General features: G+C 71.6%; 48 protein-coding genes (2 of these 48 only partly in view). 30 read left to right on the top strand and 18 right to left on the bottom strand.

Features of this window, described 5'->3' with window-relative positions; translation table 11 throughout:
- Positions 1–530 carry the 3' portion of an enoyl-CoA hydratase/isomerase family protein gene (locus ACQPWW_RS14335; protein WP_433132880.1) on the top strand. The gene continues 286 nt to the left of window position 1, outside the view, so only the last 530 of its 816 coding nucleotides appear in the window; its start codon lies off the left edge, out of view; the stop codon is at positions 528–530.
- Positions 531–549: 19 nt separating this feature from the next.
- Here ACQPWW_RS14335 and ACQPWW_RS14330 read toward each other — a convergent pair whose 3' ends face one another.
- Positions 550–855, bottom strand: a complete 306-nt coding sequence (locus ACQPWW_RS14330; RefSeq protein WP_433132878.1) for a hypothetical protein — start codon at positions 853–855, stop codon at positions 550–552.
- A 172-nt stretch (positions 856–1,027) separates the two neighbouring features.
- Between ACQPWW_RS14330 and ACQPWW_RS14325 the strand changes: the two genes are divergently transcribed.
- On the top strand, positions 1,028–2,812 hold the full coding sequence (locus ACQPWW_RS14325; protein ID WP_433132876.1) for a hypothetical protein: 1,785 nt from the start codon (positions 1,028–1,030) through the stop codon (positions 2,810–2,812).
- A 30-nt stretch (positions 2,813–2,842) separates the two neighbouring features.
- Positions 2,843–3,952, top strand: a complete 1,110-nt coding sequence (locus ACQPWW_RS14320; protein ID WP_433132874.1) for a glycosyltransferase family 2 protein — start codon at positions 2,843–2,845, stop codon at positions 3,950–3,952.
- A gap of 293 nt (positions 3,953–4,245) precedes the next feature.
- On the opposite strand, the gene ACQPWW_RS14315 is transcribed toward ACQPWW_RS14320, so the two are convergent.
- Positions 4,246–5,493, bottom strand: a complete 1,248-nt coding sequence (locus ACQPWW_RS14315; RefSeq protein ID WP_433132872.1) for a hypothetical protein — start codon at positions 5,491–5,493, stop codon at positions 4,246–4,248.
- 129 nt (positions 5,494–5,622) lie between these two features.
- Between ACQPWW_RS14315 and ACQPWW_RS14310 the strand changes: the two genes are divergently transcribed.
- From ACQPWW_RS14310 to ACQPWW_RS14300, 3 genes are read left to right on the top strand one after another with little or no spacing between them, the layout of a single operon-like run.
- Positions 5,623–6,762 (top strand): hypothetical protein, encoded by a 1,140-nt coding sequence (locus tag ACQPWW_RS14310; protein WP_433132870.1) that lies wholly within the window; start codon positions 5,623–5,625, stop codon positions 6,760–6,762.
- Positions 6,763–6,775: 13 nt separating this feature from the next.
- Positions 6,776–7,885 (top strand): sensor histidine kinase, encoded by a 1,110-nt coding sequence (locus ACQPWW_RS14305; protein ID WP_433132868.1) that lies wholly within the window; start codon positions 6,776–6,778, stop codon positions 7,883–7,885.
- 51 nt (positions 7,886–7,936) lie between these two features.
- Positions 7,937–8,581 carry a response regulator gene (locus ACQPWW_RS14300; RefSeq protein ID WP_433132866.1) on the top strand — a complete coding sequence of 215 codons (645 nt, stop codon included), beginning with the start codon at positions 7,937–7,939 and terminating at the stop codon, positions 8,579–8,581.
- Between the two features lie 26 nt (positions 8,582–8,607).
- On the opposite strand, the gene ACQPWW_RS14295 is transcribed toward ACQPWW_RS14300, so the two are convergent.
- Both ACQPWW_RS14295 and ACQPWW_RS14290 read right to left on the bottom strand, forming a co-directional pair.
- On the bottom strand, positions 8,608–8,991 hold the full coding sequence (locus ACQPWW_RS14295) for a hypothetical protein (RefSeq protein WP_433134349.1): 384 nt from the start codon (positions 8,989–8,991) through the stop codon (positions 8,608–8,610).
- Between the two features lie 160 nt (positions 8,992–9,151).
- On the bottom strand, positions 9,152–9,643 hold the full coding sequence (locus ACQPWW_RS14290) for an HAD domain-containing protein (RefSeq protein ID WP_433132864.1): 492 nt from the start codon (positions 9,641–9,643) through the stop codon (positions 9,152–9,154).
- A gap of 274 nt (positions 9,644–9,917) precedes the next feature.
- Between ACQPWW_RS14290 and ACQPWW_RS14285 the strand changes: the two genes are divergently transcribed.
- Complete coding sequence (locus ACQPWW_RS14285; protein ID WP_433132862.1) at positions 9,918–10,982, top strand: SMP-30/gluconolactonase/LRE family protein; 1,065 nt, start codon at positions 9,918–9,920, stop codon at positions 10,980–10,982.
- Between the two features lie 112 nt (positions 10,983–11,094).
- Here ACQPWW_RS14285 and ACQPWW_RS14280 read toward each other — a convergent pair whose 3' ends face one another.
- The 4 genes from ACQPWW_RS14280 to ACQPWW_RS14265 form a co-directional block, all read right to left on the bottom strand.
- On the bottom strand, positions 11,095–16,770 hold the full coding sequence (locus tag ACQPWW_RS14280) for a hypothetical protein (protein WP_433132860.1): 5,676 nt from the start codon (positions 16,768–16,770) through the stop codon (positions 11,095–11,097).
- Positions 16,771–16,830: 60 nt separating this feature from the next.
- The gene (locus ACQPWW_RS14275; protein ID WP_433132858.1) at positions 16,831–17,793 is read right to left on the bottom strand and encodes an S-4TM family putative pore-forming effector; all 963 of its coding nucleotides are present in this window, start codon (positions 17,791–17,793) and stop codon (positions 16,831–16,833) included.
- Between the two features lie 584 nt (positions 17,794–18,377).
- Positions 18,378–18,947 carry an NADAR family protein gene (locus tag ACQPWW_RS14270; protein WP_433132856.1) on the bottom strand — a complete coding sequence of 190 codons (570 nt, stop codon included), beginning with the start codon at positions 18,945–18,947 and terminating at the stop codon, positions 18,378–18,380.
- A gap of 133 nt (positions 18,948–19,080) precedes the next feature.
- Positions 19,081–20,031, bottom strand: a complete 951-nt coding sequence (locus ACQPWW_RS14265; RefSeq protein ID WP_433132854.1) for a hypothetical protein — start codon at positions 20,029–20,031, stop codon at positions 19,081–19,083.
- Positions 20,032–20,349: 318 nt separating this feature from the next.
- On the opposite strand from ACQPWW_RS14265, the gene ACQPWW_RS14260 reads away from it, so the two are divergent.
- Positions 20,350–22,530: a HelD family protein gene (locus tag ACQPWW_RS14260; protein ID WP_433132852.1), complete on the top strand. Its 2,181-nt coding sequence runs from the start codon at positions 20,350–20,352 to the stop codon at positions 22,528–22,530.
- Between the two features lie 42 nt (positions 22,531–22,572).
- Here ACQPWW_RS14260 and ACQPWW_RS14255 read toward each other — a convergent pair whose 3' ends face one another.
- Together ACQPWW_RS14255 and ACQPWW_RS14250 are read right to left on the bottom strand one after the other, a co-directional pair.
- Positions 22,573–23,178: a response regulator gene (locus ACQPWW_RS14255; RefSeq protein ID WP_433134347.1), complete on the bottom strand. Its 606-nt coding sequence runs from the start codon at positions 23,176–23,178 to the stop codon at positions 22,573–22,575.
- Positions 23,179–23,234: 56 nt separating this feature from the next.
- A complete protein-coding gene (locus ACQPWW_RS14250; protein WP_433132850.1) occupies positions 23,235–24,083 on the bottom strand; it encodes a sensor histidine kinase in 849 nt (282 codons plus the stop codon).
- A 112-nt stretch (positions 24,084–24,195) separates the two neighbouring features.
- On the opposite strand from ACQPWW_RS14250, the gene ACQPWW_RS14245 reads away from it, so the two are divergent.
- The 7 genes from ACQPWW_RS14245 (at position 24,196) to ACQPWW_RS14215 (ending at position 32,227) form a co-directional block, all read left to right on the top strand.
- On the top strand, positions 24,196–24,909 hold the full coding sequence (locus ACQPWW_RS14245) for an ABC transporter ATP-binding protein (RefSeq protein ID WP_433132848.1): 714 nt from the start codon (positions 24,196–24,198) through the stop codon (positions 24,907–24,909).
- A complete protein-coding gene (locus ACQPWW_RS14240) occupies positions 24,903–25,655 on the top strand; it encodes a hypothetical protein (protein WP_433132846.1) in 753 nt (250 codons plus the stop codon). The genes ACQPWW_RS14245 and ACQPWW_RS14240 overlap by 7 nt, the downstream gene beginning before the upstream one ends.
- Positions 25,652–26,284, top strand: coding sequence for a hypothetical protein (locus ACQPWW_RS14235; protein WP_433132844.1), 633 nt, complete (start codon positions 25,652–25,654; stop codon positions 26,282–26,284). The genes ACQPWW_RS14240 and ACQPWW_RS14235 overlap by 4 nt, the downstream gene beginning before the upstream one ends.
- Before the next feature lie 63 nt (positions 26,285–26,347).
- Positions 26,348–27,499, top strand: a complete 1,152-nt coding sequence (locus ACQPWW_RS14230) for an AAA family ATPase (RefSeq protein WP_433132842.1) — start codon at positions 26,348–26,350, stop codon at positions 27,497–27,499.
- The gene (locus ACQPWW_RS14225) at positions 27,496–27,906 is read left to right on the top strand and encodes a hypothetical protein (protein ID WP_433132840.1); all 411 of its coding nucleotides are present in this window, start codon (positions 27,496–27,498) and stop codon (positions 27,904–27,906) included. The genes ACQPWW_RS14230 and ACQPWW_RS14225 overlap by 4 nt, the downstream gene beginning before the upstream one ends.
- The gene (locus tag ACQPWW_RS14220) at positions 27,903–29,555 is read left to right on the top strand and encodes a hypothetical protein (RefSeq protein ID WP_433132839.1); all 1,653 of its coding nucleotides are present in this window, start codon (positions 27,903–27,905) and stop codon (positions 29,553–29,555) included. Before ACQPWW_RS14225 ends, ACQPWW_RS14220 begins: the two co-directional genes overlap by 4 nt.
- A complete protein-coding gene (locus ACQPWW_RS14215; protein ID WP_433132837.1) occupies positions 29,552–32,227 on the top strand; it encodes a bpX6 domain-containing protein in 2,676 nt (891 codons plus the stop codon). Before ACQPWW_RS14220 ends, ACQPWW_RS14215 begins: the two co-directional genes overlap by 4 nt.
- Here the strand turns inward: ACQPWW_RS14215 and ACQPWW_RS14210 are convergent.
- Positions 32,224–32,820 carry a helix-turn-helix domain-containing protein gene (locus ACQPWW_RS14210; RefSeq protein ID WP_433132835.1) on the bottom strand — a complete coding sequence of 199 codons (597 nt, stop codon included), beginning with the start codon at positions 32,818–32,820 and terminating at the stop codon, positions 32,224–32,226. The two genes, ACQPWW_RS14215 and ACQPWW_RS14210, sit on opposite strands and share 4 nt — an antisense overlap.
- A gap of 151 nt (positions 32,821–32,971) precedes the next feature.
- On the opposite strand from ACQPWW_RS14210, the gene ACQPWW_RS14205 reads away from it, so the two are divergent.
- Both ACQPWW_RS14205 and ACQPWW_RS14200 read left to right on the top strand, forming a co-directional pair.
- Complete coding sequence (locus ACQPWW_RS14205) at positions 32,972–33,616, top strand: SAM-dependent methyltransferase (RefSeq protein WP_433132833.1); 645 nt, start codon at positions 32,972–32,974, stop codon at positions 33,614–33,616.
- A gap of 148 nt (positions 33,617–33,764) precedes the next feature.
- Positions 33,765–34,922, top strand: a complete 1,158-nt coding sequence (locus tag ACQPWW_RS14200) for a toprim domain-containing protein (protein ID WP_433132831.1) — start codon at positions 33,765–33,767, stop codon at positions 34,920–34,922.
- Between the two features lie 42 nt (positions 34,923–34,964).
- Here the strand turns inward: ACQPWW_RS14200 and ACQPWW_RS14195 are convergent, their stop codons facing one another.
- Positions 34,965–35,372 carry a hypothetical protein gene (locus ACQPWW_RS14195; protein ID WP_433132829.1) on the bottom strand — a complete coding sequence of 136 codons (408 nt, stop codon included), beginning with the start codon at positions 35,370–35,372 and terminating at the stop codon, positions 34,965–34,967.
- A gap of 340 nt (positions 35,373–35,712) precedes the next feature.
- On the opposite strand from ACQPWW_RS14195, the gene ACQPWW_RS14190 reads away from it, so the two are divergent.
- Genes ACQPWW_RS14190 through ACQPWW_RS14175 form a run of 4 tightly spaced genes read left to right on the top strand, consistent with a single transcriptional unit; the run spans position 35,713 to position 38,906 of the window.
- The gene (locus tag ACQPWW_RS14190) at positions 35,713–36,228 is read left to right on the top strand and encodes a hypothetical protein (protein WP_433132827.1); all 516 of its coding nucleotides are present in this window, start codon (positions 35,713–35,715) and stop codon (positions 36,226–36,228) included.
- A gap of 50 nt (positions 36,229–36,278) precedes the next feature.
- Entirely contained in the window at positions 36,279–36,803 is a 525-nt protein-coding gene (locus ACQPWW_RS14185; RefSeq protein WP_433132825.1) for a hypothetical protein, read from the top strand.
- Between the two features lie 7 nt (positions 36,804–36,810).
- The gene (locus ACQPWW_RS14180; protein ID WP_433132823.1) at positions 36,811–38,049 is read left to right on the top strand and encodes an MAB_1171c family putative transporter; all 1,239 of its coding nucleotides are present in this window, start codon (positions 36,811–36,813) and stop codon (positions 38,047–38,049) included.
- The gene (locus tag ACQPWW_RS14175) at positions 38,046–38,906 is read left to right on the top strand and encodes an oxygenase MpaB family protein (RefSeq protein WP_433132821.1); all 861 of its coding nucleotides are present in this window, start codon (positions 38,046–38,048) and stop codon (positions 38,904–38,906) included. Before ACQPWW_RS14180 ends, ACQPWW_RS14175 begins: the two co-directional genes overlap by 4 nt.
- An 11-nt stretch (positions 38,907–38,917) precedes the next feature.
- On the opposite strand, the gene ACQPWW_RS14170 is transcribed toward ACQPWW_RS14175, so the two are convergent.
- Positions 38,918–41,551, bottom strand: a complete 2,634-nt coding sequence (locus ACQPWW_RS14170; protein ID WP_433132819.1) for a tetratricopeptide repeat protein — start codon at positions 41,549–41,551, stop codon at positions 38,918–38,920.
- A 429-nt stretch (positions 41,552–41,980) separates the two neighbouring features.
- On the opposite strand from ACQPWW_RS14170, the gene ACQPWW_RS14165 reads away from it, so the two are divergent.
- Genes ACQPWW_RS14165 through ACQPWW_RS14145 form a run of 5 tightly spaced genes read left to right on the top strand, consistent with a single transcriptional unit; the run spans position 41,981 to position 48,622 of the window.
- Positions 41,981–43,141 carry a HesA/MoeB/ThiF family protein gene (locus ACQPWW_RS14165; protein WP_433132817.1) on the top strand — a complete coding sequence of 387 codons (1,161 nt, stop codon included), beginning with the start codon at positions 41,981–41,983 and terminating at the stop codon, positions 43,139–43,141.
- Positions 43,138–44,364: a hypothetical protein gene (locus ACQPWW_RS14160; protein WP_433132815.1), complete on the top strand. Its 1,227-nt coding sequence runs from the start codon at positions 43,138–43,140 to the stop codon at positions 44,362–44,364. Before ACQPWW_RS14165 ends, ACQPWW_RS14160 begins: the two co-directional genes overlap by 4 nt.
- 49 nt (positions 44,365–44,413) lie before the next feature.
- Complete coding sequence (locus tag ACQPWW_RS14155; protein WP_433132813.1) at positions 44,414–47,797, top strand: S8 family serine peptidase; 3,384 nt, start codon at positions 44,414–44,416, stop codon at positions 47,795–47,797.
- A complete protein-coding gene (locus ACQPWW_RS14150; RefSeq protein WP_433132811.1) occupies positions 47,794–48,288 on the top strand; it encodes a M55 family metallopeptidase in 495 nt (164 codons plus the stop codon). The genes ACQPWW_RS14155 and ACQPWW_RS14150 overlap by 4 nt, the downstream gene beginning before the upstream one ends.
- Positions 48,218–48,622: a M55 family metallopeptidase gene (locus ACQPWW_RS14145; RefSeq protein WP_433132809.1), complete on the top strand. Its 405-nt coding sequence runs from the start codon at positions 48,218–48,220 to the stop codon at positions 48,620–48,622. The genes ACQPWW_RS14150 and ACQPWW_RS14145 overlap by 71 nt, the downstream gene beginning before the upstream one ends.
- Before the next feature lie 106 nt (positions 48,623–48,728).
- On the opposite strand, the gene ACQPWW_RS14140 is transcribed toward ACQPWW_RS14145, so the two are convergent.
- From ACQPWW_RS14140 to ACQPWW_RS14130, 3 genes are all read right to left on the bottom strand, one after another.
- Entirely contained in the window at positions 48,729–49,502 is a 774-nt protein-coding gene (locus ACQPWW_RS14140; protein ID WP_433132807.1) for a hypothetical protein, read from the bottom strand.
- A gap of 373 nt (positions 49,503–49,875) precedes the next feature.
- The gene (locus ACQPWW_RS14135) at positions 49,876–50,832 is read right to left on the bottom strand and encodes a cyclase family protein (RefSeq protein WP_433132805.1); all 957 of its coding nucleotides are present in this window, start codon (positions 50,830–50,832) and stop codon (positions 49,876–49,878) included.
- Positions 50,833–51,006: 174 nt separating this feature from the next.
- Positions 51,007–51,759 (bottom strand): MBL fold metallo-hydrolase, encoded by a 753-nt coding sequence (locus tag ACQPWW_RS14130; RefSeq protein ID WP_433132803.1) that lies wholly within the window; start codon positions 51,757–51,759, stop codon positions 51,007–51,009.
- 144 nt (positions 51,760–51,903) lie between these two features.
- On the opposite strand from ACQPWW_RS14130, the gene ACQPWW_RS14125 reads away from it, so the two are divergent.
- From ACQPWW_RS14125 to ACQPWW_RS14115, 3 genes are all read left to right on the top strand, one after another.
- A complete protein-coding gene (locus tag ACQPWW_RS14125; RefSeq protein ID WP_433132801.1) occupies positions 51,904–52,458 on the top strand; it encodes a hypothetical protein in 555 nt (184 codons plus the stop codon).
- Positions 52,459–52,587: 129 nt separating this feature from the next.
- A complete protein-coding gene (locus ACQPWW_RS14120) occupies positions 52,588–53,832 on the top strand; it encodes a PQQ-dependent sugar dehydrogenase (RefSeq protein WP_433132799.1) in 1,245 nt (414 codons plus the stop codon).
- Positions 53,833–54,158: 326 nt separating this feature from the next.
- Positions 54,159–54,464, top strand: coding sequence for a hypothetical protein (locus ACQPWW_RS14115; protein ID WP_433132797.1), 306 nt, complete (start codon positions 54,159–54,161; stop codon positions 54,462–54,464).
- Between the two features lie 139 nt (positions 54,465–54,603).
- Here ACQPWW_RS14115 and ACQPWW_RS14110 read toward each other — a convergent pair whose 3' ends face one another.
- Together ACQPWW_RS14110 and ACQPWW_RS14105 are read right to left on the bottom strand one after the other, a co-directional pair.
- Entirely contained in the window at positions 54,604–55,284 is a 681-nt protein-coding gene (locus ACQPWW_RS14110) for a lytic polysaccharide monooxygenase auxiliary activity family 9 protein (protein ID WP_433132795.1), read from the bottom strand.
- Between the two features lie 439 nt (positions 55,285–55,723).
- Entirely contained in the window at positions 55,724–56,302 is a 579-nt protein-coding gene (locus ACQPWW_RS14105) for a hypothetical protein (protein WP_433132793.1), read from the bottom strand.
- Positions 56,303–56,783: 481 nt separating this feature from the next.
- On the opposite strand from ACQPWW_RS14105, the gene ACQPWW_RS14100 reads away from it, so the two are divergent.
- Positions 56,784–57,671 carry the 5' portion of a cytochrome P450 family protein gene (locus tag ACQPWW_RS14100; RefSeq protein ID WP_433132791.1) on the top strand. 348 nt of this gene lie beyond the right edge of the window, so the window shows 888 of its 1,236 coding nt (coding positions 1–888); it begins with the start codon at positions 56,784–56,786; its stop codon lies beyond the right edge, outside the window.

The following is a 57,671-nucleotide window of genomic DNA, read 5'->3' as shown; positions in this document are numbered from 1 at the left end:
CGCTCGGCAGCGTCGTCCGCACCCTGCGCGAGATGCGCGCCTGCGTGATCGCGGCGGTCAACGGGCAGGCGGCGGGCGCCGGGTTCGCCCTGGCGTTGGCCTGCGACATGCGCATCGCCTCGGAGCGGGCCGTGTTGCACTTCGCCTACGGAGCCCTTGGCGCGTCGACGGACGGGGGGATGAGTTGGTTCCTGCCCCGTGTCGTCGGGCCGGCACGGGCGCTCGCGCTGCTGCTCGAACAACCGATCATGCGGGCGCCCCGGGCGCTGCGGGAGGGCCTTGTCAACGAGGTCGTGCCGGCCACCGACCTGCTGGATCGGGCCCTGCGGACCGCCGGACACCTGGCGGCGAACGCGCCGCACGCCGTCGCCGCCGCGAAGAGGCTCGTCGACGCCAGCCACCGCAACACGCTGGACGCGCACCTGACGATGGAGCACGACCTGTTCGCCGACGGGCTGCGGACCCGGGACATGCGGAGGGGGCTGACCGCCCACCGACAGGGTGACGTGCCGGTCTTCGAAGGCGACTGACCCCGGTACGCGGACCGGCCTACCCCGCTCCGGGGACGCTCTCCGCCCCCGGCACGGCATCCGCGCCCGGCCGCCCCGGCGTGCGCCGCACCCTCGCCACGACGGCGGCCGGCACCGTCGCGACCAGGTAGTCCTCGGCCAGGTCCGACTGCACGTCGACCGTCGCATCCCGGCCCACGTGGCGGACGACGAACCTGGTCTCGCGAAGCCACGTCTCGTCGAAGGCGGCGAGGCTCCCCGGCGGTTCACCCACGAGTCGTACCTCGTCACCTGACCGCAGCGCCGCATCTTCCGCGGCCTTGTCGCGTTGGACCGCCGAGACCATCGTCGGTCACCCGCCGACGATACGTCGCGCCACCGCCACCGCGGTCCGCCGGCGACGGCCCGCCCCACGGCGTTCCGCGATCGGTGGGGATCGACCCGCACACGTCGCCGCACGGACCCACGCTTCGGACAGCCGATGGACAAGGTCCCCACCATCGGAGAGGATCTATCCCGTGAATACCCGGTCCACCGGCGCCGCAGCAACCGCCGAGAACACGAGCCCCGAACAGACGTCCGACGACCGGACGCCGAGCCGACGGGACTGGTGGCGCTGGGCTCGCCCCGAGTGGACCCTGGCAGCACTGGGCAGCCTGCTGCTGTCGGTGGTGTTGACCTGGCCGACGCTGCGGCATCCGGCGAGCACGATCCCGAACGACCTCGGTGACCCGACGTTGCAGGCGTGGCAGGTCGCCTGGTCGGGGCATGCTCTCCTGACCAGTCCGGCCGACCTCTGGCACTCGAACACGTTCTTCCCCGAGAAGTACACGTACGCCTACAGCGACACCCTGCTCGGGTACGCCCCGATCGGGATGCTCGGGTCCGGCTTCGAGGCGGCCGTGATCCGGTACAACGTGCTCTACGTGCTGCTGCACGCGCTCGCGGCCTTCGGGGCGTACGTGCTGGCGCGGCAGCTCGGCGCGAACCGGTGGGGCGGGGCGGTCGCCGGGGTCGCGTGGGCGTTCGCGCCCTGGCGGCTGGCGCACGCCGGCCATCTCAACATCCTGTCCAGCGGGGGCATCGCGCTGTGCCTGGCGATGCTGGCCCGTGGGCACGGCTGGTCGCTACGCCACGGTTACCGGCCGGAGCGACGGCGGCCCGGCTGGGCGTTGGCCGGGTGGCTCGTCGCGGCCTGGCAGGTCTCGCTCGGCTTCGGCATCGGGCTACCACTCGTCTACTTCCTGCTGGCCGCGGTGCTGGTGGCGGCCGGCTGCTACGGCTGGTCCTGGTGGCGCAAGCGGGAGCGCCCGCCGTTCGGTCGGCGGTTGTTGTTCGCGGATCTGGGCGGCGGCGCCGTGTTCGGCGCGGCCACGGTGCTGCTCGGGATGGTCTACCTGCGTGTTGTCGACCTCAACCCGCAGGCCGAGCGGGGGCCGGAGTGGACGAAGATGTTCTCCCCTCCGCTTATCGGTTTCGTGACCGCGCCGGGCGACTCGTGGTTGTGGGGTGAGCGGCACGCCGCCGCGCGCGAACAGCTGTCCTGGCCGCCGGAGATGGCGCTGCTGCCGGGCATCACGCTTATCGCGCTGGCCGCGGCGGGTCTGTTCATCTCGATGTACCCGGTGCGGCACCGGGTCGCACTGGGTCTCGGCGTGCTCGGCACCGTGCTGTTGGGCCTGGGCGCGACCCTCGGCGGTGACGGGGAGCCGGGCTATCTGACCCTGTCCGCCCTCCTGCCGGGCTGGGACGCCCTGCGCACACCCGGCCGGATGATGCACTGGACCAGCCTGTTGCTGGCGCTGCTGGCCGCCGGAGCGGTGACGGCGCTGGCCGACTCCCCGGGCCAGACCCCGGCCCGCCGCTGGACGCGGGTCCTCATGCCGCTGGCCCTGCTGGTGCCGCTGGCCCTGGTCACCCTGGAGGGCGTCAACCGGACACCCCACCCGACGGTGACCCCGCCACCGGCCGCGATGCGGGCCGCGCAGGACCCGATCCTGGTGCTGCCGGCGGGCGGTGTGGGCGATCTGACGTACATGTTGTGGACGACCGACGGGTTCCCCCGGGTGACAAACGGGCTGGCCGGGTTCGAGCCGGTCAGTCAGGCGCAGACCCGGGTCGCGGTGGCATCGTTCCCCGACGCGGGCAGCGTGGCGTACCTGCGTGGGATCGGCGTGCGGTCGGTGGTGGCCGTGCCGGACCGCACGGCGGGGACGCCGTGGGACGGCATCGCGGCCCGGCCCATCGACGGGCTGGGCATCACTCGGGAGGATCTCGATGGCACGCTGCTCTACCGCCTCTGATCGGTTGCGCGTCGCGGGCACCGGCGGCAGATGCCCGGGTGCGGGCGGGGCGGGGTGAGCAGAGTGCGGTTGTCCATCGTGGTGCCCTGCTTCAACGAGGAATCGTCGGTGGAGCGGTTGCACGAGACCGTCACGGCGACGCTCGCCGAGCTGTCGGACCTGGACGTCGAGGTGGTGTACATCGACGATGGCAGCGAAGACGGCACCCTCGAGGCGCTGCGCCGGCTCGCCGCCGCCGACCCCGCGGTCTGCTACACGTCGCTGAGCCGCAACTTCGGCAAGGAGGCGGCCATGCTCGCCGGCCTGCAACGGGCCACCGGCGACGCGGTCGTCATCATGGACGCCGACCTGCAACACCCGCCGCGGTTGCTGCCCGAGATGGTCGCGCTGTACCGGCAGGGTTTCGACCAGGTGATCGCCCGCCGCGACCGGCGGGGTGACCGGTTCGTGCGGATGGTCGCCTCACGGTCCTTCTACCGGATGATCAACTGGTGGATCGACGTGCGCCTACAGGACGGGGCAGGCGACTTCCGGCTGCTGTCCCGGCTCGCCGTGGACGCGATCCTGGCGATGCCGGAATACAACAGGTTCTCCAAGGGACTGTTCTCCTGGATCGGCTTCCGCACTGTGGTGGTGGCCCACCGCAACGAGACCCGGCAGACGGGGCAGAGCAGGTGGACGTTCAGCAAGCTGTTCAACTACGCGTTCGACGGGCTGCTGTCGTTCAACAACCGGCCGCTGCGTCTGGCGATCTACGGCGGCCTGTTCCTCACGCTCATCGCGATCGCCTACATGGCCTGGGTGGTGGCGGACGCCATCGAGAAGGGCATCGACGTTCCCGGGTACACCACGATCATCGTCAGCGTGATCGGGCTCGGCGGCATCCAGATGACCATCCTGGGCGTGATCGGGGAGTACATCGGCCGGATCTACTACGAGACGAAGCGCCGACCGCACTATCTGGTGCAGGAGACCGAGCGCCTGGTCACCGAGACCGGCGAGGCGTCCCGGGTGCCGCCCCAGCCCGCGGCGCGGTCGACCGATCGGGGCCAGCAGTCGGTGCCGGCCCGGGAGGACCGGTTCCGCCGGCCGTACCAGCCGCCGGCCGCCGGGGAGGCCACGACCGGCGACGCCAGCTGAGCTCCTCGACGCCAGTCGGCTGACGGTGCCGCCCGGCTCGACGAGGGCACCGGGACCGGCGCGGGCCGTGCGAGAGTCGTGCCGGCGCGACGGATCCGGGGAGGGCAGCGGGTGGCTGATGACAGTTCGACGCCGGTCCACCTGTCGAAGCTGCTGGACGGTCTCGCCGAGAACCCGGCGCTACCGGTCGAGCTGGTCCGCCGGCTGCTGCGCTCCCGCCGCGGCTCCGGTCACGTGGCAATGCGCGCCGACCTGACCCCGGACCTGGTCGAGGAGATCCTCGCCTCCGGCTATCACTGGCTGCTGCACTCGCTCGCCCTCAACCGCCAACTGCCGCACGCCGTCCGGATGCGACTGGCGACGCACGCCGACCCGGCGGTCCGAGCTGCCCTGGTCGTCGGCGCCGACCCCGCGTCCCGACCGGCGCCGCCCCCGGACGTCACCTCCCGATCGACGTCTTCGGCGCTCGGCGTCTCCCGGGCGCGCGGAGCGTAGCGGTGGTAGTAGCCGGTCAGCGCGACCGCCAACGAGATCGACCACAGCGGGAAGAGGCACCAGCCCAGGCCGCCGGCCCCCCAGTACGCCCAGTCGTTCACCGGTTCTCCCCACAACTGGAACGTGTCGAGCTGACCTGGCAGGTGCACGCCCAACTGCCCCAGCAGCAGTCCGCGACCGAAACCGAAGATGCCGAGGACGGCCGACCCGCCGAGCAGCAGCGGAACCCACATCGGTACGACCCGGCCACGCAGCACCGGGATCCAGCGTGGGAACACCCTGCCCCAGCGACAGAGCAGCCCGGCGGTCAGCACGGCGCCAGCTATCGCGAAGGACGCGAGGGTCGGCTCGATGTAGACGTTCTCCGGCTGGTTGCGCAGCAGGGACACGACGAACGGTTCCGGTGCTCCGACGGCCCACCCCCGGGACCACGCCAGTCGGATCAGCGCGTACGGCAGCGGGCAGGCGATCGCCACGTAGGTGGCGATCCGGCCCGCCCGGATCCAGGCGGCGCGGCGACGTCGCAGACCGTGCGGGTCGCTGTCGCTCGTGGCATCGGCGTAGGCGATGCTCGCCAGCAGGAACAGGGCGGCGCCGGCCGCCGCGACCACCTGAAACAACGTCGGCCAGTCCGCCCGCAGCCACCCGATCGGGAGGATGCCCAGCGGCGGCAACATGATGATCATTCGTCCGTCCAGCACGACGCACACGATCACCGCCGCGACGCCGACACCGCCGACGATCCCGGCTCGACGTCGCGTTGGCCGGCGATCACGACCGTCGAGCCGCCCGGCCACGACAAGCGCCGCCACACCGAACGCGGTGATGAGCGGGCCACCCGCGGCACGCTCCAGCCCGGCCAGCAGAGATGAGTAGTCCGGTCCGGTGCGGTCGTTGCGACCGAACGGGTAGCCGGCGCCGCCGGAGGACCAGAAGATGCCAAGCACGACGAGGAACCAGGCCCATCCGCTCGCCGCGGCCGGCGCCCACCGTCGCCAGGACCGCCGCCCGCCGTGCCGCGCCGCCGATGTTGTCAAGGCTGTCATGACGGTCAGTGTCGGACACCGGGGATGGGCTCGACATCTGCCGTACGGGGTGGACCGGTGCCGGCGAGCCGCTCGACCTCCACCGCTCGGGAGACGCGCGGGTACCTGTCGTCCGTGCAGGATCGACCCATGCGAAGGCGACAGCTGACATCGGCGCTCGTGGCGTTCCTCCTCGCCGGGATCGCCATGATGGTGCTACCCCGACACGGCGACACCGCTGGCTGGCGAGCCACGTTCAGCCCGGTGCTACCACCGCCGACCGGAGAGCACGACGTGGGCGTACGACGGATGCGGCTCACGGACCACGACCGCCGCGACCCGTGGCGCCCGGACAGTGACCGGACGGTGATGGTCGACGTGCACTATCCGGCCGACGCCGGGCCCAGGCCGTTGGCGCACTACGCCGTGGCGCCCGTCCTGACCGAATTCGGTCAGCTGGCCTGGGCGCCGGGCGAAGAGCGACGCCTGGGACTGCTGCCGGACGAGGTCAACTGGATGTTCCGCACCCACTCCCACGAGTGGGCGCCACCGGCCAGGGGCTCGTTCCCCGTCCTGGTCGGCTCGCCACCGCCCGGGCTGATGCGGTCGGCGTACACCGGCATCGCCGAGGAGCTGGCGAGCCGCGGATACGTGGTCGTGACCGTCGACCACCCCTACGACGCGCCGGTGGTCGATCTCTATCCCACCCGGCGGGTGATCGAACCCACCGACGCCGTCGCCACCGTCGGACGCCTCGACGCCGACACCACAAGGGTCTCCGACATCGAGTACGTCACGAGGCAACTCTCCGGTCTGGACCGGCAGGTGAGCCGCGTGATGGACCTGCGCCGGATCGGCCTCTTCGGCTGGACCGGAACGGACGCCGCGCAACGAGCGCACCTCACCGGTTTGCCCGGAGTGTCCGGCATCGCGGACCTGACCGGCACCGCCGATGTCACTGACACCGGCAGGACGCCCCTGCTCGTCGTCGGCGGCTCACCCATCGGCACGCACCGCGACCTCCCGCGTCCCGGCTGGCGGGCGACCGTCACCATCTCCGGTGCGTCCCCGAGGTCGCTCACCGACGACGGGGTGGTGTTGGCCCAGATCGCGGAGCGTTACCCCCGCGCCGAACCGGTCGTGCGGCGGGACATCGGGGAGGCGCAGCCGTTGGCGTACCGCACCGTCCGCCGCTCGGTCGTCGGCTTCTTCGACCACCACCTCAGGGATACGCCCGCCCCCGCGATCGTGAGGGAACCGGGCGTGACAGTTGAGCTGGTCTCGCCGTGAGATGCTGACCGGCGTGAAACGGCTCGCCGGGCTGGCCGCCGGGATCGTCACCGTCCTGGCCCCCTGGTACGGCCAGCCGGCCCCGCTGCGGCTGACCGCCTGGGTCTGCGTACTCGCCGCGACCCTGGCGATCATGTCGCCCCGACTGCCCCGGATACCACTCGGCGTCGCGGCGGCCGTCGCCTCGTTGGGCGGAAGCCTCTGGGCCTGGCGGTTGCTGGGCTACGACTTCGTCGACGACGGCCACGACTCCAGCAAGGTCCTGCTGTGGACCACCATCGAAGTCGGCGCGCTGACCGCCCTCGCCGTCGCCCTGAGCCGCGGCGTCGGCCGGGCGGGCCGGCTGACCGGAGTCCTCCTGCCGCTGCCCGGGGCGGCGGTCGGGTTTCGACTCCTGCCCGCAGCCGCCGTCGGAGAACAGCTGTTCCTGGGCGCTCTCGGTGCCTGCACGGTGCTGGCCGGAGCGCTGCTCGGTCACTACCTTCGCGGCCTCGACGAGCTGCGCGTGACCGTCGTGGAGCAGGCCCGATCCGAGCAACGCCGCACGCTCGCCGCGGACCTGCACGACTACGTCGCGCACGACATCGCCGGCATCGCGGTCATGGCACAGTCGGCACGGGTCGTCGGCGCGAGCGACCCCGGAGCACTCCTCGCACAGGTCGAGCAGGCCGCGGCCCGGGCGCTGCGGCGTCTCGACCGCAGCATCCGGCTCATGCGAAACGGTGCCGAGCACACGGCGCACCAGTACGGCCTCGCCGACGTACCGGACCTGGTCGACGCCCATCCGCTCCCGGTCGAGCTGACCGTGGCGGTGGCGGGACCCGGCGACATCTCCGCCGCGATCCAGGCCACGGCGTACCGGGTGGTCGCCGAGGCGCTCACGAACGTCGCCCGACATGCCCGCTCCACCGTTCCGGTTCGGGTGTCGGTGACCCAACTGGACGGACACCTGGACGTCGTGGTCGCCAACGAGCTGACGACCGGGGCGATGCCACCACCCGCCGAGGGTAGCGGCACCGGCCTGGCCTCCCTCCGGACCCGGGTGGAGGCACTCGACGGCACCTTGCGTGCCGGTCGCGAGCAGGGACCGTGGCAGGTACACGTCAGACTCCCCCTACACTGAGTCGATGCCCACGCTGACGCACCTGCGGCTGGGTGTCCGGCGGGCGACGTCATGACCACAGTGGTGATCGCCGACGACCACGACATGGTCCGGCACGGTTTCCGCATGGTGCTGGCGGCGCAACCCGACCTGACCGTCGTCGGTGAGGCCGGCAACGGCAACCTGGCCTGGGACCTGGTCCGCCGCCTGCGCCCGGCGGTGTTGCTGGCGGACATCAGGATGCCCGGCATCGACGGCCTGGAACTCGTCCGCCGCGTCACCACCGCCCCCGAGTTGGCGACCAAGGTGATCGTCGTGACCACCTTCGACGAGGACGAGTACGTCGGCCGGGCGCTGCGGCACGGGGCGAGTGGTTTCCTTCTGAAGGTGTCGGCACCCGGGCTGCTCGTCGAGGCCGTCCGAGCCGCGCTGGCGGGCAACGCCCTGATCAGCCCCGAAGTCACAGTCCGCCTGCTGGAACGGTTCAGGACCGACAGCGGAACCGTCCAGCCGGACCCGCCGTTGACCTCCCGCGAACGTGACGTCGCCAGGCTCGTGGCACGCGGGCTGAGCAACGACGAGATCGGCGCGGCACTCCACGTCTCGCCGGGCACCATCAAGACCCACGTCGCCCACATCTCCATGAAGCTCGGAAACGTCACCCGCGTCCGCATCGCCGCGTGGGCCTGGGAGTCCGGCCTCGTGTCACGCCCCTGACGGCCGGGTCGACCGCGGCGGCGCGGTCAGCCGTCCGGGGTGAAGAGCCCCTGGATGCCGACCACTATCGCGATGAGACCGAAGATCGCGAGCAACAGGCGGAGCCCCGTCGCTCCGGCCGCCTGCTCGTCCCGTGGCGCCGGCCGTCCGGTCAGCCGCCCCCACAGCAGGGCGAGCCCGACGCCGATCCCCACCACCTCGAAGTGGAACACCCGGGGTCCGGACACCAGGTGGACGATGAGGTAGTAGCCGCCGGTCACGAGCGCCACGAGGCCGACCACCCACGCGACCGGGGCGGCCCGACCGGCGAGGCGACCCAGGTCGTCGCCGACCCGCGGCAGCAGCCGGAGCACAGCGACGGCGAGCAGGAAGCCGCCGACGATGTTGGCGAGGTCGAGCAGCAAAGCCATGATCACGATAGGTCTCCGTCGATCGAGGGATCAGCGGGTGGGAGCGTACCCACGGACCCGGACCGTTGAAACGATCCGGACCGCCGGGGCAGCGCGAAGCCGGCGAACTCCGGCGCGCCGGCGGCCCGACCCTGGACCGGCGGCCTCGCGTCGGGGTGTCCTACGGGTTCGTCAGCGGACGTGGAAGGGCTTGGGCCCAGGCGATGACGTGGTCGACGGCGTCGCGGGTGAGCCCGGTCGCCGGGTCCGCGGTGATCAGCAGTGTGGGGCTGATCCGGGTCGCGGCCCAGCGGTGCGCCTGCGGCGGGTGGAGATCGTCGATCCAGGCCAGGGGCCGTTGCTGGGCGTAGGCGGCGATGCGCGGGATCTTCTCGGCGGGGTCGAACGGCGGGGGTGGCATGACGACCACGGGCAGGGGGGCGATGTCCAGCAGCGGAGCGAGGAGTTGGTTGGCCTCGTGGTTCCAACTCGTGGCCCAGGCGATGTCCAGGACGGTGCTCGCTTCGGTGATCCAGGCGCCGTGTGCCGGATTGACCCGGACGGCCTCCTCGCCCGGAAACAGGGCGTGCGCGCGGTAGCCGACAGGTGGGTGCGGCGTGCCGTACGGGTTGAGGACACCGTCGATGTCGAGCAGGAGCACGGGTCGGGTCATGGGCGGATTATGTCGGAGCCGGGCCGCCGGCACCTCGCCTCGGCTGGCGTCGAGTGCACTACCGAGGAAATATTTACCCAACCTTTACGCATTGACCAGCGTCTTTGTAACCTGAGCCGAAATAACCGGCATCAAACCAATGCGACCCCGCCCTTCGTCACCTAGGCTGCCTGGTGACACATCGACGGCCGGCACCCCCGCCGGGCCGGCCCCGCGACCTCGCACACCACCTACCGCCGGTCCACGCAACGGCCGACGCCGATTGGAGCTTTCGATGACCTGGCGTCCAACCATTGCCGCACTCGCGGGGCTGTGCCTCGCGGTCGGCTCCGCACCGTTCGTCACCGGTGCCGCCGCCGCACCCTCGACACCCGTGGACACCGCTCATGTTAGCGCTCACGTCGCGCTCGCCGGTCCGCCCGGCGCACCGTCCGGGGTATGCCCGGCGGGGGTCGAATACGGCTCACCGCTGCCGGCGAGTTCCCTGTCGGCCACCCGGATCCAGGGCGGATTCTCGTTCCTCGAAGGGCCGGTCTGGGTTGCCGACGGCGGCTACCTGCTGATGTCCGACATGGCCGCCGGCACCGGGCCCTACAACGTCCAGCCGTCCACGATCCGCCGGTTCACCCCACCGGCGACCTTCGACACGTTCATCGCCAACGCCGGCAGCAACGGCGTGGCGCTCAGCGCCGATGGCCAGCAGATCATCGCGGCCACCCACGACCAGCGGAACGTGTCCGCGTACCGGCTGAGCGACCGGGCCCGCAGCACCGTCGCGGCGAACTACCAGGGCCGGGCGTTCAACTCGCCGAACGACGTGGCGGTCCGGTCGGACGGCGTCGTCTACTTCACCGACCCCAACTTCCAGCGGGGCAACCGCGCCGACCAGATGAACGGTCGCACCAGCGTCTTCCGCGTCTCCGGCGGTCAGGTGTCGCTCGTGGACGACCGGCTGCGCCAGCCCAACGGCATCTCGCTCTCCCCCGACGGGACCGCGCTGTACGTGGGCGCCTACTCCGAGAACAAGATCTACAAGTACGCCGTCGCGCCCGACGGCAGCACCGGCGCCCGCAGTGTCTTCGTGAACTACGTCGGCGGTCCGGACGGCGGGACGATCGACTGCGCCGGCAACGTGTACTGGACGTCCGGTTTCGATGGCCAGGTCCACGTCTACTCCCCCACCGGCGCCCAGCTCGGCACGATCCGGGCCGCCAGCTCCGGCACCACCAACGTGGCCTTCGGCGGTTCCGACCGGCAGACCCTCTACATCACCTCCGGCCGGCAGAACGACTCCGGCCTCTACAGCGTGCGACTCAACATCCCCGGATATCCCTACTGACCGAGGTAGGCGGGGTAGCGCACCGAGACCGCCGACCAAGTCGAGATGGCCCGACCTGTCTCGGTCCCGATGGCGTGACATCGCCGTCCACACACCTACGTGAGCTGCCGACTCACCGTCCCTCGCCCTCCGACGCACCGAGGGCGAGGGTGAGGAAGCCACCACCGCCGGCAATGAACAGCAGGCCGTCCTGGGCGGCGACGTCCCGGACCGTGAAGGGCAGCAGCAATCGCATCGGCTCCTCGTCGCCGGCCAGGTGGTCCAGCCACAACAGCTCGACGCCGTCCTCGACGACGTAGACGACGAACGGCCGCCCGGCCGCCGTACGTCCGGCCTGCGGCGGGCCGACGAAGACGTCACCCCGGCGGGCGGGGTGGACGACCGACCGCAACAGTCGGCCGTTCGCCGTGTTCCACACCCGAACCTCGGCCTTCTCGTCGAACAGATGGGCGGTGACCGCGACCGGGGGCACCGTGTCGACCACGGCGGCAGCGATCACTCGGCCGTCGTCCCTGGTCAGGTCGAACAGCTCGGTGCCGTCGTGCGTGTCGTAGATCCTCAGCACGCCGACATGCCCCCCAACGAGCACCCGGCTGCCGGTGCCGCCCGGCACCGCTGTGGTCACCAGAACGATGCCCAGGTCACCAGCCAGTGGCGTCATCGGTTCCGGCCGACAGCCCTCGCGGCGCGACCAGCGGGCCAGCACGCCGCCCTGAGTCCCAGCGACCAGGTACGCGCCGCCGGACGCCATCCAGGTCAGGCTGACCACGTTGCGGGCGGCTGCCGACAACCGCTGGCCGTCCGGTGCCGTCTCCGGCGTCTCAAGGGCGTCGGCGTCGCCCGAATCCGGGTCGACCAACCACACCCGATGCCGGTCAGCCACCGCCAGCAGCACCGTCCCCGCGTCGTCGAGCACGGCGATCCGTCCGGGCGCCTCCATTTCCCGTTGCAGCAGCGGTCGGCCACCCGGCCGCAGGTCGGTGACCAGTAACAGCGTCGAGGTCGTCACGGCGAGCCGGCCCGTACCCCCGGCCGCCCACCCCACGGCGGCGAACGGCGCGCCGGTGGGTATCGGCAGCGCCCCCAGGACGCCACCGCTGCGCGTGGACCAGACACTGACACGCCCGTCGTCGCCGACCGTCGCGAAGTAGCCGGAGGCCGGATCGGCCACGATCTGCTCGGCGTCACCGTCGTGCAGGTCCGCGGCCTCGGGGTCCTGGCTGACCTCGTCGATCCGCCACAGGTCGGCGCCGTCATTGCGACCCACGACCAGGTAGCGGCCGCCCTGTCGCAGCGAGCCCATCGCCACCGCGTGCGGGGCCGAGCCGGTCAGGGTCACGGCGTCGCGTCCGCGGCTACGCTCCCACAGCCGGATCCGGCCCACCCTGTCGATGCTGACCAGCACGGGCCGTGCGGAACCGGGCGGGCCGACGTACACGGCGTGGACCGACAAGCCGGCATCCAGCAGGCGCCGGGCGGGCCTCCGCTCATCGCCGTCCCACGTGTCGACGGCACCGGACAGGTACCCGAGGACGATCGTGGGGATTTCCGGGTTGGTGTCGGCCGCTACGCAGACCGGAGCCTCCGGCCACGGCCAGGGGTAGGCGCCGGTCGACGGCCTCCACAACAGGGTCTTCCGCTCCCGCAGGCCGGCGGTGATGAGCAGCCGGCCGTCCGGCGTTCCCGGCTGCAAAGCCGCGATCTGGATATTGAACGAGTCCTCGAGATCGACCGCGTACCGCTCGTGGCCCGTGGTGGGCTCCCACACCGTGACCCGCCCGCCCGCGGCGACCGCGACCAGGTCAGCGCCGTCGGCGTCACAGGTCGCCGCGACCGCGGTGATCGGCTGGCGTCCCGCCTCCCAGCGCACTGGCAGCACCAGCGGTGGTTCCGCGCTGCCGGGACGCCACACACTCACCTGCTCCTCGGTCCAGCCCGCCAGGAGCACCGAGCCGTCGCGGCCCCGCCCCAGCACCATTCCGCGGCGGAGGTCAACCTGGCTTTCGGCACGCAGAGCGCGGGTGGTGGCATCCCAGACCCGCACCCCGCCCTCGGCACCGGCCGCGCCGACGACCGGGAAGCCGTCCTCGTCGACGTACCCGACCACTGAGGTAACCGCCGCGCTGCCCGACAGCACGGTCTCCACGAGCGCACCGGACTCCGGGTCGCGTACGTCGAGGAACTGGCCGTTGGCGAGCACGACCAGCGGATTGTCGTCACGGTCGACGACACAGTCCAGGGCCCGCACGGGAGTGCCTTCCGCGATCGACTGCCGCAGCGCCTCGTGCCGGACACGGACGTGCCGGACCGCCACCGGCAGGCCCACCGCGGCGGCCAGAGCCTCGGACAGACCGGGACGGTCCATCACCGTGGCCGCCACGGACAGCAGGAATCCGCGGCCCGGCGGGGTGGCGTCCCGGAGGCGATGCAGGTACGGGCGCAGCAGCCGGCTCACGGCGACCAGCCGCGGCGAGTCCGATGTCACCAGGGCCTCGTGCAGCCGGTCGGGATCGCTGTACATCAACAGCTGGGCATCCTCGGCAAGCCTCTCGAGGGTCCCGGCGAGGCGGGCGTGTGCCGGCAACGCGCGCCGCGTGTACGCCCCCGCCCGTGTCCAATCCCTCGCCCCACCGGCGACGAGCGTGTCGAGCAGAGCCTCCGTGATGGTCAGATGCGCCGCCGCACGATCGGCACGGTCGGCGAGGAACGACGCGGCCAGCGCCTCGTGGTGGAACCGATAGGTGGCGATGCCGCCGATGTCGACGCCGGTGACCAGGTGGGTGGCGATGCGCTGGTCGAGCAGCCACCTGACGTCGGCGGCGGTGAACGAACGCCCGTCCGGGTCCAGCCGACTCGCCAGCACCGCCCACAGCTCCGATCCGGCCGCCGGTTCACGGGTCAGTCCGCTGCCCTGGGCGTAGGCGAGGGGACGCAGGAGCGCAAGCTGCCGATCGGCCTCGTCAACGCCGTACAGCGCCTCGATCTCCTGGCGCATCGCGTCGCCGATGCCGCGCGGAAACTGCCGCCGCCAGGCCTCGCTCAGCGAATCGGCCGGTGCACCGTCGAGGGTGTGCCGGCGAGCGACGTGGGCCGCGAGCAGGAAGGAGTGGCGAGCCTGGGTCTCGATTGCCCGGGCGAGGACGCGGCGGGCACCGGTCAGACCAGCATAGATATTGGGCCGCCCGCGATCATTGACGGCGACCGTCAACAGACGATCGCAGTATTCGGCGATGTCTCCGGCTTCCAGCCAGGGTGGCTTGCCGATGTCGAGGGCTTCGCCACCATCGCTCGTCAGGGACGTGATCAGGTCGCCACGCGGTGCGCCGGGTTCCTCGGGGTCGTGGCCGACCGGGTGGCGGCGGGTGGCGACGAGCAGCCGGGTGCCCCCGGCCCGCGCCTTCTGGGCCATCGGGCGCAGCAGCTCGGCGACGATCCGGTGCGGCTGGTCCGCCTCGTCCAAGCCGTCGATGGCGATCACCCCGGCCGCCGACCCAGCCTGCGACTGGCCCTCCGCCGCCACGGCGGCGGCGAGGCTGACCCGTACCTGCTCAAAGGTGCGGCCGGTCAGGCGCAGGGTTAGCACGAACCGGAAGTCCGCGGGCGGTGACTCGTCCGGCCGTAGCATCTCCGGCCGACTTCTCAGGTGTTCCCTGACGTCGGGCACGGTCGCCACGACGAGGCGCGCCATGATGGTGCTCTTACCGGAGCCCGGCGGACCGGTGAGAACCAGCACCGGGTCGGCGAGGTCGGCGATCCAGCGTGCCACCCGCTGGTTCAGCCGGTGGCGTCCGCTGAAGAACCACGCCTGGGGTGCGGCCGCGCCTCGGCTCGCTCGTGCGGTCGGCTCCCACCAGACCGTCATCTCGTGGGGGTCGACGCCCACTAGGTGATGACGGGGATTCGGCAGGCCTATGTTGCGACCGCCGTCGGACACCTCGGCCGTCTGTACCGCGCTGCCGGGCGGCACGGCCGACCGGAGCCGCTCGGCGAGCTGCCGCACATCCAGGTATGGCTTGTCGCGCGGCGCCACCTCGACGCCGGTCAGCACCGCCGTCAAGCACCCGGCGAACCGCCCGGATCCGGCCGGTGTGGTGGCGGCGACCACGCAGAGGGAGCTCGCGGCCACGCGAACGCTGGTGGCCGCGTGGACCACCGCGGTGACGTCGGCACCCTGCGTGTCGAGGACCAGCAGGAGATGGGCTGCCGGTGCACCGGCGGGCCGTTGCCACAGCCCTTCCAGCAGTGCGACGAGCGGTATCGCGCCGATGGAGGTGCCGGGATGGGAACGAGAGGTGTGCACGACGAGGCCACCCAGCGCGTTGTCGAGAGGTTCGACAGTGCCGGTGAGGTAGATGGCGACGATGTCCGTCGAGCCGGCCCCCGCCAGGCGCGCCGCGATCCGCTTACGGACCTGGTCGGCGTCGGTGAGGGGGATGACGTCGTCGCAGTGGTACCCGATGGCGTTGAACGCGCGCGTCGCCGTCGCGACCGTGCCATCAGGGTCGTCCGCCGGTGAGACCACCATCAGCGAGCGGCGGTATCCGTCACCGATGGGCAGAACACCGGCGGTCATCTCGGGGCCGGGCCCCGGTGGGGCGACGTTGATCGGGGTCGTGATCATCTTCTGTCCGACGGCATGTCCCCGCTCGGGGGCGGCGATGCCCCGCCGGTTCAGGAACGCGGTCGCCGCATGGGCCGCCAGCCGGAACGACCACCATCGTGCGTCCTCGCCGAGGTCTTCGAAGGACAGGTGCCGCATCGCGGCGGCGACCAGCGAGAGCAGCAACTGGTCGGACCAGTTCTCGTCGAACTCGGCGGCCGCCAACGGGGGACGGTCGGCGTACCGGACGGCGTCGACGTAGGCCCGCAGGCCGACGGGAGCCTCGGTGGCGCGTTCGCCCGTACGGTCGACGACGTAGTGCAGTAGCGCCTCGGCCTCGGCGGGCGAGCACCCGCCGAGGCGACGCGTGACCGCCGAGACCGTCAACATGGCGAGGTCACGGCTGAGCGGACCAGCCTCGTCGAACGTCGTCAGGTCGACGAGCCGGAAGGCATCGTGCCGGACCACACCGTCGAAGCGAGGCACGAGGACGTTGTCCTCGTGCAGATCACCGTGCGTGAACCCGGCGAGGTACTGCACACGGCCACCGACCGACCCCCGTAACATCGCCAGCGGATTGGCCAGGGGAAGCGATTCCTGCTCGCCTTCGGGCTCGATCCAGGCCGCGCTCACCTCGAATCTGTCGCGCACCTCGTCGACGAGTTCCCTGGCGAGATAATCCGCGACGGTGAGGGTGTCCAGACGCAGGTGCTCCGTGCCCGTCCACTCCCCCAACAGCGCCGACACCACCTGCGTGGCGGTCAGGACGCACTCGTCGAGATTGTTTGCGGACATGGTCCGGCACCGCGCCAGACTGTCGTCCGCGATCCTCTGTAGCAACAGCTCGCCGCCGTCGTGGAGCAGGATCGGCGCGCCCGCCACGTCGACCAAGTGACGACGGGTGAAATCGGCGCTCGAGAGCGCCAAGGCGGCATGGTGCCGGGCTCCCTCACGCCGCAGCCCGTCCGCGGGACACACCTTGACGAGGTACTTGTCCGGCCGCTGCGGAGCCGGAGGGGTGGAGACCTCCACCACCGCGGCGAGCACGGCCCCGGTGTGACCCGCCGCCGTCCAGAGGGGCTCGGCCAGGTCGACTTCCCGATTACGGGAACGCGCGGATTGCTGCAACGCGTCGGCGGCCTCGGTGCCGACAACGGTCGCGAGGAGGACCTTTCCATCGTCGGGCACCCTGGTCACCCTATCGAGTGACGCACGGGACCGCGAGCACTGACACAGGGCCGACTCACGCTAGGAGTGGACGCCCACCCGCTGTTCAAGGATCTGCATCTTGTACCGGAAGTCGGTCAGGTCGTCGTCGTGGAAGAGGCGGAAGAACCACTGCGGCATCCGCGGCTGCTGCCGGCGGGCGACGAACAGCACATCCTGCACCTGCCGGGCGAACACGACGAACGCCTCGTCATCCGAGATCGCGCGGGAGGGTTCCTCCATGACCGCGCGCAGCAGGCCGAGCACCCGGGTGCGGTCCCGGGTGGTCAGGATCTGCGCGCGGGCGGTGTCCGAGAAGGACAGCAGCAGACCCAGCGACGGCACGAACCACACGCCGACCAGGCTTCCGACCGTACTCTCGGTCACGAGGCCCACGGCCACGCCCACCACACACCAGACCGCGATGACACCGAGCAGCACGGCGGCGAAGCGTCGCCGGACCCGCGAGCCCCACGCCAGGTTCTGCTCCAGACAGAAGAGCACGTCGTACGGAGCGGCGACGGTCGCGACCAGGTAGTAGTCCCGCAGCCGGGTGTCGTCGCCGCGGAAGCGCCGGCTGAGGCGGCTCAACTCGTCCTCGGACAGTCGCTCACCCACCAGTACCGCGTTCCACGGCACGCCGAACAGGTCGGTGTCGAGCATCTCCTGCAACGTCGCGCTGATGCGTAGGTGACGACCGATCAGGGGGGCCAGTACGACCGCGTAGGCGCCGGCCCAGAGCGCACCGATGATCGAGACGGCGGGTTGCAGCGAGGGTTGCGCCAGCTTGGCCACAACGCCGAGGCTCGCGACGACCAGTGACATCACCAGACTGACCGCCTGGGCGCGTTGCGTGTAGCGGTGCGCCACCGCGATGGCCCGGAAGAGGATCAGGGAACGCTCGTTGTTCTGCAACTGGTTGATCCGCCGCGAGTCTGCCAATGGAACCTCCGAGCGTCCAGCCGTCCGCCCCTGCCCCCAGATGGTGACACGATCAGCAATCATGACGCTACCGTGCGTTTGATCGATGGCGACGATTGGAAACCCCGTCGTGACGTGCCGCTGGCCGGCTGTTCAGCGCCCGAACGCGGGTTCGACCCGACCGCCGGCGGAGCACACACCAGGTCCCGCCACGAGCCCGATCATGTGATCGAAGGCCCCAGCGCTTCGGGCCGTGTGATGGTGTTCCGTGTCGGCACCCGGGGAGCCGCTGCTGACAACGGGCTCGGCGAACGGTCAGCCGCTTCGCCGGTTACCCCACTGGCGCGGGCTCTGGACCGAGCCCCGGCCGCCGAAGTGCTGACCCTTCCCATGCGGTTGGGGCGAGGCGACCTTGCCCTTCGCGCGTCGGGCAGCCCGATTAGCGGGAACGGCAGGCTGGTCGGTCTCGGTCTCGGCCGTGGTCTCGGCATCCGCCCCGTGGGCGTCCTGAACGGGCTCAGGCTCCGGCATCGGTATCTCCCTGGATCTGGGGCGCCCTGTGGACCATCCCGACAGATGCGGATTGCTCGACGCCGCTGGACTGACCGGGAGCACCATAGCTGACCTCGCCGGAGCTGCCGACGCGGGCACCGCGACGAATGCGCCGGTCACGGCGTTGCCTGTGCACCAAGCATCGTACGGGCCCGCATGAGTGCGAAGCCGAGCAGATTCAACCCACGCCATCGTGCGGGGTCCACGGCGTCTGGGTGATCGGCGGCCAAGCCGATGCCCCACACCCGGTCCACCGGGCTGGCCTCCACAAGCACTCGCTCACCGGTGCCGAGCAGATATTCGCGGAGCTCCCGGCGCTGGCCGAACTTCGCCACCGCGCCCGCAACCACGATGTCGAAGCGGTGCTCCCGCCACACCTGCTCGTCGAAACCGTCGACCTGCCGGCCGAGCGTCTTCGCCGCGTGGGGGTGCGCCACCGTCAGAATCCTGGCGGCTGCCGTCGCGTCGCCGAACAGAACGGCTTTACGCCACATCATGTAATGCTCGGCGGTGCGGAACTCCTGCCCGTCGACGCTGAAGGGTTCCGGCCACCATTGGCTCAGGCAGCCAGCCCCGATGCTGCCGTCACGCTGCGGCTGATGGCCCCAGAAGAACAAGAATTTCACAGGGGAACCCGCACGCACCGCATCGGCCAACGCCGCGACGCTGGGAATCAATGCGACCACGCGATCCAGTCTGCCGCACTGTCGGCCGGCACCGCATCGCCATTACCCGCCATTCGGGGCGCCGGCCAACCGGTCGGGTGCCCGGCGGCCCGATCCGCCACTGTCGCTCCGGGTCGGCCAGCGCCCACGGCGTTCAGCTCTGCTGGTAGTTCACGGCGGCGAACCCGCACGGTCGGTGCAGGTGCAGGTAGTAGGCGCCCTCGCCGTACTCGTCCAGGTCCGCGCCGCCAACCAGACCCACATAGTCCATCGGTTGGTGGCAACCGGGGCAGTCGGCGTGCGCGGAGTCCTGGATCCAGTCGGGCGAACCGCCGAGCGTCGAACCGCCCCGATCCCACGCGCTGGCCTGGTAGGGACTCTCCCGGGCCGGGCCCAGGACCGGCGCCAGCGTCGGCGGGTCCTCGGGTTCGGTGGAACCGAGGTAGCTCGGGCGGGTGTTGCCGGGCCACCACGTCGTGGCGCCGGCCGGTGTGACCTGGCTGTACAGCGTCGTGTAGCAGGCGCAGAAGTGGCAGGTCTCGATCGTCAGCCGGCCGGACCAGCCCGTGTGCGCGAGCGCGGCGCCGACGGCAGGTTCCGTGGTGTCGAGGTCCGCGGCGATCCACAGGGGCGACGCGCACCACGGACAGGTGGGCCCGTCCGCGCGCCGCGGCGTTTCGCGCATGGTCCACTGGTACGCGATGCCGCCGCAGAGGTCCCGGCGGCTGCCGTCCGGGCCGATCGTCCAGCCGCTCTCTTCGGCGTAGCTCAGCACACTGATGTGCAATTCGTCGGCGCCGGCCGGCGGTTGCGTCGTCCAGCGACGCATGGCGCTCTCGGCCAGCGGGTGAGCGGTGTGCGCCAGGATGACAAGCAGCTGATTGAGGTCGTCCGGCGTCCGGCCGCCGTCGATCCGCTCGATGACCCGGTGGACCACGTCGGCCCCCGCCGCCCGGTACAACGTCGCCGGGCACAGCACGTCACGATCGAGCAGGTGCCCGAGGTGCGGGGTCAGCCTCCCCGGGTCCGTGTCCGCGATAGCGGACAGTTCCTCGATGGCCTCGTCGTCCTCGGCGGCCACCCGCTCGATCAACTCCTCGATCATGAGGGGATGTTAGCCACATCGATCAACCGGCGACCGCCCCCGGGTGTTGGCCGCCGCGACGACGTTCCCCATCAGCGAGGTGACCGCGTGGCCGACGGGCCAATAGGAGTGTCGGCGTTCAGATCAGATAAGGACCGAACCGTCAATGAGCGAATACCGATTGGATGAGGCCACGAACAGGTCGGATTAGCAACGCATTGAGATTCCCGTCTCTGCCGACAGAGTTTCTGGCCGACGAGCAGAAAGCGTTCTATGCTCGCCCGGGATTAGGCCCCGGCTCGTCCGAGGCCCGGGGGACCACCAGCACAGGGATTGCGAATGCGCCAGGATTCTGCTCGGCACGACGGCACTGCTGGCGTCAGCGAAGGAACACCCGACGGGGAACACCCGACCGTTGTCGCGGAGGACGTCGCCCGTCGGTCCGCGGTCGCCGAGGAACAGGCGTTTCTCGACCTGGCCACGGCCCGCCGCGACAGGTTGGCCGACCACCTCCGGGCGGAGCTTTCGTCCGAGGCCCTGGACCCGGTGGAACAGGCTCGGCAACGCATGCTCCGACAGCAGCACGAGGAGCTACGGCGAGCACGGGACGGGCTGGTCTTCGGCCGCCTCGACGGACTCGACGGCACGGTGCGACACGTCGGCCGCATCGGTCTCCGCGACGAGGGCGAGGACAGTGAGCCGCTGCTTGTGGACTGGCGTGCTGCCGCGGCCCGGCCGTTCTACACCGCGACGGCTGTCGACCCGCAGGGCCAGGCCCGGCGCCGGCACATCCGCACCACCGGATCGACAGTCGTCGGCGTCGACGACGAGCCACTGGACGGGACCCTCTCGGCGGAACTCGTCGGTGAGGGCGCTCTCCTGGCCGCCCTCGACAAGCGGCGTACCGGTCGCATGTCGACGGCCATCGCCACCCTGCAACGCGAACAGGACGACATCATCCGGGCCGAGGCGACCGGCCCGCTGATCGTTCAGGGCGGCCCCGGCACCGGCAAGACCGTTGTCGCTCTGCACCGCGTCGCCTACCTGCTGTTCGCCCGCCGGACGATGGCCGACCAGGCGGTCCTGGTCCTCGGGCCCTCGCCACGGTTCCTCACGTACATCGCCCAGGTGCTGCCCGCGCTCGGTGAGACCGCCGTCGTCTCGGCGACCTGCGACACCCTGCTGCCGGGGATCCGGGTGGGCCGCGACGAGAGCCGGCAGCTCGCCGAGATCAAGGGCCGGGCGCTCTGGCAACCCGCGTTGGAAAGCTACGTCACGTCGCTGCTCCCCCGGCCCCGTGAGCTGAAGCTGCGCTGGGAGGGCGAGTTCTACGTCATCGCCGCCGCGACGGTGGCACAGGCGCTCGCCTCGGCGGTGCAGGGACGGCCGTACCACCGCGCCCGCGCGGTCTTCGCCGAGCAGCTGCACCACCTCCTCGCCGACGCTGTCGTCGAGCAGCGCGAGACGCTGATGAACGAGATGGAGGAGGGCTTCGAGGACATCCTGGCCCGCGTCGACAGGGACCTGACGCGCGAGCACCACCCCGGCAGGGCGTCCACCGGCAGTGACGTCGACGGCCTGCTCTCCGAGGAGGAGGTGGACCATCTTCGTTCCCGGATCGCCGCGAGCGCCAGCATCGCCCGGTTCGTCGAGGCCTGGTGGCCCACCCTCGACGCCGAAACCCTGCTGGGTGCCCTGCTGACCGACCGCACCCTGCTGGCCCGGTTCGCCCCAGGGCTGTCCCCGGCGGAGATCACCGCCGTCTCGGCCGAGCCCGCGCCGTGGGCATCGAGCGACATCGCCCTGCTCGACGCCCTCGCGGACCTGCTGGGCGAGGTCGACGCTCCGCAACCACAGGGCGAGTTCGTCGCCGACCGCGCTCGCCGGCAGCGCGGCTGGGTGTACGGCCACGTCGTCATCGACGAGGCGCAGGAGCTGTCCGAAATGCAGTGGCAGATGGTCGTCCGACGCTGTCCCAGTCGCTCCATCACCGCGGTCGGCGACATCGACCAGGCGGAGGCGGCGCACCGGCACAGCAGCTGGGCAGAAGCCGTGCGGGCAGTTTTCGGAGACCGTTGGACCGCCGCGGAGCTGACCATCTGCTACCGGACCCCGCGGGAGGTCATGGATCTCACCGAGCCGGTCCTGCGCAGAGCTGGCAGCCACAACGCGCCGCCACGGGCGGTGCGCTCCTCCGGCATCGCGCCCTGGGAGCTCACCGCCACACCCGCCGAGCTTGCCGACGCCGCCACCGGGGCGGTGCGACAGCTTCGGCAACGGTGGCGGGGCGGCACGGTCGGCGTCATCGCCCCCGCCGACCGCGTCGGCGAACTCCTGGCCGTGCTGAGCGACGTGCCGGTGCTCACCGCGGCCCAGGCCAAGGGTCTGGAATGGGACGCGACGCTTGTCGTCGACCCGCACGGCATCACCGCCGAACCGCGCGGTTGGAACGGCCTCTACGTCGCGCTCACCCGATGCACCCAGGAACTCGGACAGGTGCTCCTCACGCCACCGGAGTAGCTGACGGACAGCCCGGCGAGCGGCACGCGCCGCCACCTCGTCTCAGCGGCGTGGTCGCACCAGGCCCGCGTCGAACGCCACGATCACCAGCTGCGCCCGGTCTCGCACGGCCAGCTTCGCCATCAGGTGCGTGATGTGCGTCTTCACCGTCTTCACCGAGATCACCAGGGCGGTGGCGATCTCGTCGTTCGACAGGCCGCCGCCGATCAGTGTCAGCACCTCCACCTCACGCCCGGTCAGCCGCCGCAGTGCCGGAGTCGGCCGGTCCGGTCGGGGCGCCGTGACGTAGTGCGCGACGAGCCGGGTGAGGATCGACGGCGCGAACAGCGACTCGCCCCGGTGGGTACGACGGATCGCCTCGATCAGCTCGTCGGGGCGGGCGTCCTTGAGCAGGAAACCCGACGCTCCCGCGTGCAACGCCTCGTAGACGTACTCGTCCAACTCGAACATGCTCAGGACCAGGACGCGGGCGGTGGACAGGGCGGGGTCGGCGCAGATGCGTCGGGTGGCCTTGAGGCCGTCCAGGTGCGGCATCCGGACGTCCATCAGGATGACGTCGGGGCGGGTGGCACGGGCGCACGCCACGGCCCGCGCGCCGTCACCGGCCTCGCCGACGACGGACAGGTCCGGCTCGTTGTTGATGATCATGGCGAGGCTGTGTCGGAGCAGCGCCTGGTCGTCCACGAGCAGCACCCGGATGTCGCTCACGCCACGTCGTCCCGGATCCGCGCGGTGAGGCGGAAGCCCGCGTCGACACGCTCCGCCGACAGGGTGCCGCCGAGACTGCCGACCCGTTCCCGCAACCCGGCCAGCCCGTGTCCGGCGCCCGGAGACGCCCGCCATCCGTCGACCGACGGGCCGGTGTCCGCCACCGTGACCACCACGTAGGTCCCGTCCCGGTACACCCGTACCCGCACGTCCGTCGGTCCCGCGTGCCGCGCGGCGTTGCTGAGCGCCTCCCGCACGGTCTGGCAGACGGCGACCTGGACGCCCTGCGACACCGGGCCGAGCGGCTCGACCGTCAGCCGTGCCCGGATCCCGGCCAGCGACGCCCCGTGCACGATGCCGGGCAGGTCGTCGAGGTTGTCGACCGGCGCGCGGCGACCGGCGGCGGACGGCTCACGCAGGACGGTGAGCATGCGGCGTAGCTCGGCTGTCGCGTGCCGGCTCGCGTCCTCGATGTCGGTGAGCGCCACCTGCACCTCTGCCGGTTTGGGCAGGTGCCGGGTGGCCGCCGCGCGGACCGTGATCAGACCCAGACCGTGCGAGACGATGTCGTGCAGGTCGCGGGCGATCCGCAACCGCTCGGCGAGCACCGCCTCGGAGGCGGCCCAGGCGGTCAGCCGCGACTCGTAGGCGGTGCGGTCGGCGCGGGACCGCCGCACCGCCCACACCGCGGCCGCGACGGCGCCGCCGACAATCAGCGGCGGCAGGACGACAGCGAGCGGGCCCTGCGTGCCGACCGTGCACATGGACATCACCAGCACGCTGACCACCACGGCGACCACCGGCACGGTCCTGGACCGCCCGGAGGGGCGCGGGTGGACGTTCACCATCCCGACTGTAGTTCTCAGACCAGGGTCTGACGGTCCGTGGACCGACCCGGCCGGCGGGATCCGAGAACGGTCCGATGTGCGCGGGCCGGGTCGCCGGTTGACTCGACGCATGATCACGATCGATCGCGTCAGCAAGACCAAGAGCAGGACGCGGATCCTGTACGACGTCACCTTCGAGGCCCACCCCGGCCGGGTCACCGGCTTCCTCGGGCCGAACGGGGCCGGCAAGACGTCGACGCTACGGATCCTGCTGGGCCTGGACAGCCCGCAGAGCGGCACCGCGCTGATCTGCGGACGCCCGTACCGGAAACTGGACCGCCCGCTGACGACGGTCGGTGCCCTCCTCGACGGCAGCGGTGCGCACCGGGCCCGCACGGCCCGCGCCCACCTGCGCTGGGTGGCCGCCAGCAACGGCCTGCCGGACTCCCGTGCCGACGAGGTCCTCGACGTCGTGGGCCTGACCGGCGACGCCCGCAAGCGGGCCGGCCGCTTCTCCCTCGGCATGAGCCGCCGACTCGGGCTCGCCACCGCGCTGCTCGGTGACCCGGAGGTGCTGGTCCTCGATGAGCCGGTCAACGGGCTCGACCCGGCCGGGATCCGCTGGATGCGCGGATTCCTGCGCGACAGCGCGGCACAGGGCCGCACGGTGCTGCTCTCCAGCCACCTGATGGGCGAACTGGCGGAGACCGTCGACGACGTCGTCGTGATCGACAAGGGCCGGGTCGTGACCCACGGCAGGCTCGCCGACGTCACCGGCGGTCACCGCACGCTGGAGGACGCCTTCTTCGCGCTCACGTCCACCGAGGCGGCTGGCCCGTGGTGAACCTGGTCCGCGCCGAACTCCGCAAGCTGCTCGGCCTGCCCACCGCCTGGGTCGGTCTGGTGCTGGGCACGCTCATCGCACCGGCGATCGTCCTGCTGAACGCGCCGTACACCCGCCGCGCGATCGCCGCCGGCACCCTCACCGACCCGTCCGACCTGGGCCTGCGCGACCTGGGTGTCGGCCTGATCGGTCCGATGGTCCTCGGCGTCATCGTGGTGAGCAGCGAATACACGTCCACCGGTCAGGACGCCCCCGGCGCCCGCCAGCTCACCGCCACGCTCGCCGCGGTTCCCCACCGGCTGCGGCTGCTCCTGGCGAAGACCTCCGCGCTGGTGCTTGTCGTCGCGGCACAGGCAGCGGTCACCACCGCCGCCACCCTGACCCTCACCCACGTGCTGCACGGCGAACACGCGCCGGTACCCGCCCCAGGGCGGGTCGCCGCCGCGATCCTCTACTGGACGCTGACCGCGCTCCTCGCGTACGCGATCACGCTGATCACCCGCAACGGCATCGTGCCGCTGACACTGCTGATCATCAACAGCTCCGTGGTGTCCGTGTCGTACCTGCTGACGAAGGTCACCGACCTCGCCTCCTACCTGCCGGACATCGTCGGAGCGCAGATGTTCATCAGCGGTTCGGACTTCCCCGTCGAGGTCCCTCCGGTGACCGCCGGCCTGGTCATGACGGCCTGGATCGTCGCGCTACTCGCTGTCGGCGCCGTCCTGTTCCAGCGGCGTGACGCGTGAGCGCCGCCCGCGCCGAACTGCGCAAACTGCTGACCCTGCCGTCGTTGCCCCGGACCGCGCTGCTGACCTGGGCCGCCACCGCCCTGCTGACGTACGCGTACGCGGCGGCCGGTGAGCCGCTCGGCGACGACGCCGGTCTGGCCCCGCTCGGCTACACGCAGGCCGGTTTCCTGGTGCTCGGCGTGCTGGCGGCCACCTCCGAGTACCAGGAGGGCGACCAGATCCGGACCACGCTGCTCGCGATGCCCCGCCGGCTGCCCCTACAGGCGGCGAAAGCCCTCGCGTTGGCCACGCTGACGCTCCCGGTGGCCGCCGCGACGGCGGCCACCAGCACCCTCCCGGCCGACGCGCCGGCCTGGACGCCCGCAGCGACCGCCTACCTGACGCTCACCACCCTGCTGGCGGCGGCGGTCGCCAGCCTCGTCCGCCGCGCCGTGCCCGCCGCGATTCTGCTGCTCGGCCTGTACTTCGTCGCCGGCCCGCTGCTGCGGGCCCGGTCCAGCGCCAGCGCCGCCTACCTGCCGGACACCGCCGCCCTCGACCCGTCCCACGGCGCCGCCGCCACGCTCACGTGGACGTTCGCCGCCCTGGCACTGGCCGCGCTGACATTCCGTCGCCGCGACGCGTGAGGCTGGCGTCCCCGACGCCGTTTGTGGGGCGCGCCGGAGGTGCGGTTTTCGTAGACTTCGCCGGTGCAGACGATCTCCAGGCAGCCGGCTCCCCTGTCGACGGACGCCGTCGCCGTGCGGGAGGCCATCGCGCGGTCCCGCACCGGTCTTGTCGACCGGGAGGTGGTCGCCGAGGTGGTGGCGCTGAGCGCCGTGGCCGGCGAGCATGTGCTCGTCATCGGCGCGCCCGGCACGGCCAAGTCGGAGGCCGTACGGCGAACGGCCGACCAGCTCGGCGGCCGGTACTTCGAGTACCTGCTCGGACGGTTCACCGAGCCGAGCGAGATCTTCGGCCCGGTCGACCTGCGCCGGCTGCGCGAGGGGTCGGTGGAGTTCGAGACGGCCGGCATGCTGCCCGAGGCGGAGGTGGCGTTCCTCGACGAGGTCTTCCTCGGCTCGACGGCGGTCCTCAACACCCTGCTGGGAATCCTGAACGAGCGGGTGTTCCGGCGAGGCTCGACCCTGCTGTCGTGCCCGCTGCGGGTCTGCGTGGGCGCCGCCAACAGCCTGCCCGACGATCCGGCTCTCGCCGCGTTCGCGGACCGGTTCCTGGCCCGCGTCTTCGTCACTCCGGTCCCGGACGCGCGACTGGACGAGCTGCTGGAGGTGGGCTGGCGGGCGGGGTCCCGGCCGTCCGACGCGACCGGATCGCTGCTGCCGGCGGTGGATCGGCTGTCCCAGGCGGCCGAGGGATGTGACCTCCAGGGCGTGCGCGGTCCGCTGGCCGCCGCGATCCGTCAGCTGCGTCAGGCGGGCGTACCGCTCAGTGACCGCCGGGTGGTGCGGTCGCAACGCCTGGTGGCGGCCGCGGCGGTCATGGACGGCCGCACCGCGGCGACCGCCGACGACCTCTGGGTGCTTCCGCTTATCGCGCCGACCCTCGACGCCCAGGCGTCGGCCCGGGAGGTGCTGTCCGACCTGCTGGCGCAGGGACGAAACGGCAGTCTGGTGTACGCGGCGGAGGAGTTCGCCCGGGGCCGGCAGGCCCGCGCGGCCCGGCTTGTCGATTCCGGCCGTCGCCTGCTCGACGAGGTGGGCCTCGGGTCGCTGACGCACGACGACCGACTGCGCCTCGAAGCGACGCTGCGGGAGATCGACGCGGGGTTCGTCCTGGCCGATGCCCCGCCGTCGTTGCGGGACATGCGCGGCCTCCTGGTCGCCGCGATCCAGCGGTGAGCGCGGCACCGCTGTCCCTGCGGTGGCGGCGACGCGACGTCCCGCTTCCCGCTGCCGCCGTCGTCGCGGCCGACGCGGTGGTGCCCGGGTTGCGCGCGGACACGCTGCTGCGGGTGACCGCCGGGGCTCACCTGCGCGCCTGCGCGGGCCGGGAGCAGGGCTGGTTGATCGTGCTCGGCGACCGGGCGGATCTGCCGTGGGCCGACGGAGCCGTCTACCTGGGGTGGGACGGTGGGGTGCTGGTCCCGACGCTCTCCCAGCCGTGGCCGTGCGCCGACCTGCTGCGCGAGCCGCTGCGCCACCTCACCGACGAGCCGGCTGGACTGATCGCGCTGTTGCCCGGGCTGGTCCTGACCGGCCCGCTGCCGCAGGAGCCGCTCGACCCCCGATGGCTGGCGCCCGCATGACCGACCACCGGACCCTCCCGCCGGCGCTGGCGCCGTGGGTGTCGGCACTGTCGACTCTGGCGAGTGACGTCGCGCTCGCCATGGGTCCGCTGGTCCGACGCGTCGACGAGTTGTTCTCCGGGGCGGAGGACGCCGGTACGGACGACGGCGAACCGGACGGCTACGACGGGCTGGCACCGCGCGGCACCATCGAGCGGCTGCTCCCGTCGCAGTTGCAGTTGTGGCAGGAGCTACCTGACGAGTTCGTCCGCCGCGCCGCCGACGGGGAACTGCTGTACCTGGCGGCGGCCACCCGATCCCCGGCGGTGCGCGGACGGGTGGCCGTCCTCGTCGACACCGGCCCGGGGCAACTGGGCGCCGCCCGGCTGGTCCAGCTCGCCGCGCTCGTCGTGCTGCATCGCCGGGCGACCAGCCAGGGCCGGTCGTTGGTGGTGGGGGTGCTCGGTGAACGACCGGGTAGCTGGCGGGACGGTGACCTGGGTAGACAGCTCGCCGGTTGGCTTGTCGCCCGCCGAGCCACCGAACCGGGCCCGTCGACGGTTCGGGAGTGGACCGAGCAGTTGGACGCCGCCGACCAGGCCTGGGTGCTGACCGGGCCACACCTGGCCGACGACCTGCCCGACCGGCACCGGGTGCTGGTGAGTCACGAGCAGGAGTGGGGTGTCGACGGGGCGAGCGTCGTACGGGCCGTCGTCGGCGGTCGGCACCTCGACCTCCCGCTGCCGCCCGCCGACGTCGCGCTGCGGGTCCTGCGCGGCACCGCGTTCCGGGCGACCCCCGTCGGCACCGGCGTGGGGCCGTTGCGGACACCGCTGTTCCCGAGCACCGTGCCGTACCTGATCGCCCGCGGCGACGGACCGGCCGAGGTCGTCTCGGTCCGGGTACCGACCGGGCGCCCGCGACGACACCAGCTGCCCGGTCCGGCCCTGGCCGCGACCTGGTTGGGCCGCCGGCTCGTGATCCTGAGCTGTGTCGACGAGACGTTGCGGCCGGTCGTGATCGGTAAGCCGCTGGGCCAGACGCACGAGCTCGCGGTGCCGCTGGCCGCCGTCGGCCTCTCGGTCTCCGCCGTCGAGGCGGCGGCGGGGCCCCTGTCGCCACTCTATTTCCAGGGTGGCGACCTGCTGTGCGAGTTCGCCGGCGACTGGTGGAACCTGTCCAACGCTCGCCCGCTGTCCTCCTACCTGACGGTCGCCCCCGGTCGGCAGCCGGACCACCCGCGCCTGGCCCGCCGGGGCGGCACCCACATCTGGGGCACCGGCCTGCCCGACGAGGTGCGGATCCCCGCCACCGCCCGAGTGGTCCTCGGTGCCGGGACGATGACGGCCTGGTCGGTGGGCGACACCACCTGGCGCATCCAGACCGCGTCCGGTCTGGTCGGCGACGTGACGATCGAGCAGGGTACGACGATCATCGGCCTTGTCGACATCGACGGCCCACACCTGGTGACGGTGTCGAGCAGCGGACTGATCGTCCGCCTGGTCTCGCCGACCCACACCCGGACACTCACCCGCTGGTCGGGCGGAGTCGGCGCTCCGGCCCTGCATCCGAGTCAGCCGTGGCTGGCCGTGCCCCGGCCGGTCGGGCTGATCGAGATCGCCGACCTCGCCACGAACCAGGTCCTGCGCACGGTCCGGAGCAGCGGATGAGCGCGTTCCGGGGCCAACTCCCGGCCCGCGCCCTGCTGATCGACGTACCGGTGATCGGGGAGGTCGAGGCGCGCCGGCGGGTCGTCGAGACCTGGCAGCCCGGTGCCGCGCTGTTCGACCTGCCGACCGGGGCGTGGCTGCTGGAGTTCGACAAGGCGGTCCCGGTCCGCGCGGAGCTGGCTCCCGGTCTCGTTCTCGTCGACAGCGGCGGCGTCCTGCACCCGCACGGCACACCGGTCGCGGATGCCCGGGACGGGGACGTGCTGTTCCCGCACGCGGGCACGACAACCCGGGTCAGCCGGGCGGTCCTGCCCCTCGTCGACCGGAGTTCGTGGGTCGACCTGAGCGCCCTGCGGATCGAGCCGCTCGCGGCACTGGACCGCGCGGTCGTCGCGGCGGCGACACCAGTGCCCTGGCAGCCACCCCCGCCGGCACCCGATCTGCGCGCGGTGGCTGGCGTCGCCCCGCCACCACGGCGGACCCGGCGGCTGCTGTCCGCGCCCACCCGATCGCGCCGGCTGCCCGACACCGCCGTCGCGAAGATCGTCGCGATCGGCGCGGCCCTCGTCGCGTACGGCCTCGCCGCGCTCGTCGCCGCGCCACACCCGACGGTGGTCCTCGCCCTCGGCGCGGCCCTGTTCTGGGTGGTCAACTCGATGATCACCCGGGGCAGCGCGGCCGCGGCGAGTGGTGGCGGGCAGTCCGGTCGCGGTACGTCGTCGGGTGGCTGGTGGGACGCGCTACTCGCCCGGCTCGTGCTGGCCAGCCGCGCCGCCCGGCTGGCCCGCAACGCGCAGCACCGCTACGTCCGGCGGCTCAGTGCCGCCTTCGAGCGCCGGGACTGGGACAGGGCACTGCGGGACGCGATCGGGGTGAGTGGCCCCGGTGGACGCCCGACCCTCCGGCTCCCCCGGCCACGCACCGGCGACCTGGTGCCGCACCCGCATCTCCAGGGCGGAGCAGCGGTCCCGTTCGACGTCGGAACCCAGCAGCACCTCCGGACGCTCTACCGGCAGGCGGCCACCGAGCTGGACCGTACCGGCCGGGTGGCGGAATCCGCGTTCGTCCTCGCCGATCTGCTGAACCTGCCGGCCGAGGCGGTCGCGCTGCTGGAGCGGCACCGCAGGTACCGGCTCGCCGCGACGCTCGCCGAGGGCCGGGACCTCGATCCGGACCTGGCGGTGCGGCTGTGGTGGCGGGCCGGCGACCACGACCGGGCGCTGAGCGTGGCGCGCACCCGGGGCGCGTTCGCCGCCGCCGTCGAGCGCCTTGCCCGCGTCGACGTCGCGGCGGCCTGTCAGTTGCGCGCCGAGTGGGTACGCGCACGGCAGGCAGCCGACGATCATCTCGGCGCCGTGGAGGCGGCCTGGCCCGACGACGCGCTGCGCCCGCTCGTGGTGACGAACATCCAGGCCGGGATGGCGCTCAGCGGCCACACCGCTGGGTACCTCTTCGCGCACCTGGTCACCTGGCGTCCGACCACCACCAGCGTGACCACCGCGGTCGCGCTGCTCGACGGCCGCGACCAGGAGTTGACGCCGGCCCAGCGCGGCTTCGTGGCCGCGCTTGCCGAGCTGCGCTGCACCGACCGGGCAACGGACCGCCGGCTGTGTACCGCCGCGCTGCGTCTCCTGGTGCGCGACGCGGTAGGTGATCCCAGCGGAGACGCCGGCGAGCGCAGGCGGGTCGCCAACCGGCTGCGGGACCGGGCCGACCGGCTCGCCGCCGCCGACCTGCCACCGTTGCCCGCGAGCAGGGTGCCCGGCCCGGACATGCGGGTCGACATCACGGCGCCCGGCGAGCCCGGACAACTGCCGATCCACGACGCGGTCCTGCTCTCCGGCCGCACCCTTTTGACCGCGCACGGCGACTTCGGGGTACGCCTGCTCGGCCTGGACGGCCGGACCCGGGTCAGCTGGGACGTGCCCGCACACCAGCTTGTCGTCGCCGATCACGGCGCCAACGTCCTGCTCGTCGCGCGACGCGGCTCCTCCTGCGACGTCCGGGCCCTGGACCTGAGCACCCGCCGGCTGCGGCCATCCGTGGCCGTCACGGCGCGCCACGTGCTATCCAGCTACGACGGCGCGTTGCTCACCGTTGTCGACGACGACAGCATCGCGTTCGTCGACCTGACCGTCGACGTCCCCCGCGTCACGTGGCGCGAACTGGACCCGAGCATCGCGGTGCTCGACATCGCCCGGAGCCCGACCAGCCTCGCCGCGCTGGTCCGGATCACCGGTCGACCGGGCTTCGATGCGGCTCACACCGAGGTGTGGCGCTGGGACCTGCCCGCACTCATGCTGCGGATGCGCCGACCTGTCGACCTCGACGGCCTCGACGGCGTCGCGCTGCTCGCCTCGGCGGCGCTCCTGACCACCAGCCACGACGAGCACACCGACACCTACCAGGTGAAGGGGCACGGTGCGGCGGTCCGGACGGTGGAGGGGAGGCCGACCCTGCTGGCCGGTGGGGGCATGCGCATCGACCGCCCCACCCAGACCACAGTGGAGGTCACCGACGGCAACCTGCGCGTCGTGTTTCCACCCGCCGTCGGCGCGATCGGTATTCGACGCCACGCCGACGCCCTCACCGTATGGGAGGAGAACGGCCGGCTGGTCGTCGTCGACCTCACCCGGCGCCAGGCCGTCGCCCGCCTGCGGACGCGCCTCTAGACGGATTCGTTCCGCTGGGGGGCGGCCCGGACGTGCGCGCGCTCACCCTGCTTACCGACGAGGCTGAGGAACTCCACAGGCCCTGAGCTGGTGGCGCCGAACCAGTGCGGAGTGCGGGTGTCGAACTCGGCAGCCTCGCCCGGCTCGAGGATGAGCTCGTGCTCGCCGAGCACCAGTCGGAGTCGGCCATTGAGGACGAAGGCCCAGTCGTAGCCCTCGTGGGTGCGCAGGTCGGGTTCGGCGTCGTCGCGCCCGGCCGGGAGGACGAACTTGTACGCCTGGATGCCTCCGGGTCGGCGGGTCAGCGGCACGATCGTGGAGCCGTCGCTGGTGGGCAGCGGACGCATGTTGATGCGCGGGTCGCCGGTCGGCGGCGCGTCGACCAGCTCGTCAAGGGTGACGCCGTACGCGCGGGCCAGGGGCAACAACTGCTCGAGGGTCGGGCGTCGGAGGCCGGCCTCGAGCCGGGAGAGGGTGCTTGTCGAGATGCCGGTCTCCGCGGCGAGGTCGGTCAGGGTGATGTCGCGGCGTTGCCGCAGCTGCCTGAGCCGCGGTCCGACGGCGTCGAGGGTGCGGTCCGTTGACTCGTCCATGGCCCCAGTTTGCCATTCGGCAAAAGATTTTGCGGTTCTGCCCCGCTGCTTGTCACTGTTGAGCGGCCGGTTGCCGTCGGGGTAGCCATGATCGGAAGTGGTGGGCGGGGGGCGGCCGTGGCCGCGCTGCTGCCAACAGGGAAGGCGCTCGATGACGCACTCGTTCGACAGGGGCTACTGGAACCGGATCTGGGACGGCGATCGTGCCGCCGCCATGGCCACCAGCCAGCCCAACCCGCACCTGATGCGGGAGGTCAGCGACCTCGCGCCCGGAACGGCCCTCGACGCGGGCTGCGGCGCCGGGGCCGAGGCCATCTGGCTCGCGACCGGCGGCTGGCAGGTCACCGGGGCGGACATCGCCACCGCGGCGCTCGCCCACGCGGCCGAGCGCGCCGCCGCCAGCGGCCTCGCGGATCGGGTGCGGTGGGTCGAGGCGGACCTGTCCACGTGGCAGCCGGACGCCCGGTACGACCTGGTCACCACCCACTACGCGCACCCCGCGATGCCGCAGCTGGACTTCTACGACCGCATCGCGTCCTGGGTCGCCCCCGCGGGCACCCTGCTCATCGTCGGCCACCTCCACGACCAGGACCATGCCTCCACCGCCGGGCATGGGCACGACGAGACCGAGCCGCCCGCCTCGGCCTCGGTCACAGCCGCCGACATCACGGCACGCCTCGACCCGCTCGTCTGGGACCTCAGGACCGCTCGGGAGTCGCACCGGACGCTGACCGGTCACGGCGGCCACCCCGTCTCGATCCGCGACGTGGTCGTCAGAGCCAGCCGCCGTTCCTGACCTGCTCGCCGCCCGGCCGATCGGCTCGTGACGTACCCATCAGCCGGGCCGATCCGAATATCGGGTGGAGGCCGTCCTCGGAGCTACGCCGCAGCGCTCCTGGCGAGGCAGGTCCGCTTGACGCTAGCGTGGACGCCGGAGGTGGGCCATGGGCGCTCCTCAACCCCATCACCCGACATTCCCGGTACGCGGCAACCCCGGGTCCGCGCGGCTACTGGCCGCCGTCGAGGCCGCGGTGACGTACTACCGCGCCCAGCTCGCACAGGCCGACGGCCCGCGTGCCTATCTCGTCCAACGCGGTCTCGGTGTGCTCGTGCGACGGGAGTGGCCGTGGCGGGTCGGGTACGCCCCACCCGACTGGAGTTCGCTGACCGACCACCTGCTTGCCGCCGGCTTCATGGCGGAGGAGTTGATCGGTGCTGGCTTGGCGCGGCGCACCCGGTCGGGCCCGAACCGGCTCATCGACGTCTTCCGCGACCGGATCATGTTCCCGGTGCGCGATCCGGCCGGGCGGGCCGTGGCGTTTCTCGGCCGCTGCCGCCCCGACTCCGTGGCGCACGTGCCGAAGTACATCAACAGCCCTCGGACGGCGATCTACGACAAGGGGCGCCTGCTGTTCGGGATCGCCGAACAGCAGGAGCGCCTCGCCGCACACTGGACACCGGTCCTGGTGGAGGGGCCGGCCGACGTTCTCGCGGTGTGGCTCTCGTACTCCCGGTCGGGTCCCTCGGGGGCGGTGGCCGTCGCGCCCTGCGGCACCGCACTGACCGAGGACCAGGCGGCGACACTGTGGAGTCTGCCCGGCGCCGCGCAGGGCATCGTGGCGGCATTCGACGCGGACCCGGCCGGTCGCGGCGCGGTGGACCGGGCCTGGCACCTGCTCCGGCGGCAACGCCTGTCCGGCCCGTTGTTGGTGGCCGAGTTCGCCGCCGGCGCTGACCCGGCCGACCTGCTCCGCCGCCCGAACGGCAGGGCCCACCTGCGGACCGCCCTGCGGCGGCGAGCCCGGCCCATGCTCGACGCGGTGCTCGACCACCGCCTCACCCGACTCGTCGAGCGGCATCCCCGTCTGCTGGAGGACATCGACGGCAGATGCGCCGCCGTACGCCTCCTGGTGCCGCTGCTGTTTCAGGCCGCGGGTCCGGACGACGCGATCCGGCTCGCCCGACGCATCGTCGCCGCGACCGGGGCCGGCGTCGACACCGTCGCGCTCGCCGCGATCGCACACCTGGAAGACGCGCTACCCGACGCCGCTCTGCCGGCGATCGTGGCAGCGTCGCATCCCGAGGCTACGGGCGGTCAGTAGGGTGCGCAGGTGACATCCCACCCCTCGCCGTGGTCGTCCCGGTCAGGCCAGGGCCGCGACCGCGCGTCGCAGTTGTTGGGCGCCGGCGTCATGGCTGAGCCGTCGGTGCGGGTCGTCGCGGTCGTCGGCGGCCCGTCGATCGTGGTATCGGGCGAGTTGCTCCAGCAGGGACGTCACGGCGAGGCGGGTCTCCGCGTCGTCGCGGACCGGTGGCCCGGTGTCCACCACCACGTCGTCGTGATCCGAGTAGAGCCTCGCCCGGACGTTGAGCAACTCCAGGCCGAAGCGGTCCCAGGCGAAGTCGGTGCCGGCCAGGCTCTTCCACGCCTCGATCGCCAGCTGGATGGCGTCGGCGGCGACGGTGTCATCGAGATCCTGCGCGAGTCGAGCGGTGGTCTCTCGTGCCGCCTCGGGGTAGGTCATGCCGTGCGGTTGGTGCGCCGTCAGCATCAGGTTCGTTCCCCTCGTGATGTGCCGTCCCGGGATGCGGGTGCCGGTGACGTGCGCCCCCCTCCGTCACCGGCGCGCCGCGACAGCAGTGCTGCAGGAGGAGTCCCCCCGTCGTGCTCCTTGCGGAGCTGACCCCTCCCACGGCGCCTCCCCGTTCGGCTGGCGGACCTCGATCTCTTCCGCCACGCAACGGGCGTTGAGCCGATTGGCTGAGCGCTCAACGCACGTTGCTCCAAACAGAAGCGAGCATACGCTCACGTTGCGTGCATGTGTCAACATCTGTTTCGTTGCGGCATCCATCTGCGACACTGACGTTTCGGTGCCTGGAGGGTGAAGAATCATGGCCGACGATCGGCACACAGAGCAGGAGTTGCCGCCTCTCGACACGCTGGCCGCGAGACTCGAATACCTGTTCGACGAGATCCGCCCCACCCGCGATGAGCTCGGCGACTCCGACGAGCCCGGCCGCAAGTACACGAACAGAGAGATCGCTGACAAGATCAACGAAGCGGCGACCGAGACGGGTGTCACGATCAGCGCCGCCTACATCGGAGAGTTGCGCCGCGGTGTGGCAAGTGATCCCCGCACCTCACACGTCCGTGCCCTGGCCGCCGCCTTCGGCGTGAACTCGGGCTACTTCGTCGACGACGCGGCGGCACGGCGGATCCAGGACCAGATCACGCTGCTCAGTGAGCTGCGTCGGATGGACGTCAAGCAGGTGGCGTTGCGCCAGGTGCTCGCCGACAACGGACTCTCCGCGACCGACACCCAGCTCATCGAGCAGATGGTGGTCCGCCTGCGGGCCGTGGCCGAGGGCGCGGGCGCTACCAGCTCCGCGACCGCCGATCGCGGATAATCGTGCACATCCTCCGGTGGGAGTACGTCGACGAGCAGGGGAACGCTGACGTGAGGTTGTACCGATTACGCAAGCGCTGCGAGCGGATCGTCGCCGAGCTCGAGGTGCCGGAGCCGTTCGACATCCAGACGCTCTGCGACGCCCTCGGCGAACGCCGCGGCCGGCCCATCCACCTGGTGCCGATCAAGCTGCCGGCGCAGACGGTGTGTGGGATGTGCGTGCCGACCGGTGACTTCGACGCCATCTTCTTCGAGCAGGACACCTCGCCGCTGCACCAACAGCTGATCATCGGCCACGAGCTGGGTCACCTGCTCGCCGGCCACCAGGCGACCGAGGTACTCGACGCGAACGCGTCCCGACTGTTGCTGCCGGACCTCGACCCGCAGCTGGTCCAGCGCAGCCTCGGCCGCAGCAACTACGCAGCGACCGAGGAACGTGAAGCAGAGATGATCGGCTCGCTGCTCCTGCGGCGGCTGCGTGGCGAGCGCGGCGACGTGGACGACGAACCACTGGACGGCCAGGACGCCGAGCTGTACGGCCGGCTGCGGCACTCACTCGAGCACCCCCACTGGTAACGGAGCGATGGATACCGTCCTGTACAGCGTTTGTGCCGTAGCCGGCTGGATCGCCTTCGCCTACATGGTGCGACTCCAGCGCCGGCACCCGAGCCGGGCCCGCCGTGCCATCTGTATGGGCCTCGGGGCGTTCGCCGCCGGGATCACCGCCGCCATCCCGCCGATCGCGACCGCGATCGACCAGGCGTCCGACCTCCCCAACCTGGCCAAGGTCATCTCTCACGGCTGCGCGCTGACCATCTCGGCGAATGCCGAGATCATGCTCCTGCACTTCGCCCTTCCCCCGGCGAAGGCCGCCGCCCGCGCCCGCGTCTGGGTGTGGGTCACCGCGCTCGCGTTCCTCGTCATGGCCGGTCTTTTCGCCTACACCCTCAGCTACGACGAGCCGGTGCTCCTGACCGTCGAGTACGCGACCGACCCCGTCGTGACCGCCTACCTGCTGATCTTCCTGTTGCTCGGCTTCTTCGCGTACTGCTTCGACATCACCCGGCTGTGCTGGAGCTTCGCGAAGATCTGCGGTCGGCCCTGGCTGCGCCGTGGGCTGCGCATCACCGCGGTCGGCGCCGCCTTCGCGCTGCTCTACAGCGTCAACAAGATCGCGTATCTCGTCGCCTACTGGGCCGGCCACCACCCCACCGGCGAGCGGCAGATCGCCGCGGTCCTGGTGACCATCGGCGCGCTGCTCATCACGATCGGCCTCACCATGCCGGCGTGGGGGCCCACCCTGCGGATCACCCGACGGTGGGAGGACTTCCACTCCTACCGGCGGCTCGAACCGCTCTGGCGGGACCTCATCGCGGCCCTGCCCGAGTTGGAACTCGACAGCGCCCTCCGCCGACCCCTCACGGCGGCGCGCGACGTCGACTACGCGCTGACCCGCCGGGTGGCCGAGATCCGCGACGGCCGCCTGGCGCTGCGCCCGTACAGCGACGTCAGTGTGACGGCGCTGGCCGAGCAGTTCGCCGAGCAGGCCGGACTGACCACCCAGGAGCGGCAGGCAGCCGTCGAGGCCGCACACCTGGCCTGCGCGCTGCGTCGGCACGCGGCCGGTCTCGTGGCCGCCAGCCCGCAGCCCGCCGACGAGTTGCACCGACCGGACGATGGCTACGCTGGCGAGGTGGCGTGGCTGACGCTCGTCACCGACGCCTACGCCCGCTCGCCGGTGGTGGCGCAGACGCTCGCCACCAGCCGGACGCTCACCGCCGCGAGCGCCCCGCATCCCACCGCTGGAGACGCCCGCCGATGAGAGGCCGCTACGCGAACCTGACCCGGACCCGTGCTCTGGACCCGGAGCGCGACTACCTGGCCATCTACCAGACCATGCTGCGGTACGAGTTTCCGTGGGACATGAAACTCGGGCTCAACCTGGCCTTCAACAGGTCCTTCTCCGTTCCCGCCATCGCCGCCGTGCACACGGCCACCGGTGAGCTGACCGAACGCACCCAGAAGCGGATCGACGACACCGGCCTGTTGATGTACGAGATGGTGCTCAACGGGTTCGAGCAGCCGCGGGGTCGGGACGCGTTGCGGCGCGTCAATCAGATCCACCGCCCGTACGACATCAGCAACGACGACTTCCGCTACGTGCTGGGTTGCCTCGTGGTGATCCCGACGCGGTGGCTGCGACAGTACGGTTGGCGCCCGCCCTGCTGCCACGAACGGCAGGCCACGTACCTGTTCTACCGGGAGCTGGGCCGGCGGATGGGCATCACTGACATCCCCGGGTCGTACGACGAGTTCGAGACCTGGTTCGACGCCCACGATGCCGCTCACCTGCAACCCAACGACGACGCGGCGGCCATCGAGCGGGCCACCCGGATGCTGATGCTCAGCCGGATTCCACCGATGCTCGCACCGCTGGGGAACGCGCTGGTCAGCGCCATCTACGACGCGCCGCTGCGGCGCGCCACGGGGGTCGCCGAGCCGGGGTGGCCGGTCCGGGCCGGCCTGCACGCGGCGCTGAAAATGCGCTCGCGGTGGCAGCGGTGGTTCGGCGCGCCCCGGACGACGGCGTTGTTCGCCGACGGGATCACCACAAAGAGCTACCCCGACGGGTACGACATCAGCCGGCTCGGTCCGCGGCACGACCGCGTACCCGAGTAGCGCGGCGGTCGTCAACGACAGCTCAGGGTGCTCACCAGGAGGTGTGCCGCCGGATCCGGGCCTTCGTGCCCGCCGCCGTTGCCGTCGAGGGCGGTGAGCTGGGCGCGAATCTGTTCGGCCTCGGGCATGTCGAGGTCGGTGTAGAGGGTGAGCGCCCGGCGGAAGTGGTCACGGGCGGAGGTGGGGGCTCCGAGAGCGCGGTGGGCGTGACCGAGTCCGGCGTGGGTACGGGCGTGCTCGTGATACGCGCCGATCTCGACAGCGATCGCGTGTGCCGCGCTGTGGTGGGCGAGAGCGGCATCGACGTCGCCCGTGACGCGAACGGCCTCGGCGATTCCGTTGAGCGCGCTGGCCTCCCCGTACCGTTCGCCGGTCTCGCGGAAGATGTCCAGCGACTGCTGGTGGTGGCAGCTGACCTGACCGAGACGGGTGTGTAGCGTGCCGAGGCTGTTCAGCGTCCAGGCCTCACCCGTGTGATTGCCGAGTTGGCGGTACATCGCCAGGGCCCGCTCCAGGTGGACCACTGCGGCGCTGTGCCGACCCAGCCGTATCTCGATGTCGCCGAGGGTGTTCAGCGTCCAGGCTTCACCGGTACGACCGCCGAGTCGCTGGAACAGGATCAGGGATCGTTGCGCGTGCCTGGCGGCCAGCGCGTACTGACCCAGTTGCGCCTCGACCTCACCGAGGTTGTTCAACGCGTGTGCCTCCCCGGCCTGGTGGCCGGCCTGCCGGAACAGGGCCAGGGCCCGGCCGTAGCTGGTGACGGCGGGCCGGTTGCGGCCGAGCTGCGACTCGATGACACCGAGGTTGACAAGCGCGCGGGCTTCGCCGACGTGGTCGCCGATTCGTCGGAACAGGGTCCGGCCCTGCTGGAGGTGCTCGGTGGCCGGCCCGTATCGGCCGAGCTGCGCGTACGTGGCGCCGAGGCTTGTCGAGGCATGGGCTTCGCCGGCGGCGTCCCTGGCCCGGCGAGCGGCGCTCCGCGCGTGCTCGTGGATGGCCAGGGCGTCGGTGGGATACCCCCCGTGCAGGTACTGGAACAGGCTGGCCGACAGCCGGGTGCTGTGCGAGGGCCAGCCGTGGGCGGCGGTGTGCGCGGCGACGGCGACCAGCGCCGGGCGTTCGGTGTCCAGCCAGCCGCGGGCGGTGTCCGAGTCGAGCGGAGTCGCCACCGTGACACCACCGGAGGGCTCCTCGCGGTGCGACCCGGCCGGATACAGGACGTCCATGGCAGCGGCGCTGGTGGCCACGTAGTAGTCGAACAGCCGGGTCAGCGCCGCCCGCCGTTCGGGTGGCGGGTCTTCGTCGCCGCACCGGCTGGCGGCGTACGCGCGAATGAGGTCGTGCAGGGCGTACCGGCCAGGGGTGGCCTGTTTCAGCAGGTGATCCCGGTGCAGGTGGCGCAGGTGGACCTCCGCGTCGGACACGGAGACGCCGGTGAGGGCAGCGACGGCCGGCGCGTCGAAATCATCGCCGGGATGCTCCGCCACGAAGCGCAGCAGCCGACGCCGGTCGGTGGGCAGGTCCCGGTAGGAGAGATCGAAGGCGAGTTCCACGCTGAGGTCGAGGCGCTGCTGGCGGTGACGCTCGTCGAGCCGGTCGGCATGGTCGGTCAACGTCCAGCCGGAGGTGCTTCTGAGGTGGGCGTTGACCAGCCCGAGCGCGAGGGGGAGGTGACCGCACCGCTGCGCGATCCGGGCCATCGCGTTCGGGTCTGAGCCGCCGGGGAGCGGCGCCCCGCCCACGGCGAGCAGGGCAGCCGACTCGTCCGGGGTGAACAGGTCCACGGTGAGCGGGGTGGCGTGCGGCAACTCGCTGAGGTCGCGCCGGCTCGTGATCAGCACCGGGCAGCCCGGAGTGTCGGGCAGCAGCGGGCGGGCCTGTTCGGCGTCGCTGGCGTTGTCCAGCACCACAAGGGTGCGGGTGCCCGCCAGGAGGCGGCGGTAGGTGGCGATCCGGGCGGGCAGGTCGTAGGGGATCTGCTGACCGGCGACGCCGAGCAGGCGCAGGAAGCCCTCCAGGACCGAGGCTGGATCGGCCGGCGGTTGATTGGGGTCCGGGTGGAACCCGCGAAGGTTGACGAACAGGATCCGGTCGAACGGCTTTCCGCGGTGCACGGCGTGCGCGGCGTGGGCGGCGAGTTGGGTCTTGCCGACGCCCGCCATCCCCTGGATCGCCAGCACGACCCGGGCACCGTCCACGTCGGCCCTGCGTAGCTCCTGTCGGATCCGGTTCAGCGCGGCGGTACGACCGACGAAGTCGGCCAGGTCCTGCGGCAGGTTGTCCTGGACGCGCACCTGCGACGCGGCCCGGGCTTCCCCGCCGACGACCCGAAGCGCCTGCCGCCACTGCGCCGCGTACCCGACGTCTGGATGCAGCGCTTCGACAACGGCGATCACCAGGTCCGTGTTGAGCCGCCGTCGGCCGCCCTTGAAACAGTCGGCGACCGTCGTTCTCCGGGCAATCACGCCGGGTCGGCCGGTGGCCTTCCAGGCCGCGTTGATCCGATTCTTGATCGTGTCGTAGGACGGGTCACCGGCCCAGACCTTCAGGGTCCGTAGTCGTTGCGCCACCTCGTCCAGGGAGTCGGCCCGTCCGGGATCCGGCGGCGCCACCCCGCTTCCACTCGAAAGCGACTCGGTCACGGCAGCTCCTGGACGGTCTCATCTCGGATTTCTGCTCCTACTAGACCCCTGCCGTCGGGCAGCGTCACCGGATCTGTCCTTGATCCGCCGGGACACCGCGCGCACAAGTGGTGACCGTCCGGAGTCGTCCGGAATCCAACCACGGTCCGGCGGCTCGCCACACACTTCACCGAGGTGCTGGTCCGGGCGCCGGCGGCCTGCGCCGGTCGCGGTCGGACCAGCCTGCAACTCCGGGAGGGAGGTGTCGCCATGAAGATCCAGATCCGTCGTCTCGAGAAGATCGAGACCACTGTCATCTGCGCTTGCAGCCCCTGCACGGACTGCTGACCCGACTGTCCTGGCCACCGCCCGGACGGGCGGTGGCCAGGACCGCCACGACGACGAGGGGGCGACGGTCGACCCCACCAGGAACCGAAGGAGCGAGTACGGATGAGGCGACCCCGTATCAAGAGCGTGTTTCCACCCATCCCGCTGGGCGACGGCCGCATCCGCATCGGCGGTGGCGACTACGGCATCGCCTCGGAGATGGTCGACGACGAGCACGGCAACACCTGGCGCCTGTTGAGCCTGCTGGACGGTACGCGCACCCGGCCCGAGCTGGCGGACGCGATGGCCGAGCACGATCCGAACATCACCGCCGCCGACGTCGACGACTCCGTCGACGCGCTGATCGGCATGGGCTTCGTGGAGGACGCCGCCGTACCCCCGCCGGCCCGGCTGCCGGCGGTGGAACGCGAGCGGTACCGGCGCAACCTGGAGTTCTTCTCCTACTTCCACAAGCCGCCGCTGACCGCTGCCGACTTCCAGCTCCGCCTGCGCGACGCCCGGGTGACGGTGCTGGGGATCGGCGGCCTCGGGTCCTACGTGGCGATGAGCCTGGCCGCCATCGGCGTCGGGGACATCCTGCTCGTCGACGACGACGACGTGGAGCTGATGAACCTCAACCGCCAGGTGCTCTACACCGACGCCGACGTCGGGCAGCCCAAGGTGGCCGCCGCCGTCCGCCGGCTCACCGAGATCAACCCGCACGTGCGGATCAGCGCGCGCAACGCGCGGGTCGACGGGGTGGAGGCCGCCCGCGCCTGCATGACCGGCCGAGACCTGGTGATCTGCGCCGCTGACCGGCCTCGACTCACGCTCTACCAGTGGCTGAACGAGGCGGCGCTGCGGGAGGGCACCGCCTGGATGCGCGGTTCCAACGACGGCCTCACGGTCAGCCTCTTCCTGCACGTGCCCTACCAGACCGCCTGCTTCCAGTGCGTCGAGCAGGACGCCGCGGCCAACCACCCGGAGTACGCGCCGATGGCCGAGTACGTGGTCGGGGTGATCGGCGACCGGACCATCAACCCGTGCAACGCGCCGATGGCCGGGATGATCGGCAACCTGGCCGCCCTGGAGGCCGTCAAGCACCTCACCGGCATGGCGGAACCGGTCATTACCGGCCGGAAGCTCGTCGTCGACGTGCACCGGATGGAGACGCAGTTCGCCGAGGGCACACTGCTCGACGACTGCGCCGCCTGCGGCCCGGACGGCCGGGTCCCCCGCCCCGGCGGCCAGCGGGCCACCGTCGCGTCCGGGTCCGCGACGTGACAAGCACGCTCGCCGACACCACTGTCGTCCGGTTGCATCCGCTGCACATCGGCGAGAGCGAGGACGGTGTGTGCGAGGTCGGCCGGGTCGACACCGGCGACTTCGTCGAGCTGCCGGCCGAGGGCGTCGACCTCGTCCGGTGGCTCGGTGAGGGACTGCCGCTCGGCGAGGTCCGCCGGCGGTTCGCCGACCGGTACGGCACCGAGCCGGACCTCGACGACTTCCTCGACGGCATCGCGTCCTGCGGCTTCCTGCGGGTGGACGCCGCGACGGGCGACGGAGGCGCACCGGCGACCGGGGTGGGCGCCGCACCGGCCGCCGGCGCCGAGGTGTCCCGCCGGGGAGTGGCGGTGCTGGCGAACCTGCCGCCGCACCGGGTCTCCTGGCTGCTCGCGCCGCCGATGCGGCCGCTCTACGTCGGCGGCTGGCTCACCGTGCCGTTGCTGCTGGCGTTCGTTCCCTCGCTGCGACCCACCCCGGCCGACGCGTTCCTGCTGGACGGGGTGCTGGCCAACGCACTGGTCGTAGCGATGGTGGCCTGGATCCTGGTGCTGCTGCACGAGTTGGCGCACGCGGCCACCGTGCGGGCGTTGGGTGTCACCGGACGGCTCTCCATCAGCCGACGGCTGTGGTTCCTGGTCGCGCAGACGGAGATGTCCGCCGTCCGGTCCGTGCCCAGGCGCCGCCGTTACGCCCCGTACCTGGCCGGGCTGACCTGGGACCTGTTGCTCATGTCGGCCTGCCTGCTGCTGCAACTCGCCGGTGTGCACGAGCGGCTGGTGCGCGGCGTCGTCTACACGCTCACGCTGTCGGTGGTCTACCAGTTCCTGGTGTTCATGCGCACCGACATCTACTACGTCCTGGGCAACTGGCTGCGCCTCGGCGACCTGATGGGTGACACCCGGCGGTGGCTGGCCAACCAACTGCGGCGGATGGTCGGCCGCGACCGGGCGCACGACCTCGGCGGGGTGCCGGCCCGGGAACTGGGGATCATCCGCTGGTACGCGCCGTTCTACCTGCTGGGCTCGCTCGCCGTGACCGCGGCGCTGCTGGCCCTCACGGTGCCCGCCATGGTGACGATGGTCCGGCTGGCCATCGACGGACTCGACGCTCCGGTCGACGGACTCGCCTTCTGGAACGGCGTCGGCTTCCTCGCGCTCGTCGCCCTGCAACTCGCCACCTTCGGCTGGGTCCTCGTCACCGAACGGCGTGCCACCACCTGATCGGCTCGTCCACCGCAATGCCCGTCACCAGGAAGTGAGGACGCCTCCCGTGCCGCTGACCGCGCCGCACCGACTGCTGGCCGCCCTACTGACGCCGGCCCTGGCCACCGGACCGGTCGCCGCCGTGGCCCCACCGGCGGCGACCGCCGACGGGCCGGTCCGGGCCGTCATCGTCGTCCTCGCCGACCAGCACGACACCGCTGCCGGGCAACGGCTCGCCGACCGGGCCGCCCGGATCACCGCCGACCAGCAACCGATGGTCACCGACCTGCGCCGCGTCGGCGCCACCCGGGTGACACCCCTGCGCCTGGTGAACGCCATCGCCACGACGCTGCCGGAGCGGGCCGCCGCGGAGCTGGCGACCCGACCCGGGGTACGAGCCGTCCTGCCCGACACCCCGCTTCGACTGCGCCAACCGGTCGCCCCGAGCCGGCCCGCAGCACCGGCCGGCGGGGCCCCGACGGGTGACCGCGCCTGCGCCGGGCCGGACCAACCGCCGCTTACCGAACCGGAAGGGCTGGCGTTGACGCGTACCGTCGGGTCGGCCCAGGGGCCCGGTGCCCACGACCTGGCCGACGGGTCCGGGGTGCGGGTCGGCGTGCTCGGCGGGGCGATCGATCCGGCGGCGGCCGAGTTCGTCCGCGACGGGCGGTCGGTGGTGGCCGGCTACGCCGACTTCACCGGCGACGGCCTCGACGCCCCCTCGTACATCCTGGAGTCCTTCGGCGACGCCAGCGTCGTGGCGGCCCAGGGCGTCGGCGTCTACGACGCCGGGCGGTACGCGCATCCGGCGCACCGCCCCGACGGACCGTGCCCGATGCGCATCCTCGGCGTCGCACCGGCCGCCACCGTGCACGTCGCCAAGGTCTTCAGCAACGTCGCGGCGCCCACGTCGGTTGTCCTCCAGGGCATCGAGTGGGCGGTGCTCCACGAACGCGTCGACGTGCTGAACGAGTCGTTGGTCGGCTTCGGCTATCCGGACACGGCCGCCAACGCCCTGCGGCTGGCCAACGACGCGGCCGTCGCGGCCGGAGTGACGGTGGTGGTGGCCACCGGGGACGCCGGGCCGGACGGAACCCTTGGTTCGCCGGCGAGCGACCCCGACGTCATCGCCGTGGGCGCGAGCACCCAACTGCGCGCGTACGGCCAGCTCGGGTACGGCGGGTCGCCGCTCGGCGACGGTGGCCACCGGTCCGACTCGGTGTCCGCGTTGAGCTCCGGCGGCACCGCGCAGGCCGAACCCCGCACCGTCGACCTCGTGGCGCCCGGCGACACCGGGTGGGCGGCCTGCTCGACCGACACCGCGCGCTACCAGAGCTGCGTCTCCTTCTTCGACGGCGGCACCCCCAGCCCGTTCTTCCTGTTCGGCGGCACCAGCGCGGCGGCGCCGTTCGTGGCCGGAGCGGCGGCGCTGGTGATCCAGACCGTACGCCGGCACACCGGCGGCACACCGACCCCCGAGCAGGTCAAACGCATCCTCATGAGCTCCGCGACCGACCTGCGGCAGCCGGCCGACCAGCAGGGAGCCGGGCGGGTGGACACCCTCGCCGCGGTGCGGCTGGCCGCCGCCCTGACCGACCACCCGGACTCCGCCGCCCCTACCGGGTCCGCTGGTCGGCCGGCCTCGCGGGACGCGGCGGGGCTGCTTGTCGCCACCTCGACGGCGAGCGTCACCGGCGCGGCGGGGCGGGTCACGCCGGTGGCGGTGCACCTCACCAATCCGAGCGGCCACGCCCGTCGCGTCACCGTCGGCCTGCGGTCCACCGCGCCGGCCCGCAGCCTCGCCGCCGGCCAGGTGACGCCGGTCGCGGGGACGGGCACGGCCTTCGCCGACTCCGACGGCGTACCGGCGAACGCCCGCCGGGTGCCGGTCGCCGTGCCCGGCGGGACCGATCAGCTCCACGCCGCGGTGGCCTGGGATCCCCGGTCGCATACCGCGCCGGTGGCGGTGAGCGTCTTCGATCCCGCCGGTCGGCTCGCCGGTTACTCGCTACCGCTGGGCAACGGCGGGTACGGGCGGGTGACGGTGGCCCGGCCGTCGCCGGGCCGCTGGACCGTGGCGATCTGGACCCGCGACGACGGCTCACCACCGGTGGGTACGGTTCGCTACGACGTCACCGCGCTGCGACTGACCACGCGCAACGGCCCCTCGGTCGTCGTGCCGCCCGGCGCCACGCGGACCGCCCGGTTGCCGGTCCGCCTGCCGACCACTGCCGGTGACTCCTCGCCCGCCGTGACCGTCGTCGCCGGCGCGACGACCTACGCGGCGCTGCCGTTGGGGCTGCGGGCGCTGGTGCCGAACGGTCCCTCCGGCGGCAGCTTCGCCGGCACCTTCTCCGGCGGCAACGGCGCCCTCGCCGGATGGGCGCTGCTCGGGCAACGGCGCAGCTTCCAGCTCGACGTACCAGCCGGAAAGCCGGCGCTGGCCGTCTCGGTGCGGGCCGGCGACGACCCGGGGCTGGAGGTCTGGGGCCTGCTCGTCGACCCGGCCGGGATGCCGCTCGCGGCCAGCAGCTCGCGCTCCGCAGGGACCACTGCGCCGCCCCGGTTGGATCTGGTGCGGCGTGCCCCGCAGCCAGGTCGATGGACAGTGGTACTGGTGCTCACCGCGCCGACCGCCACTGTCCGGACCAGCCAGCCGTTCCACGGCCGGGTGGGATTCGCCCCGGCGTCGGTGGTGGCGACCGGTGTGCCGGCGGGTGCCGTGCTGCCGGCGGGCCGTCCGGCCGAAGCCACCCTCACCATCACCAACACCGGTACGGCACCGGCGTCGTACCTCGTGGACGGCCGGCTGGACGCCCTGGGCGAGGTGCCGCTGCGGCCGGTGGCGTCCGCCACGTACCAGACACCGGTGTCCGCTGTCGACGTCTACCCGCGCTTCGCGGTACCGACCGGCACGACCCGGCTGCGGATGTCGGCGGACTCGGCGGTGCCGCACGTGCTGGACACCCAGCCGTACGGCGAGAACGGTTACTACGTCGGTGACCCGGACCTGGCCGGAACCGCCGGCCAGCGCTCGGAGGTGGTCGTCTCGTCGGCGGAGGTGTCGGCAACGACCTGGATCTGTAACGCCAACCGGGCCGGCCCGTTCGGTGGCGCGCCCCAGCCGCCGGCCCGGGTGGACTGCGCGGCGAACGCCCTGACCCGACTCCTCGACCGCCGGATCACGTCGTCCACCGGCAGTTACTGGCGGCGGGTGGTCGAAGGGTCGACCGAGCCAGCCACGCCGCTGACGCTGGCGCCGGGGCAGAGCGGCCGGGTCACAGTGCTCTTCGGCGCGGGCGAGCCGGTGGGAGGACCGGTCACCGGGTCGCTGATGGTGACCGCCCTCGACGCACGCACCGGATTCGGTACGGAGGTCGCCGCGGTGCCGTACTCGTACACGGTGCTGTCGACTGCGGTGCCGGGAGCGCGTATGGTCCCGGATCCATGAAGGCACTGATCTCGGTGGACCTGGAGGGGATCTCGGGGATCGTGCATTCCACCGAGACGAATCCGGATCGGTACGACTACGAACGCGGCCGCGCCCTGATGACGGCCGAGGCCAACGCGGTGATCGCTGGTGTCTTCGACGCCGAACCCGACGCCGTGGTGTGGGTCGCCGACGCACACGGGACGTTCCGGAACCTCCTGCCGGAGGACCTCGACCGGCGTGCTCAGCTCGTGCGGGGCAAACCCCGCCCGCTGGGCATGCTCGCCGGGCTGGATGAACAGACCGATGCCGTCCTGTTCGTCGGCTATCACGCTCGGGCCGGCGCCGGGCCCGCCGTGCTGGCGCACACGATCAGCGACGCCATCCTCGACGTGCGGATGGACGGGCGGTCACTGGGTGAGATCGGGCCTCAACGTCGCCATGGCGGGACACCTGAACGTGCCTGTGGTTCTGCTCAGCGGGGACGACGCCGCCTGCACGGAATTCAGTGAGCTGGTGCCCTCGGCGGTCACCGTCGCCGTCAAGCAGACAGTGGGTCAGACCGCCGCGGTGGCCCTCCACCCGCAGGAGGCGCGGGAGCGGCTGCGCCGCGCTGCCGCCGAGGCGGTCACCCGGCGCGCGTCGATTCCCCCGCCGGAGACGACCGGGCCGGTGGACGTCGAGATCGACCTGCACAACCCCTACATGGTCGACCTCGCGGTCCTGGTGCCGGGGGTGACTCGCACGGGTGGCGGCCGGACAATCGCCTTCCACGCCACCGACGTCGCCGAGGCGTATCGGCTGGTTCAGCTGCTCGTCCAACTCGCCAGCGTCAAGCCCGGCTAGGCCCGACGCCACCCTCCCGTCGGTGCCGCCGGCCGATGTCGCGCGCCGGCCGGGAGCCGGTGACGGCGGCCCGCGTCGCGGGCCGCCGTCCTCCCGGCGAACGCCCTCAGCAGCCGAGCCTCCTGGTGGAGAGGGCGATGTCGTCGATCCAGAGGTCGAATTCACCAGGTGTGGTACCGCCCTGGTAGAGCTGCCAGCCGACCTTCACCGTGTTCACCGTCGGCAGGACGAAGGGCACGTCGTTGCCGCCGTGCTCGGTCGTGGAGGCGGTCAGCTCCGGGTTCGCCACGCCGTCGATCCACACCGCGACCCGGTTGTCCGTCGGGTCGAGTTTCCACTCGAAGCACTGCCAGGTGTCCTCCGTGACCGGTGCGGACTCGCGCCAGTTGGTCCAGTCGCCGGTCGGGCCGCCGTCGGCGCCCACACCCCAGAAGGTGCCGGGGACCGTTGGCGCGTACTGACCGCCGACGGGACGGACGACCTCCGCACTGCCGGTGCCGGTCGCCTCCACAAGTGTGAAGTGCGCCCAGTCGGGGGCGGTGGGGAAGGCGTCGACGCGCAGCCGCATCCGGCCGTAGAAGCGGTTGCCCGGCGCGGCGAAATCATCGACGCGCAGGAAGGCGCGCCCGTTGTCCACAGTGTGGATGTGCAGCACCTGGTTGCCGTGGCGGGCACGCTCGACGGTGAGCGTGCCGTTGCGCGTGTCGACGCCCCAGTCCAGCGTGCTGGCCCCGCCAGTCGGCAACCGCTCGAAGTCTTCGCAGAAGAGCAGGCCACGGTTACAGGAGCGGGCGGAGGCACCGGACGCGACGGCCGGGACGCTGCCGGCAGTGGTGCCGAGGATCAGGGCGGCGGTGCACACCGCGAGGAAACGGCGCATGGTCATCCTCCATGACGTCAGGCCCCTCCCGTGCGGGCAGGGGCCGGAGTACCTTCCCCGGACATCGCGATCGCTGCGTACCACGTCGCCGATCTCGACATGGCGAAGGGCGAGCGTCTCGGTGTCGTGGAAGTACGGGGCCGGGCGCGTACGACGGACGCCTGCCCGTCGTCGTGACGGTGGCCCGGCGATGCGGCGCGTCCGCCGACGTGGCGCGACGCTGGCACTGCGCTGCTCCCGTGCTGCCCGTTTCCAGCACGGTTGCCCCCGTGCTGCGGCGCGATGTGAGCCATTCCAGCACACCCGCAGTCGATCCAGCAATATCGACTGGCGCGTCACCCGGCCAGTCCACCGCCTCGCTCGGGGCCCGGGATCAGAAGGTGGCGATCGGGTTGACCGGGCTACCGGACGTACCGGCGAAGCGGACCGGCGCGACCGCCAGGTGGAAGTCCCACTGGCCGAGCTCGGCAGCCGTCGTCGCGCACGCCTCCAGGTCGCAGTTGTCCAGCAGCCACAGACCCATCGCGACGAGGCTCACGGCGTGAACCGGCATCAACACGTCTCCGTACCCCGACGGCTGAACGTCCTGGGGGGTGTCGGCGCCGATCAGCGCGACCTGCCGTTCGTGCAGCCACGGCAGGCAGGACGCATGCCAACCGGCCTGCGTGAGACCGATGGCCGCACCGGTCTCGTGCCGGAAGCGGCCGAAGCCGGTGCGCAGGAGCACCGCGTCGCCGGGTCGCACCCGCACACCCTGGCGGCGCTCGGCTGCCTCCAGATCCTCGGGAAACACGCCCTCCCCCGGCTCCAACCACTGCACACCGCGGACCCCCGCGACGTCCAGCAGGACACCACGCGTGACGATCCCGTTCGCGGCGGCCGTGACGGCCGCCCACGCCGATCCCGTCTCGGCGTCGACCAACGAGTGCGGCCGCCCGTTGTACATCGCGCCGTCCCAGTAGAGGTGGCACGGCGAATCGACGTGGGTGAGGGTGTTGCCGTGGAACGTGATGCCGAGCCGCTCAGACGAGAACCCCCACCGCCGGTCGGCGTGGAAGGCGGGCACCGGGATGTTCTCGGCACCCGGCATGTCGGCGGCGCACGGGCACGTCGTCGTCGCCCGTTCCATGTCCTGCGGTACGGCGATCTCCCACGCGCACGACACGCTCCTACCGTGCCGCACCGCCCGCGCCGCCGCCAGCCGGACGTCGTCGGTGATGTGGTTCAGCGTCCCGCGCTCGTCATCGTCGCCCCACCGTCCCCAGTTCGACAGCGTGTCGAAGTATCCGAGCACGTCGTCCTGGGTGGGCAGTGATCGCCCTGCCGTCATCTGGGCACCGACTCCTCCGGTCACGCGGCCGAGGTGCCGCCGGCAGCGGCGTCCCGCCCTCCGTCGATCTACCAAGGGCCTGCTGAACTGGCATGACAGTACATCAGGGGGCCAGCGGCAGGCCGCCCGGAAGGTCGGGTGCGACAACCGCTGGCGCGGTGGCAGCGAGGGCGGTCAGCGGCCCGCCGTTCCGAGCCGGACGGTGAGGTCTTCCTCGGCCGCGAGCACAGCACCGTCGAACTCCAGTCGTGCGGCGGCGACCGCAGCTGCCCGGTCATTGCCCGGCCAGAAGTGGGTGAGCATCAGTCGGCGGGCGCCCGCCCGGCGAGCCCAGTGACCGGCCTCGGTGGAGGTCATCAGATTGCGGGTGGGTTGGCTGGTCTCGCCGTCGCGGTCGGTGGCCTCGACGATGAACAGGTCGGCGTCACGGCCGAGTTCGGCAAGCACCGGGGTCGGTCCGGTGTCCCCGGAGTAGGCCACGACCAGCCCGTCAGCCGCCAGGCGGACGCCCACGTTGGGCACGTAGTGCGGGAGCGACAGTCCGATCAGGTCGAACGGTCCCACCCGGTAGGCGCCGGGCAGCGGATGCAGGTCGAAGACCGCGGACAGGTCGGCGTCCGGCTCCAGGCCGCTGATCCGGTCGAGCACCCCGGGCGGGCAGTACAACGGCAGGCGTGGTCCACCGACGCCGCCGTAGAGCCGCATCCGGAACAGCCCGTGCAGGTCGATGCAGTGATCGGGATGTTCGTGGGTGATGACGACAGCGTCGACCGCACCATCCGGCCAGTGCCCGAGCAGCCGCGGCAGCGTGGCGTAGCCAAGGTCGAGCACGAGGCGGTAGCCGTCCCAGTCCACAGCGAACCCGCTACAGGCGCGGCCCGGCTCGGGAAAGGCGCCAGAACTACCGAGTACGGTCACCTGTCGCATCCGCCCAGCATGCCCGACTGCCAGGCGTCTCTCCCGCCCCCGGGCCGGGGTTGGGAGTTCTACTCGGGCTTGACGCACCGACGTCCCATCACGCATGGTCGATTCATATCGACAGCTACGGATGTATCTCCAGGGGGAGGACTGATGAAGGCCCTTGTCACCACCGCCACGGTTGCAGCCCTGCTGCTCCTGACCACAGGCGGCGCGTCCTACGGACAGCCAGCGGCGGATGCGCCCTGCGCCGGGCAGATCCACCCGAACCCGGGCTTCGAGCACGGCACCACTGGCTGGACCGCCGGCCCCCGCATCGTCGTGTTCGGCGACGCGACCCGACCCGCACACACGGGTCTCGCCTACGCCACCTTCGCGGGACTGGACGTGACGCGTGGCGACCTGCTGCGCACCACCGTCACGGTGCCAGCCGACTGCAACCTGACGGTCCGCTTCTGGGTTCGGACCACCACCACGGAGACCACCCGCGGCGACTACCTGAACGTCGGGCTGGCGGTCACCGGGATACCCCCGAAGACGAGGTTCTCCCTGGCCTTCGACGGCGGGTCGCAATGGCGGGAGTACGCCATGTCGACAGGGACGGCGACGACCCAGCGCACCGCGACGGCCAGCTTCCTCGCCAGCGAGACGGCCGGCAACGGCGTCACGGCCTTCGACGTCGATGACGTGACGTTCACGTTGAGCTGACATCGCCTGGGGGTGATGCGGCACCTACATCGTCGCCGGCGGCGCGGATTTGAGATCGACCTTCACCAATGTATGGTGGAAACGCTCCCAGACCGCGTCCACCACCACCACCTGCTCGAGGAGCTGAACATGTCGCGACCTCGTCGTCGCCCGGCCACCATGCTGGCCGGGCTGCTCATTCTGGCCCTGTCAGCGCTCCTGTTGCCACCGGCGTCGGTGGCCAGCACCGCCGCGGCCGGCCCATCCCACACCCGCGCGGCACCACTCACTGAGCTGACAGTGGTATCCGAACAGGTGGCCTACGGTCTGCAGCGTCCGATCGCGATCACCGGACTGCCCGACGGCCGGATGCTGATCGCGGAGAAGGCCGGCACCGTCCGCGCCTACCACCCCGACACCGGCCTGGCCGCCGAGCCGGTGCTCGACCTGACCGCCCGGGTCGACACGTCGGACAACGAGCGCGGCCTGCTCGGCATCACCCCTGCGCCGAACTTCGCGCGGACCGGGATCCTCTATGTGGCCTACACGAGCCTGCCGGCCGGGACGCTGACCCTGGCGCGAGTGCCCATCAACGCTCCCGACCGGTTGCAGGTGCTGCTCACCCAGGAGCACGCCGAGTTCGGCAACCACAACGGCGGGCAGGTGGCCTTCGGTCGCGACGGCTACCTGTACTGGTCCACCGGCGACGGCGGCAACGCGAACGACCCGTTCAAGAGCGGCCAGAACCTGGGCACCCTGCTCGGCAAGATCGTGCGGATCGACGTCAACCGCTCCTGCGGGGGCAAGCCTTACTGCGTGCCCTACGACAACCCGTTCGTCCGCACGGCGGGCGCGCGGCCGGAGATCTGGGTCTACGGGCTGCGCAACCCGTGGAAGTTCTCCATCGACCCGGCCGACAACTCGCTGTGGATCGGCGACGTCGGCCAGGGCCTGATCGAGGAGATCAACCACATCCGCCCGTCGCAACGTGGCGCGAACCTTGGCTGGTCCTGCCGAGAGGGCACGCCGGTCTTCGACCAGACGCAGTGCCGGCCGGGCGTGCGGCTCACCGACCCGATCGTCGAGTACGACCACTACATGACGGAGAACTGCTCCATCATCGGCGGCCTGGTGTACCGGGGGTCCGTCACCCCGGAGGCGCGGGGGACCTACATCGCGAGCGACTACTGCTCGACCCGCGCGTTCGCCGTGCGTCCCACGTCCACGGGTGGCTACGAGTCCGCCGAGATCGGCACCTTCCCCACCCAGCCGACGGCGTTCGGCGCCGATGTGAACGGCGAGCTGTACGTGCTCAGTGACCTCCCGGGCTGGCTGAACAAGGTGCGGTTCGAGCGGGTCCAGCCAGCCGCTGGCGGCGGGGCGGCGAACCGCTGAGCAGCCCCACCGTACGACGCCGCCCCGGGTGCACGTCCACCACCCGGCCTGGGTGTCGGACCCCGAATGCTTCACGGCGTCGGGGGTGCCGGAGACGGTACGCACGCGAGCTGGCGGAGGGCTGCGGCCCTCCGCCAGCTGCTCGCCGGTACGCGGCCGCGGCCAGGTTGAGGATCGTGCCCGGTGCGGCAGGCCGCCGCACCGGGCTACTCGCTGAACGTCGTCACGGGAAGCGCCCGGTCCAGCCGACCGGCAGCCGTACGCGAACTCGTCGGCCAGGATGGCCGGTGGTGCCTCCGGTTGCGCACCGGTGATTGGATGTGCTGATGGATCCGTGGGAAGCAGTATTTCTCGTCATCGCCACGATCGGGTCGGTGGGGGCTGCGGTCGGAGCCTGGTTCCAGGAGAGGCACCGCTCGACGACCCACCTCGCGGCCGTCCAGCGGAAGCTCGAACTGATAATGGATCACCTCGGCATTGCCGAGCCCGTGGAACCAGAAGTCGTCAGGCACCTGGAGAACGGCCGGATGATCCATGCTGTTCGCGCCTACCGCAAGCAGACCGGCACGAGCCTGGTCGAGGCGAAGCAGGCGGTGGACCGGATCGCCAGCAACCTCCATCTCGAGCGGTAACGCCGAGCCATGGGGAGGGCCTTCGCGCCGACCCTCGATTGCGAGTGACGCCCCGCGGTACGACAGCCAGCGGCACCGCTCCGGCCCGGAGCGTTGCCGTCCCGGGCCGGAGCGGTGCCGGAGTTGCTGGTCCTGCCGATCAGGTGATGTTGATGTCGCTGCACCACATGTAGGTCTGGTCCATGTGTGATGCCTTCCAGACCACGAACAGGATGTGGTTTCCGCTGCGTCCCGAGGTCGAGACGTTGAAGGAGATGTTCTGCGTCGGCGCGTAGCGTCCGGTCGTCGTGATCAGGTCAAGGTTGCCCCACCCGAGCCGCTGGGTGGCCGGGTTGAATCCCTGCTTGGTGACGTAGACCTGGAAGTAGTCAGCACCGTGGCTGGCCTGGTCGTAGAACTGGAGCGTGAAGCTGCGGCTGACCGTGGTCGTCTTCCATGCCCCGGGCTGGTTCACCGCGTCGTTCCTGGAGAGGGCGTTGCTGCACAGTTGCCCATCCGGAGTACGGGCCTGGATCTGGCCGCCGAGGCCGTCGCGCAGCTGGCTCATCCAGTTCCACATGGTGTCGGGGTTGGCCTGGAACGCCCGGTAACACATGGGGTCCTGTTGCTGCATTGCCGGGTTGGTGTGTTGGCTGCCCCAGGTCTTCCAGCACTGGTAGGCGCGACTCGCCGGGTTGATGACGGTGCCGTGGGCCTGGGCCGCGCCGGTCCAGGACAGCGTGCCGGCCACCATGGCGAACAGCGTGACGAGCACCTGGAGGGACCGACGGACGGTTGCTCCGGACCGCCCGGTGGATTGATCGGACTTTTGTAGACGCACTGTTCGTCCTCCGTTCTTCGGTACTAAAGATCAGAATGGGAACGCTCCCAAACCAACTGTTACATCTATGACCGTAAATATCAATACTGATCTATTTCTGGTCGAGTGTGGATCAGGCTGACCGGGGATCGCCGTCGGGCGCGCTCCCCCGGAACCACCCCCCACCCTGCCGGCGGCGACGGATCAACAGCCGGACGGGGCCGCTCGGTCGACCCACCTGAGCCGGCGCCCGCACCCGGACGGTGCGGCACGGGTTGCCGACCCGACACCGGATCAACGCCGGGTCCACGCACCGAGGTCCGCGACGCTAAGCGCTTCCACTACGGCACACGGACGGTTCACACCTGCCGCAGGACCCGGTGCGGGAGTGGCGCAGCCGACGGTGTCGCGGCTTCGGACTTGGCAGCCGGGTGGGTGCGGGTACGACCGCCCGGCATGGTCAGAGCCCCGCCGCGGCGTCGTACCGGCGGCGCTGGTCGGCCATCTCCGACTCGGCCAGGGCCTCCTTGAGCGCCAACTCCGCGTACTTGGCCGGGAACATCTGCCGCAGCCGGTCGGTGAACATGACCTCGGCGGTCGCCTCGACCACCTGGATGCCCGGAGGCTCGGTGGACAGATCCATGATCACCGGGCCGGCCAGCTTGACCGCCACGTCCCAGGGACGCCCCTGCTCGGCGATCCCGCAGAGGTGGAAGCCGTAGACCGTCCGTACGTCGGCGAGCGCGGTGACCTCGCTCGGCTCGTAGCCGTAGACGCGGACCCCGCAGATCACCGCCGGCTTCTCCCCGGTGGCCGCCTGCTGGGCATTGTGTCCGGCGTGGTTGTGCTGCCCCGGGTCCGCCTGTTCCAGTGTGGTGCGCATCCGGGCCATGATCTGCGTCTGCAGATCCGCCGGCTTTGTCTCCGGGTCGTCCCGGTTGACAAGTACGAGCGCGCCAGCCGACACCGCCACCAGGATCACCGCCACCCACACCAGGCGGTTTCGGTACCAACCCGCGAGACTCTCTCGGGAAATCATTACTGCTTCTCACCTCGTCGCCGGTTCTGGGCGCTGGCAGACCGAAATCGGACGCCCAGACGTGTCGAACGTCGACCGGGTCGGCCGTCGGAAACGCGAACCAGGGGGTACGTACGGCGGGCGAGGATGCCTGCCCGGCACGATGCCCGTCGTCATGGAGAGGACCCGGCGATGCGGCATGCGAGCGCCTGCCAAGGCGGCGCGCTGCCGACACTGTGCTGCTCCCGTGCTGGCCGTTCCCAGCACGGTTGCCCCCGTGCTGCGGCGATATGAGCCATTCCAACACGTCTGAAGGCACTCTGGCAACATCGACGAGCGTCAGCGTGGGAGTCGGCCGGTCCGAGATTCACTGGTCCGCCCCCCGTTGACAACGGCGTAGAATTGCCGCGGGGTTGTTGGCACGGGTCGGCGGTGGGTGAGCGGAAACCGTCTGGCGTCGCACCGCACGGTCGGCGCTGGCTCGCCACCCCCAGGAGGGCTCGTGACCGAGGCATCCCCCATCGAGAGCACCGCTGACGAGCACGTGATTCTGGACGCCGACCTTCTGGCGCACCCGCATGAGTTCTACAAGATGCTCCGCGAGCAACGCCCGGTCGCGCGCGTCATCGTCCCGTCCGGAATCCGGGCCTGGCTGGTCACCCGCCATCGGGATGTGCGGGCCGCGCTGGCCGATCCACGACTGGCGAAGAACAGCGTGTCGGTCGTCCACCTGATGCGCCGCCATACCGACCCGGACAAGTTCCACAATGTGGTCAAGTCGGCCGCCCACCACATGCTCAACAGCGATCCACCCGACCACACCAGACTGCGGCGGCTTGTCAACAGGGCGTTCACGCCGCGCGGCATCGCGCAGTACCGCCCGCGAATCGAGCAGATCGCCGACGAGTTGCTGGACGCCGTGGCAGCGGAGGTGACGCACACCGGCGGGGAGATCGATCTGCTGGACAGCTTCGCCTTCCCACTCCCGATAGCCGTGATCAGCGAACTGCTGGGTGTGCCACTCGACCAGCGGGACGAGTTCCGGGAGTGGTCAAACGGGATCCTGTCCGGCCGCCCCTCCCCGACGCGGCGGTACGAGGACCTGGCCGCCTACCTCCTGGACCTCATCCGCGACAAGCGGCGGCACCCAGGGCCGGATGTGCTCTCGATGATCGTCGCCGCGGAGGGCGCCGACGCGCTCTCCGACCAGGAGGCGCTCGACATGGTGCTCCTGCTCCTGATCGCCGGCCACGAGACCACAGTCAACCTGATCGGCAACGGCGTCCTCGCGTTGCTGCGCCACCCCGAGCAGCTGGCCGCCCTGCGGGCCGACCCCACACGCACCCCGCAGGCGGTGGAGGAGCTGCTGCGCTACGACGGTCCGTTCAAC

The organism is Micromonospora sp. CA-240977 (assembly GCF_050942285.1).
Taxonomy (GTDB): domain Bacteria; phylum Actinomycetota; class Actinomycetes; order Mycobacteriales; family Micromonosporaceae; genus Micromonospora.
Note: the sequence above shows the minus strand (reverse complement) of the source record. Positions and strands in the feature narration are given on the sequence as shown.

Bases quoted from the DNA above. Each gene is read 5' to 3' on its own strand.
- ACQPWW_RS14330 (WP_433132878.1), bottom strand. From the start codon at position 855: ATGGTCTCGGCGGTCCAACGCGACAAGGCCGCGGAAGATGCGGCGCTG.
- ACQPWW_RS14320 (WP_433132874.1), top strand. From the start codon at position 2,843: ATGCCCGGGTGCGGGCGGGGCGGGGTGAGCAGAGTGCGGTTGTCCATC.
- ACQPWW_RS14315 (WP_433132872.1), bottom strand. From the start codon at position 5,493: ATGACAGCCTTGACAACATCGGCGGCGCGGCACGGCGGGCGGCGGTCC.
- ACQPWW_RS14310 (WP_433132870.1), top strand. From the start codon at position 5,623: ATGCGAAGGCGACAGCTGACATCGGCGCTCGTGGCGTTCCTCCTCGCC.
- ACQPWW_RS14300 (WP_433132866.1), top strand. From the start codon at position 7,937: ATGACCACAGTGGTGATCGCCGACGACCACGACATGGTCCGGCACGGT.
- ACQPWW_RS14295 (WP_433134349.1), bottom strand. From the start codon at position 8,991: ATGGCTTTGCTGCTCGACCTCGCCAACATCGTCGGCGGCTTCCTGCTC.
- ACQPWW_RS14290 (WP_433132864.1), bottom strand. From the start codon at position 9,643: ATGACCCGACCCGTGCTCCTGCTCGACATCGACGGTGTCCTCAACCCG.
- ACQPWW_RS14285 (WP_433132862.1), top strand. From the start codon at position 9,918: ATGACCTGGCGTCCAACCATTGCCGCACTCGCGGGGCTGTGCCTCGCG.
- ACQPWW_RS14275 (WP_433132858.1), bottom strand. From the start codon at position 17,793: ATGATTGCTGATCGTGTCACCATCTGGGGGCAGGGGCGGACGGCTGGA.
- ACQPWW_RS14265 (WP_433132854.1), bottom strand. From the start codon at position 20,031: ATGATCGAGGAGTTGATCGAGCGGGTGGCCGCCGAGGACGACGAGGCC.
- ACQPWW_RS14260 (WP_433132852.1), top strand. From the start codon at position 20,350: ATGCGCCAGGATTCTGCTCGGCACGACGGCACTGCTGGCGTCAGCGAA.
- ACQPWW_RS14255 (WP_433134347.1), bottom strand. From the start codon at position 23,178: ATGATCATCAACAACGAGCCGGACCTGTCCGTCGTCGGCGAGGCCGGT.
- ACQPWW_RS14245 (WP_433132848.1), top strand. From the start codon at position 24,196: ATGATCACGATCGATCGCGTCAGCAAGACCAAGAGCAGGACGCGGATC.
- ACQPWW_RS14220 (WP_433132839.1), top strand. From the start codon at position 27,903: ATGACCGACCACCGGACCCTCCCGCCGGCGCTGGCGCCGTGGGTGTCG.
- ACQPWW_RS14215 (WP_433132837.1), top strand. From the start codon at position 29,552: ATGAGCGCGTTCCGGGGCCAACTCCCGGCCCGCGCCCTGCTGATCGAC.
- ACQPWW_RS14210 (WP_433132835.1), bottom strand. From the start codon at position 32,820: ATGGACGAGTCAACGGACCGCACCCTCGACGCCGTCGGACCGCGGCTC.
- ACQPWW_RS14205 (WP_433132833.1), top strand. From the start codon at position 32,972: ATGACGCACTCGTTCGACAGGGGCTACTGGAACCGGATCTGGGACGGC.
- ACQPWW_RS14200 (WP_433132831.1), top strand. From the start codon at position 33,765: ATGGGCGCTCCTCAACCCCATCACCCGACATTCCCGGTACGCGGCAAC.
- ACQPWW_RS14195 (WP_433132829.1), bottom strand. From the start codon at position 35,372: ATGCTGACGGCGCACCAACCGCACGGCATGACCTACCCCGAGGCGGCA.
- ACQPWW_RS14190 (WP_433132827.1), top strand. From the start codon at position 35,713: ATGGCCGACGATCGGCACACAGAGCAGGAGTTGCCGCCTCTCGACACG.
- ACQPWW_RS14180 (WP_433132823.1), top strand. From the start codon at position 36,811: ATGGATACCGTCCTGTACAGCGTTTGTGCCGTAGCCGGCTGGATCGCC.
- ACQPWW_RS14175 (WP_433132821.1), top strand. From the start codon at position 38,046: ATGAGAGGCCGCTACGCGAACCTGACCCGGACCCGTGCTCTGGACCCG.
- ACQPWW_RS14165 (WP_433132817.1), top strand. From the start codon at position 41,981: ATGAGGCGACCCCGTATCAAGAGCGTGTTTCCACCCATCCCGCTGGGC.
- ACQPWW_RS14150 (WP_433132811.1), top strand. From the start codon at position 47,794: ATGAAGGCACTGATCTCGGTGGACCTGGAGGGGATCTCGGGGATCGTG.
- ACQPWW_RS14145 (WP_433132809.1), top strand. From the start codon at position 48,218: ATGGCGGGACACCTGAACGTGCCTGTGGTTCTGCTCAGCGGGGACGAC.
- ACQPWW_RS14140 (WP_433132807.1), bottom strand. From the start codon at position 49,502: ATGCGCCGTTTCCTCGCGGTGTGCACCGCCGCCCTGATCCTCGGCACC.
- ACQPWW_RS14135 (WP_433132805.1), bottom strand. From the start codon at position 50,832: ATGACGGCAGGGCGATCACTGCCCACCCAGGACGACGTGCTCGGATAC.
- ACQPWW_RS14130 (WP_433132803.1), bottom strand. From the start codon at position 51,759: ATGCGACAGGTGACCGTACTCGGTAGTTCTGGCGCCTTTCCCGAGCCG.
- ACQPWW_RS14125 (WP_433132801.1), top strand. From the start codon at position 51,904: ATGAAGGCCCTTGTCACCACCGCCACGGTTGCAGCCCTGCTGCTCCTG.
- ACQPWW_RS14120 (WP_433132799.1), top strand. From the start codon at position 52,588: ATGTCGCGACCTCGTCGTCGCCCGGCCACCATGCTGGCCGGGCTGCTC.
- ACQPWW_RS14115 (WP_433132797.1), top strand. From the start codon at position 54,159: ATGGATCCGTGGGAAGCAGTATTTCTCGTCATCGCCACGATCGGGTCG.
- ACQPWW_RS14105 (WP_433132793.1), bottom strand. From the start codon at position 56,302: ATGATTTCCCGAGAGAGTCTCGCGGGTTGGTACCGAAACCGCCTGGTG.